The organism is Methylobacterium sp. GXF4, assembly GCF_000272495.1.
Taxonomy (GTDB): domain Bacteria; phylum Pseudomonadota; class Alphaproteobacteria; order Rhizobiales; family Beijerinckiaceae; genus Methylobacterium; species Methylobacterium brachiatum.
The window spans coordinates 1-54470 of record NZ_AKFK01000084.1 but is presented as its reverse complement, the minus strand read 5'-3'; the positions used below and the strand labels follow the sequence as shown (position 1 = coordinate 54470).

Sequence of the window (54470 nt, the reverse complement as noted above, 5' to 3'; positions counted from 1 at the left end):
TCGCCCAGGTCGGCACGATCTCCGCCAATGGCGACAAGGAGATCGGCGAGATGATCGCCCACGCCATGCAGAAGGTCGGCAACGAGGGTGTCATCACCGTCGAGGAGGCCAAGACCGCCGAGACCGAGCTCGACGTCGTCGAGGGCATGCAGTTCGACCGCGGCTACCTCTCCCCGTACTTCATCACCAATGCGGAGAAGATGATCGCCGAGCTCGAGGATCCCTACATCCTGATCCACGAGAAGAAGCTGTCCTCGCTCCAGGCGATGCTGCCGGTGCTCGAGGCCGTGGTTCAGACCGGCAAGCCGCTGCTGATCATCGCCGAGGACATCGAGGGCGAGGCGCTTGCCACCCTCGTCGTCAACAAGCTGCGCGGCGGCCTGAAGGTCGCGGCCGTGAAGGCGCCGGGCTTCGGCGATCGCCGCAAGGCGATGCTCGAGGACATCGGGATCCTGACCAAGGGCCAGATGATCGCCGAGGATCTCGGCATCAAGCTCGAGAACGTGACGCTCCCGATGCTCGGCCGCGCCAAGCGCGTCCGCATCGACAAGGAGAACACCACGATCATCGACGGGTCCGGCGAGAAGTCCGACATCGAGAGCCGGATTTCGCAGATCAAGGCGCAGGTCGAGGAGACCACCTCGGATTACGACCGCGAGAAGCTCCAGGAGCGCCTGGCCAAGCTCGCGGGCGGCGTCGCGGTGATCCGCGTCGGCGGTTCGACCGAGGTCGAGGTCAAGGAGAAGAAGGACCGGGTCGACGACGCGCTCCATGCCACCCGCGCGGCGGTCGAGGAAGGCATCGTCCCGGGCGGCGGCACCGCGCTGCTGCGCGCCAAGAAGGCCGCTCAGGGCCTCACCAACGACAACCCCGACGTCCAGGCCGGCATCAAGATCGTGCTGAAGGCGCTGGAAGCCCCGATCCGTCAGATCGCGTCCAACTCGGGCGTCGAGGGCTCGATCGTGGTCGGCAACATCCTGGCCAATGCCTCCGAGACCTACGGCTTCAACGCCCAGACCGAGGAGTATGTCGACATGCTCCAGGCCGGCATCGTCGATCCGGCCAAGGTCGTCCGGGCGGCGCTCCAGGGCGCGGCGTCCATCGCCGGCCTGCTGGTCACCACCGAGGCGATGATCTCCGAGCTGCCGCGCAAGGAAGCCCCGGCCATGCCGGGCGGCGGCGGCATGGGTGGCATGGGCGGCATGGACTTCTAAAGGCCGGCCCAGCCGCAGACAGGACGGTCCGACGCGGCGCCGAAGCCGCGCCGGGCCGTCACCGCGTTTCGACCGGGGCTCGCCGAGCCCGCGACGTCCTCGCGATCGCACCAACCGGGGCGATGCGGGTTGACCTCGCGAACGGGTCGGGAGGTTTCCATGGGCGCGCATCTCGATCCGGATCCGAACGGGCCCGCGACCCGGATGACCGGCGCCGCCCTGCTGGCTCTGGTGACGCTCCTCGCAGGTCCCACCCCGGCCCGGGCCTGGGGCGTCCCCGGATGCACCAACCTGCCCGAATACAACCGCGCCCTCGGCGCGCTTCAGGGCATGACCAGCGCCTGCGACATGAGCGTCGAGCGCGCCCGCCAGGTCATCGCCGAGCATGACGGCGTCCCGGCGGTCGCATCACCGGCTGCGCCGCCGCCCCGGATCAAGGCGAGGCGTCACCCGGGACGGGCCCACCACGGGGGCCCCCGCCACCGTCACGCGGCCGGGCGCTAGAACCGGCTTCCAGGCCGAGGCCGGCGGCTTTAACCTCGGCGCCGCGTCGATGGAGGATGCTCCGTGCGGCTCGATCTCGGTCACAAAGGCGATTGGATCGTCGATCCCCGCGAGCTGGCGCTGCGCCTGGGTGTCAGCGTCGCCGCGCTCAAGCGCCACGAGCGGCTCGGCCAGGTCGAGGCTCGCATCAAACCCGGGTCCGGAGCGGATGCCGACGAGACCCGCGTCACCGTCCGCCTGAACGACAAGGGCTGGCGGGGCACCTTCGACCGCAGCGGGGCGCTCATCGCCGAAGAGCGATGGTGAGGCCGGATCCGCGTGAAGAAATCCGCGGTCTTCGGACCAGGCGTGGTACAGAACCGAAGTGCTTCCGCCGCTTCTACCGTCGAGGACCGAGATGAACACCGTCAGATGGCTTATGGCCAAGGTTATCGGCTTCCTGTTCTCGCAGACGATCGACCACAAGAACCGCAAAGCCGCCGCCGATCGGGAGGGTGGCACCTTCGAGGCCGGTTCCGCCTATCAATCGGCGGGCTTCGAGGGCGATTATCATGCGGCGACCAACCTGCTGAAGCAGCGGATGGACAAGAGCTTTCCCGACAATTTCCACGCCCGGTTGGGCTCGCAGACCAACAGCATGTACGATTACGGCGAGGATCGCGCCGGCGCCGTCGACACGGCCTCGACCGCGATCGCGATGGCGTTGCGCAACGGCGCGACCGTCAGCCAGGCCGCGGAGGCGGGCGCGGCGAGCGTCGGCATCTGAGGGACGGACGCGGCCTCACGCCTTCAGGACGCGGCGGTCACGGGAGGCAGGCATCTGCAGCCGCGCGGATCGGTGACTTTGGCGTCTTTGCAGAGCGCGGAGTCTGTCTGTCCGGGGACGGCGCACGCCTCAACCCGATCGTCCGCACGAGCAGACCTATTCCACCGCGTTGGCGGATCCACGCCATACAGGATGGGACGTGGCGCGGCCGGCATAAGCCCCCATGCGCCATCGTAGCTGTCGCCGAGAAAGGCGGCCGTGCCAATGGGCCGTGCCCGCCGATCCATGACACAGTGTCTATCCGACACCCACCCTCAGGCGCCGAAGCGGTGCTGGGCCTCGAAGGAGGAGGGGGTTGGGTTGGGGGGCACCGATCACGACCGGATGGGCGCCCGCCCTGCTCTGTGATGGGCCGTGCCCGCCGCTCAGATCACCACAGGTGGCGCGGCAGCCGCCGCTTCCAGCGCTCGCCGGCCTTCAGGGTGTCGGCCTGGCGGGACAGGCGTATCGCGCGCGTCGGCATCGCGGCCGGCTGATTCACGGCGGCCCGGGCCGGAGCGGGTGCGCTCGGGGCCGGTGCCGGGCGCGAAACCGCCGGGGCCGGGGTGAAGATGGGCCGTGCCGCCTCGGCCTTCGGCGCACGCTTGGTTGCCGGCTTCGCCGCAACCTTGGCGCGACGCACCCGCGGCAGGCGCTCGATCGACGGGGCCTCGTCCGCCGCCGTGTCCGGCTCGTCCTCGGTGGTGAACATCGGCATGAGGCTCGGCAGCACCCGGCGCGCCGGGGCCTCGGGCGGAGCGGATGCGACCGGGGCGGTGGGGGCGGGCTGCGCCACGGCCGGCTTCTCGGCGGTCTCCGTGGGAAGGTCCCACCAGAGGGTCTGGCTTTCGCGGGGTCGCGTCGTCGTATCGGCCAACGCGACGCGGGAGGGACGGGTATTCTTGACTTCGACCGTGAACGGCCGCGCGCTCCGGCGCTTCATGTGTGCGGAATTCCTGGAAACAACGTGCTGAACGGCTCGACATGTGCCGGCACCATTTGAGCATCATAGAGGACCGAGCCGCGCATTGTCGAGCGCAGAGATCAACAATCCTGTTCGACTAACACAAGCCTTTGTGACGACCTCAAGTGCCACCGCGCCGCGGCATTGTCGAAGTACTGGCTTCGAAGCCTCGGGAGCGCCGCCGCGGCCCGCCCCGCGCAGCAACGCCGCCGGCCGACAGGCGGGAGCGCTCGAACGTCCCGATCGCCCGCCCCCGGCGCCAGCGTCCTCGGGAGCGGCCCCGGTTCACGATCCCGGAGGGCTGGGCGCGAGATCGTGCGGCCGGCCTGTCCGGAGGCCTGTCGATCGGAAACCACCGCTCCGATCGCACGTTTTGGCACGAAGCCCGTGTGCAACGCGCACGGCACAGCCAAGATGAAGGAGCCTCTGATGCGTCATGCTGTCTTTGCTGTTCTTGCGCTCAGCCTCGCGACACCGGCTCTCGCGCAGACCAACACCGGTCCCGCCCCGATCGTCCAGCCCGGGCCGCCCCGTCAGGTCCCGCCCGGCACGCCGGAGGGGACCGTGGTCGTGCCCGGCGGACGGGAGAATAGCGGTCCGGGCAGCACGGCCGTGATCGCCCCGACCGGTACGGGCGCGGCGACGATCACCACCGACACCGCGGCGGGCGGCAACGCCAGCCAGCCGGAGCGCGCCGTTCCCCAGACCGGCGCCGGCGGCGGCGGTGACAATGGCGGCGGCTGAGCGCGCGCGCCGTCATCGAGCGCGGTCCGCTGATCCCGGAGGGGGCCTGCTAGCCGCCCCCGCCGCCGCCCCCGCCCGTCCCCGGGCCGCCGAGATTGCCGTCCTTGTTGGGCGTGTTCCAGTGGATGATGCCGTCGTCGGCGGGGCGCAGCGTCGTGGTCGGCAGACGCGGCACGCCGAATTGCGGGGCCGCGATCGGTCCGCGGCCCTGCGGCCTGTTGGCCCGATGGCGCTGGGCGACGGCCGGGGTGCTGCCGACGATCGCGACCGCAACCAGGAGCCATTTCACCATTGCAGCTCTCATCTTCGTCCCGCCCGGCCTCCCCCGGCGGGACGGCCCGGGGAGGCGCCGGCATGGGGCTCGGCCCGCCGGACGCGCGTGACCCGATGCACCGTGTCAGGAACGGTCTGAGATGCCGAGGGGTTTCCACAAGCCAGGGGTGCATACCGGCGGCCTTGGCGAGGAGAGACCGTGTGTTCAAGATTCCGACTCTGACGGGTGGCCTGTTCGCGGCCAGCCTGTTCCTCGCGCCTGTCCCCGCCTCCGCTGCCCAGATCGGCCTCGGAGCCGTCACCGAGGCCGCCCCGGCCGTGGAACAGGTCCAGTACGGCTACGGCGGTCCCCGCTTCGGGCCCGGCTTCGGCCGCCGCCACGGCTATGGCGGCCCGCGCGGCTATGGCCGGGGTCATGGCTACGGCTATGGGCGCGGCTACGGTCGTGGCTATGGCCGCGGTTACGGCGGCCCGCGGGGCTTCGGCCGGCGCGGCGATTTCTAACGCGTCCGATACGCCTGCATGCTTCGTCAGCCCGCCCGGCCGAGCGCCGCGGCGGGCTTTCTCATGCGCGAGTCCCGCGTCGGGATCGCCCGGCCGGTGCGGGCGCAGGGTCCGCTAACCCAAGTCCGGCATTCTCGCGTCCGAGCCGCGTTGCGTATGGGCTCGACCGCTGGTGAGATTGGACGCTCCCCCGCCCCGTGAGCAGATCGGGGCGGGGCCGAGCGGCCGTGACGTCCGGCGCTCGCGTCGCCGTGACGCCCGTGGTCGTAAAACCGCCGTCCCTTCCTGCCAGAGTTCCTGCATGCGCTTGATCTACGCCGCCCTCCTCGTCTGCTGTGCCACGGCCGCCTCGGCCGGGGAGCCGCTCATGGATGGTCCCGTCGTGGGCGGCGGTTTCGGCATGAGCGGCTCGGACTATTACGGCGACATCCGCAGCCGGATGCCGTTCACCGTCGAGGCCGCGCCCCGGCCGGCGGGCGTCGCCGAGACCGAGCGCGCCCGGGCCGCGCGCATCCGCGCGGTGGCCGCGTCGCGGCGGGCGGATGCGCGATCCGCGGTGCGGCGGCGCTCGCCCCACGGCTGACCCGGCCCCGGGCTTAAGCCCGGCCCGGCGCCGCGACGGGATCTCCGGATAATCGCCGGGCTGCCACGCCGTTCGGCGCGGACGGTCAGGCCCGCGCCCGGGCGCCGTGGAGCCTCTCCTCGGATTCGTCGGGGCAACACAGCATCTCGGCATAGTCGCCGATCGGGCGCGGCTTGCCGAACAGGTAGCCCTGCATCTCCCCGCAGGCCTCGTCCGCCAGGAAGCGCCGCTGCGCGGAGGTCTCCACGCCCTCGGCGACCACGCCCATCCGCAGGCTGCGGCCCAGGCTCAGCACCGCGCGCACGATCACGGCGGCCTGCGGGTCGACCCCGAGCTGCGCCACGAACGAGCGGTCGATCTTCATCTTGTCGAACGGGAAGGCCTGCAGGGTCGCGAGCGACGCGTAGCCGGTACCGAAATCGTCCATGCTGATCCGGACGCCGAACCCCTTCAGGCGCCGCAGGATGCTGATCGCCCGGGCCATGTCGTTGATGATCACGCTCTCGGTCACCTCCAGCTCGAGCCGGTCCGGCGACAGGCCGGTCTGGGCCAGCACGGCGAGCACGGTCTCGGGCAGGTCCGGCTTCTGGAATTGCCGCGGCGACAGGTTCACGGCCACCTTCAGGGACGGCGCCCAGGTCGCGGCCTCGCGGCAGGCCTCGCGCAGGACCCAATCGCCGAGCGTGATGATCAGCCCGGTCTCCTCTGCCAGGGCGACGAACACGCTGGGCGGGATCTCGCCGCGGACCGGATGGGCCCAGCGCACCAGCGCCTCGAACCCCACCAGCACGCCGGACGCGCCGTCGACCTGCGGCTGGTAGTAGAGGTTCAGGGCATTGTCGGCGAGCGCCTGGCGCAGGTCGCTCTCCAGGACCCGGCGCTCCTCCGCCTCCTCGTCCATGTCGGCCGCGAACACCCGGTAGGTGCCCCGGCCCTCCGCCTTGGCCCGGTAGAGGGCGAGGTCGGCGCGCCGGTACAGGCATTCCGCGCTGGCGCCGTGCTCCGGGGCGAGCGCGATGCCCACGCTCAGGCCGACGCCGATCCGCTGGTCGCCGACCTGGAGCGGCGCTCGGAACAGGCCGGTGAGACGCTCGGCGATCCCGGTCGCCTCGTCGCGCCCGCCGTCGAGCAGGACCGCGAACTCGTCGCCGCCCAGGCGCGCCACGACGCCGTCGCCCACCACCGAGCGCAGACGGTCGGCGACGCTGCGCAGCAGGTCGTCGCCGGCCTGATGGCCGAGCGTGTCGTTCACGCCCTTGAAGCCGTCGAGATCGAGATACAGGACGGCGCCGGTGCCGCCCCGGAGCGCGATGTCGGCCAGCCGCCCGTCGAGATATTCGCGGAACAGGCCGCGATTCGGCAGGCCGGTCAGGATGTCGTGGCGGGCGAGCCGCGTCACCTCGGCCTCCGCGGCCTTGCGCTGGGTGATGTCGGTGAAGGTCCGCACGAAGCCGCCATCGGGCAGCGGCACGGTCCGGATCTCGAGCACGAGGCCGTTCGGGCGCACGCGCTCGTGGACATGGGCCTGCTCCAGCCCGCCCCGCTCGATCCAGTCCCGGTACGAGCGGTCGGTCCGGTTGCGCTCGCGGTTCTGCAGCTGATGGCGCAGGACGGATTTGTAGCTGGGGCTGGACCGCATCATCGCGCGGGGCAGATCGAGGAGCACCAGGGCGCGCTCGTTGCAGACCTGAACCAGGCCGCGTCCGTCGACCATGATCAGCCCCTGGTCCATGCTGCCCAGGGTCCTGTCCAGCAACAGCGTCTTCTCGCGCAGGGCGAGGCCCTGGCGGGCGAGGGCGGCGTTGATCGTGCGCAGGTGATCCAGCATCAGCGCGAGCGCCGCGAAGGCCAGGATCACCGCCATCATCACGGCGATGCCGCCCGCCACGGCGCCGCGGGCGAGGCCGAGATCCGGCATGTCCAGGGCCGGATCCGGGATCGCCCGTGCCGCCGCCATGGCCAGGAAGTGCAGCCCCGCGATGGCGGCCGTCAGGATGGTGGCCGCGGCCATCCGGGTCCGCGCGTCGCCGCCGCGGACATGCACCACCAGGGCGGCGCCGGAGAGGCCGCAGCCGATCGCCGTCGCGGCCAGCGCCAGGGCCAGGTCCCAGTCGAACCGTCCGGGCAGGACCACGCCGGCGATGCCGAGGAAATGCATGCAGGCGATGCCGCCGCCCAGGATCAGGCCGGCCAAAGCCCCGACCCACGGCCTGTCCCGGCGCGCGGCGCGCAGGAGCGTGAAGGCGACCAGGGCCGCCGCGACGGCCACGATCAGCGACAAAGCCGTCGTGGCCATCTCGTAGCCGACGACGATGCCGGGATCGTAGCCGAGCATGCCGATGAAATGGGTGCTCCAGATGCCGGCGCCCGCCGAGAAGGCGGCGGCCAGCAGCCAGGTCGGCGCCCAGGCGCCGCCCTTCCGGACGCGCTGCTCCAGCAACAGGGCGACGTAGCAGGAGATCCAGCAGACGCAGGCGGCCAGGGGGAGCACCCACGGCGTGTGCTCCTCGGTTAGGCAGGCCAGAGCACGGTACATCGGACGCCTCGCCGGACGGCAACATCGCGGCACATTAGGCCGGTGATACTAACCAGAAGTTGCATCGCAGAATAAGATTTCGCCTCTGCGGTGCCTGGTCGTTGCGCGACTGCATCCCCGGCGCGCCACGGCGCGTTTCCGGCCCGCGATCAATACAGAGCCGGCGGCGGCACGGTCTTCGCGGGCGCGTCATCGTCCTCGACGCCCGCGCGCGGGCCCGATCACAAGTCACGAGCGTGCGAGCGTAGCGGTTACATGCCGCCAGCGCGCCTCGGCCATGCCGGATCGCCAATGCTCCCAGCGGCGCATCTGGGCTAGGTAAAGCCTCCTCCCAAGACGACCCCTTCGAGCCCGCTCGGCACCAGCTGCGGCGGGCTCTTTTTCGTTAAGCGTTTCGCCATACGCCTCGCTGGTGTCCGCGATCCGACGCTCCGCCCGCCGCCAACGGATATTTTGACGGCAGCCTGTGACCGCACGCATGAACAGATTCCTGGCGACCGTCGCGACCCTGATCGTGTGCGCGACCCCGGCCCTGGCCGAGAGCGATGAGTCCCGCCTGGGTTGCGACGACCCGCGCACGACGGGCTCGTTGCCGGCGGGAGCGCGCGGTTCGACGGCCCTGGGTCTCGCAACCCGCCGGACCGAGATGACGCCGCCCGAGGAGAGCTGGCAGGAGCAGGCCCAGCAGAACGCCGAGCGCCGCCGGCGGGAGCGGGCCGAGGGCTGCCCGATCGATTGACAGCCGGCTACGGAGCCCCATCGTCGGATCGGAGGCGGCGGCACGTTGGGGCGCCCAAGTTCGGAAGATTCGGATCCCGAACGAGATCCGGGAGTGCCTACCACTTAGAGTTGATCCGCCGAGCGATCACCGGCACAGTCGTCAAGGACGGGTCGTGGCCGATGCCCGCCCGGCCCGGGCGATCGGCGACGCTTCTTGCCGGGCACCTCAGAACGAAGGGCTCTCCGACATGCGGCTCCTGGCTTTCGGCGCCTTGATGGCCCTTGCAGTCTCGCCGGAGGCGCTGGCCCAGGATCCCCGGGACGTCCCGGTCGAGCGCGACCTCCAGCGGATGGACCGGATCGACCGGCGCCTGGGCCGCGACGGCATCCGCCGGGTCGATCCGAACGTGACGCCGGACAATCCCGACGGCGTCGTCGGCTTCGACGGGCCGCCCTTCAACGATGGCGATCGCGGCGTCATCGACGACGGCCCCCTGCCGCCCGGCTCGCCGGCCGATCTCGACGACGATTGAGCGAGCCGCCTCGACGTCCGGGCTGATCCGCCGCCCCCGGGCTGACAGGCGCCGCGGGGTGAGGGCGGTGGGTAGGACGGACATCGATCGCGATCCGTCATGCCGCTCGTCGCTGTCACGCCCCGCTGGGGACGACCCGGTCTCCACTTCGGCGCCGCGCGCTCTAGAACAGGCGCCGACGGCACACGCTCTGAGGAGACGGATGGAGATGGCACAGGATACACCGGACGCCGATCGCGTCGCCCGTGTGATCGCCGAGAACGTCTATGCCGCCTTCTGCCGGCGCGCGACGATGCCCGCCCATCCGCTCGAGGAGCAGACGATCCTGGCGCGGCTCGTCGAGGCGATCCGTCCCCAGATCGGCAGGGGCGCGCCGGGCGCGATCGTCGAGGCCGCCAACGCGGCCTTGTCGGCGTGGGAGCAGCGGGATCCCGATATCCGCGGGCCGCGCGTTGTCGCGGTGAACCCGGTCGACGGTGCGGTCACCCTCGGATAGCGGCCCGCCGCCTCGTGGACGAGGGGCCGGTGCGAAGCGGTTTTGGTTGGGGATGTCGGATGCGCAGGATTCGGTCGAAGTCTGGCGCATCGAAGCGCGCGCTGCCCGAGAGCCTGACACAGCATCTCTCCGATCCGAAGATCCACATCCTCAGGACGCCGGACGGCCGACGCAGGCCCTCGCGCGCGACGGGGCGCGCGGCGGAGGCGGGCCGGAAGGTTCTGATCTCGCTCGTGACCCTCGCGGTCCTCGTTCTGGCCGGCGGCCACCTCGTCCATGCTTGGTAGGTGACCCCTGGTAGGTGACCCCTGGTAGGTGACCCCTGGTAGGTGACCCCTGGTCGGTGACCGGCGCCGCCCGCTCGGGCGGGCTTCCGCGTCGCGATCCGGGCGTGCCCGATATCGGGACGGCCCGGCCCGACCGGCTGCGTCGCGGGCCCGTCCGCCAAGGTCTGGCTGAACGGGACCGGCCGCCTATGTCAGGGGCAAGGAGCCGTTCCAACCATGATCATGATCCTCATCTGCTTCCTCGCGCCATGGCTCGCCATGTTCCTGCGCGGGAAGGTTTTCCAGGGCATCCTCTGCATCATCCTGCACCTGACGATCATCGGCTGGATCCCGGCGACGATCTGGGCCCTGGTCGTCACGCGCAAGGAAGCCGCCTGACACGATCGACCGCCACGCAAGAGGAGGCCCCCATGCCGCCCAAGCTTACGAAGACGATCATCGGGGCGATCATCGCGGTCGCCCTCGCGGCTGCCGTGTCCTACGGCGTCATCAGCCAGCAGACCGCCGACCAGATCCAGACCAAGGCGAACCAGTCCCTGCAGACCGACCAGACCGCACCCGCCCCGGCGCCGCAACAGACCCAGCCACTCCCCCAGGATCCGACCCCGCAGGCACCGGGCGAGCCGAAGCCGGCACCCCAGGCGCCCGCCTCCCGTCCGTAGCGTCCGTCGAGGGGGCGCCAGCCGCCCCAAAGGCCGGGCCATTGTCGCGCCGCGCCGTGGCCTTCCCGGGTCAGGTGGCGCGCCGTCCCGGAAGCCGATCGGTGCGGCACCCGGTGGCAGCACGCCTCACTGGAGCGATCCGGGGCCGGGCGACATGGAGCGTCCGGCCTCGAGCAGGGCGCGGATCTTGGCGGTCGCGTGCGCCAGGATGTCGGGGCGCGCATCGTGGTAGGCGGTCTCCGCGACGAAGCTCTGGAGCGCCTCCTCGATCCTGTCCTCGATCTCGTCCATCACCGTCAGGCCGGGTGGCCCCTCCCGACGCAGATAAGCGTCCGCGAGGGCCAGGTAGGCCGCGCTGGCGAGTAGAAAGGCGACGCCGTTGGCTTCCTGCGCCAGTTCGGAGCCCGGCTCGGGACTGCCGACTTGGTCCTCCGGGAATTCATCGATCATCACATCACGCCCTGCACGTCGCCCGTGCCTGAGCATGTCTCACTTATTGCGGCGCACCCAGCTGCAAAGACTGCGTATCAGCTGGGCCATTCGAACAGTAATACTACTTTTGAGGTAATAATTCTGCGGCGATGCGCCCCCGGGTTGTGCTTGCGACGCGATCGGATCGGTGCCCCGCCCGCGCGGTCGCGACGAGCGGGGCATCGAGCCGAAGCGTTCACCGCCGCGCCGGAAGCCGGCTCAGTGCCGGCGCGGGCTGGCCCTAGACGATGCCGCTGCCGTCGTAGGGCCACGGCCGGTCGAGATGGGCCGCGACCGCGGCCGGCTCATCGCCGACCGCATGCACGGCCGCGGTCACGTCCTCGACCGGCACCTGGAGGCGCCGGGCCCAGTAGGCGGCCGAACTCGGATCCTCGACATTCACGCGCTTGGGCTCTTGGGACAGATCGGACATGGGAACCTCCGGCGGGAGAACCGTCCGGGAGCCCGGCCGGTTCAGAGGCGATGTCGGGCACCGCCGCGCGACGCCCGATGCCGGCTACCAGCCGCCGTAGAAGCGACGCGGGCCGTCGTAGCCCCCGGGGCCGCGCTCGTAGCCGCCGCCATATCCGTATCCGTAACCCGGGCGGCCGCCATAGGGGCCGCGGGGACCGCCATAGCCCCAGCCGCGGTCGTTGGGCCGGCAATGGCCCCACGGATTCGGGTGAAAGCCCGGGCCGCAGCCGCCGGCCACCCGCTCGATCAGCCCGGTGCCGCCGAGGGGGCCGTAGCCGAACGGAGCCGCGTTCGCCGCCGTGGCGGTGCCGAGCCCCGCGGCGAGGATCGCGGCCATCCCGAGCGTCTTGAAGCGCATCATGACACCAACTCCTGAAACCGTCGGCCCGCGCTGGCCGGACCGGATGCCAGGAGGATGCGACCCCGGCCCTGAACCCCCTCCGGCTCGGCCGTTCATCAACCTGATGGTGAACGTGACGCGGCACGATCGCGGTGTGGTTTCGGGCAGCCCATGAAAAAGCGGCGGGGCTCGCACCCCGCCGCAGGTCGATTAGATCGGTCCGCGCGACAGCCCGGGCCGTTCGGCTACAGGCCCAGCAGCATGCTGGCCGAACCGAACAGGGTCATCAGGAGGCCGCCGACGAAGACGCCGATCATCGCGTAGGAGAGGGCCTTGAGGGCCATGGGCACGCGTCGCCTGCCGGATCAGCAGCGATAGCCGCCGGTGGTCTGACCGTATTGTTTCACCGGGCGGGTCTGCTGGTCGGCATTGCCCTCCGCCGCCGAGCTCATCGGGCAGCGGTCGTAGATGGGCGCGTCGTGGACGCCGAGCCCCAGCGCTCCGGTGGTCTCGACGTCATAGGGTGCGAGGCCGGTCCAGCGCGCACCATCTGAGGCCATGGCCGACGAGATCGGAGCGACGCCAAGGACAAAAGCGGTGACGGCGGCAGCGATACGGGTCTTCATGGATAAAACTGAGCTCCTACAAACTACAAGCCGGTCAATCCGGCCGGTTTCTTCTTGTACGAGACCAAGATGGGGTCTCCGCCGCCATCGCGCCGTGCCGCCCCGCACGCGGCGGGACGGATTAAAGCCGGGCGGCATTTGCGTACCTCTGCGCAGGCTTCCCATGCTCCTGCGGGTGGACTGGGCCGATTGCGGGGATCGGCTTAAATCGAGGCCACGAAGCTGGGGCTTCAGCTGCGCCAGAGGCGGCTCTTTCGAGCTTCGTGTATCGAAACAGGGTCGCAGAGCGCCGTGGCCCTCCCGCTGACACAGTCCGCGCTCTATCGGTGCAGTATGAGGCCCGTCCTGCTCCGTCGCCGGTGCGGACAGGGCCGCTTTCGGTGTCCCCGTGCGACACAGCCCGCACGCGCAGCTTGCAAGCCGCGCGCCCGCCATCCCAGACAAAGGGAGTGCCGCTCAGCGAAAGCAGTTGGGAATGAAGGCCGATTTTGGCGGCCTACAGCCAGTTGGCGGAGACGGAGGGATTCGAACCCTCGATACCCCTTTCGGGGTATGCTCATTTAGCAAACGAGTGCCTTCAGCCGCTCGGCCACGTCTCCGGCGCTCTGGCTCTAGAAGGTCGGATCGGGCGGGTCAACCCGATCCGGGCCCGTCGTTGTGCGGCGGCGGCGTTCGTAGTGCTTGGCGATGCGCAGATGCCGCGACATGGCGTAGTTCATGGCCGTCAGGAAGCCGTAGGTGCCGCGCAGGAGGTGGCGCCGGCCGAGATAGGCCTTGAGGAAATTGCCCGGCAGCTCGACGAAGACCCGCCAGGTCGGAATCACCACGCCCCGGGCCTCGAGGTCGTCGGCCTGCTGGTCGGAATAGCGGTTGAGCTTGTCCAGCTGGTCGCCCAGGGAGCGCACCGAGAAATGGTGAATCACCCCCCGGAGACGGCCGGGCTTCACCCCGGGCTCCAGGGCGACCCGGTCGTGGACCGGGGAGGGAACGTAGCGGCCGCGGTCCTTGCGGTAGAGCCGCACCGGCGTGAGCGTGTAGGCCCAGGGATGGGGCCGGCCCTCGCCGGGAAACACCTCGGCGATGCCGATCCGCCAGGCTGGCCGGCTCGGCTCGCCGGCGGCGAACAGGGCGCGGATCTCGGCGGCGAGCGCGGTTGGGACGACCTCGTCGGCGTCGAGGTTCAGGAGCCAGACGTGCCGGCACTGCTCCTCGGCGAAGCGCTTCTGCGGGCCGTAGCCCGGCCAGGGATTGTGGATCACCCGGGCGCCGAGGGAGGCCGCGAGCGCCTGGGTACCGTCCGTGGAGCCGGAATCGACCACCACGAGGTCGTCGGTCAGGTCGCGCACCGCCCGGATCGTCGCGCCGATCCGATCGGCCTCGTTCCGGGCGATGATGAAGATCGACAGGGTCAGCGGCGCCACGTCGCTCGCCGGGGCGTCCATCGCCGCGTCGGTCACGCCAGCCAGTCCGGCACCCGGTCGAGGGCGATGAGATCCGCGACACCCACCCGCGGGCGCACCACGGCCGCCCGGTCGCCCCGCACCAGCACCTCCGGCACCAGGGGGCGGGTGTTGTAGGTGCAGGCCTGGACCGCCCCGTAGGCGCCCGCGCTCATCACGGCGATCAGGTCGCCGGCCTTCACCGCCGGCATCTCGCGGTTGAGGGCGAGGTAGTCGCCGCTCTCGCAGACCGGGCCGACCACGTCGGCGACCATCCGGGGCGTGTCCGGCCCCGGTTCGGCCACCGGGCGCAGGCCGTGATAGGCCTCGTACAGGGTCGGGCGGATCAGGTCGTTCATCGCGGCGTCGACGATCACGAAGGTGCGGCCCTCCGAATGCTTCACGTACAGCACCCGGGTCACCAGGATTCCGGCATTGCCGCAGATCATCCGGCCGATCTCGAAGACCGGGCGCAGGCCGAGCGGCGCGAAATGCGGCCGCAGGGTCGCGGCCAGGGCGGCGGGGTCGGGCGGCGGGGCGTTGTCGTCCCGGTACGGGATGCCGAGGCCGCCGCCGAAATCGATGTGCTGCAGGGGATGGCCCGCGGCCAGGAGCTGCCGGGCGAGGTCGGCGAGGAGCCGGGCGGCGCTGGCGAAGGGCGCCAGGTCAGTGATCTGGCTGCCGATATGCATGTCGACGCCGTGGACCGCGATCCCCGGCAGGGCGGCGGCCGCGGCGTAGACCTCCGGGGCCCGGGTGATCGGGATGCCGAACTTGTTCTCGTACTTGCCCGTGGAGATCTTGGCGTGGGTGCCGGCATCCACGTCCGGGTTCACCCGCACCGAGACCGGTGCCGTCAGGCCGAGACCGGTCGCCGTCTCGGAGAGCTGGGCCAGTTCCGGCTCGCTCTCGACGTTGAAGCAGAAGATGCCGGCCCGGAGCGCGGCGACCATCTCGTCCCGGGTCTTGCCGACGCCGGAGAAGACGATCTTGGCGGGATCGACCCCGGCGGCGAGCGCCCGGTGCAGCTCGCCGCCCGAGACGATGTCCATGCCGGCGCCCTGGGCCGCCAGCGTCCGCAGCACGGCCTGATTCGCGTTCGCCTTCATGGCGAAGCAGACCAGCGCGTCGTCGCCCGCGAATGCCTCGGCGAACACCCGGTAGTGCCGCTCCAGGGTGGCGGTGCTGTAGCAGTAGAACGGCGTGCCGACCTCCGCGGCGAGGCCCGTCAGGTCGACGTCCTCGGCCTGCAGGCGGCCGTCGCGATAGTGGAAATGGTGCATCTCGGCCGTGTCTCTCCTGCGCGCCGGAGCGCGGGTGTTTCCCGTGAAACATCCCGGCCGCCCGCTGTCGGGCGCCCATCGCGGAGGGGCGCGGAACGGCGCAGGCGCGGAGCGATGCCCCGGCCTCCGCCGTCTACAGCAGCGGATCGAGAATGAAAGGCTCCTTGGGGATCCGATAGCCGCGCTTGGCGCCGCGGCTGGTCTCGACCGGGGCGCCCGTGCCGCCCGGGGGAATCGCCGCGATGGCGACTTCGTCGCCGGCCTGCACGCCGGCGGGCGTCGGCTCGGCGGCGCCGCCGCCCAGCCCGACGGAGACCGGCAGGGTCCGGCGGCCGTTGACCGAGTCGGTCGATGTCTGCGCGGCCGGGGCCGAGGTCTGAGGCGGCTCGAGGGAGCCGCGGCGTCCGCAGGCGGAGACCGCGACGGCGACGAGGCCGGACGCGGCCAGGAGCTTCAGGGCGGGAGACGACAACATCGCGCGAGGGTCCGGCGGGCTCGGCGCCGGCGCTCGAGGCCGGCGGGGAGCCTCACCTTAGCGGTTGCCGGGCGCGTGCGCGAGCGCGCAGCCGCCACACGCCTCCCGGCCTCGCTTCACCAGGTCCGGCCGCGAGGCTGCGCGCCTCAGCCGCGCTGCTCGCGGGTGCCCTGCGCGCCCTGCTTGCCCTTGCCGGGGGCGTCCTGCTGCTGCTGCGCCTCGTAGGCGTCGATCGCCCGACGGCAATTCTCGCTGAGCTTCTTCCAGTTCTTCTGGAAGCAGGCGTCGGTGGCCGGATCGTCGGGGGCGAGGTTGCCGCAATAGGTCAGGTAGTCGCCGGTGCAGTACTTCTTCAGGGTCTCGTTGCCGCGCTTCGACTGCTGCGCCGCAGCCGGGAGCGTCAGGGCGGCGGCCGCCGCGACGGCGAGAAGGATTGGCTTCAGGCGCATGGGGATACGTACCATCTCTCGGAGTCAGGAATGTCGGGATAAGTCCCGGTTGCGATGATGCCTTTGCATGGTCGAAACAAGGCAACCGACGAACGTTTCTCGGTGAGGATCCGTCCTGGCAGCCCGGTCAGACGCGCTCGGGTTGCGGAGCCGGGAATGCCGCCCGGGGCATCCGGTCCTGGCCGGTCAGGGCGTCGGCCACCTCGGTGATCCGCCGGCGCAGGTCGGCGTTCTCGCGCTCGACGCCGCCCTGGCGATCCGCCAGGTTCTGGGCCAGGGCCTCCTCGGCGGCCTTCAGGCTGGCGCGCAGATCGTCGCGCTCGGCCGCCAGAGCGGTGGAATCCTCACCCTGAGGCCGGTCGGCGCCGCGGCCCTGCCGAATCGCCAAAAGGCTGTCGAGCAGGTCGGCATGCGCCTCCTCGAGGGCGCGCAACGTGGCGAAGCTCGCGGTGCCGTCCTCGCGGGCGCTGCTCAGTTCCGCTTCGAGCTCACGGGTCTTGGCCTGGGCCTGCGCGATCTCGGCATCCCGCGCGGCGACGTCGCGGGCCAGGGCCGCCGCCCGCATCGCACCGGCGCCGATCGCGGCGAGGTCGGCGTGGCGCTTGGCCTGCACGGTCTCGACCCGACGCTCCAGACGGCGCTGCTGCACGGCGAATTGCGCGCGCAGGAAATCCCGCTCCGCGGCGATCTCGGCCGGCGACAGCGGCAGCCGTGCCTCCGCACGCCGCCGCGCCAGGCGCGCCGCGCGCGCGTTCAGCGCCGGGAGCAGCAGGAGGCCGCACAGGCTCGCCGCCAGGAAGCCCAGCGCGAAGATCATCACCGTTTCGATCACGAGGGAGCAGCCCGCGCATGCGGCCGGAAAGCCCGGCCCAGTGTCAGTCTAACCCAGGTCGGTCGCCAGGGCGAAATCAAGCTACGCTCATCAATCAGAACGGGTTCCAGGTCGCCTCGCGGGTGAACTTGAGATAGCCGACATTGATGCCGAGCCGTGCGCCGACGCCGCTGCGGATCGGCACCACGATGATGCGGTCGCTCACCACCGCGGTCATGCCGAAGCCGCCGACCAGATAGGCCGAGCCGTCGACCCCGCCGAAGCGCCGGAACAGCTCGCGCACGTTCGGCAGGTTGTAGACCAGCATCATGGTGCGCGCGCCGTCGCCGCCGACGTCGAAGCCGAGCGACGGCCCCTGCCAATAGACGCGCCGCTGGCCGGCATTGCGGGTGTAGAGCGTGCCCTCGCCGTAGCGGACGCCGGCCACCACCGCGCCTCCGCCCTCCTGCCCGAGGATGTAGCCGTTCGGCTCGCCCCAGCGCCGCCCCGCCTCCTCGACGGTGAGCGCCAGGCCGCGCGAGACCGAGCCGAAGAAGCGGTGGCCCGATTCGACGATCTCGCCGGGGCGGAATGTCTCGGGTGTGTCCGTGTCCTCGCCGCGCGCCAGCGCAGCCCCGACCCCGGCGAGGCCCGCCAGCGGCGTGCCGAGCGCCAGGCCGAGGCCCGCGCGGAGCAGGTGGCGGCGGTGGGTGCCGCGCTCGTCTCGTGCCGTCATCGTTGCCTCCTCACCCGGTTCGACGACCGCATCGGATCCGGGCCGATGCCGTCGGTCTTTGACTCCGCATCGTCTTTTTCCGAAAGCCGGTGTCCTGCTTTCGGGACGATGCTCTTACGGTTCCGCGGTGGATCCCTGCCGCCGCGCCAAAGGGCCGGCCTCGGCCGCACCTGCGACCGGGATCGGCCTGAGGACGGAGCCGCCATCCGGGACGGCGCGGACCGCTATGTCGGACCAGCTTCTGAGGGAAACCGCAAGATGTGGTTAACGCGCCCTGACGCCGCCCCGGCCTCGACGCAGGCGCGGCGTGGCAGGACCCGGCGCCATCTCGCGCCGCGATCGCGCCTGCGCGCTGTCATGGCTCCCGCCTTGGCGCTCGCCGCGATCCTGATGGCGGCCGGCATGCCGGCGGCCGAGCCGGGCGTGACCACGATCGAGCTGCTGGCGCTGAAGGGCTTCGACCCGGTCAGCTACTTCCTGAAGGAGGGCCCGCGGGCCGGCGCCGCGCGGTTCGAGCTGTCCTGGGGCGGCCGGGTCTGGCGCTTCGCCAGCGGCGCCGACCGCGCCGCCTTTCAGGGCAACCCGGAGGTCTATGCCCCGCGGCTCGGCGGCTTCGACGCCGCCGGGATCCTGGACGGCCGCCTGGTCGATGCCGACCCCCTGGTCTTCGCGGTGATCGACGAGCGCCTCTACCTGTTCCGGGATGCCGCGCGGCGCGCCCGGTTCCTGGCGGACCCCGAGCTGGTCCGGCAGGCGGAGGCGGCCTGGCCCGGCTTGCAGGACCAGCTGGATGTGCCGTTCAGCGATGCGCCGCGGTGAGAGGCTGCTCCGGCGCGCCGCCGGCTCCGCCGGGGGCGGGCAGGGCGAGGCCGGCGGCCAGCTCCGGATCGCCCAGGGCCGCGAACGGCCCGTTGCGGTAGCCGGCGCGGTAGCGCCCGTACAGGATCGGGCCGCCGCCCGGGATCACGACGCAGCCCCCGGCCGCGGCCAAAATATGGTCGCCGGCCGCCGTGTCCCATTCCATGGTCGGTCCGCAGCGGATGTAGACATCCGCCTCGCCGGCGGCGATCAATCCGAACTTGAGCGCCGAGCCGGATCGGCGGGTTTCTGACACGGGCAGGGCGGCGAGGCAGAGGGCGGTCTCGGGGTCGCCGTGCCGCCGGCTGCCCAGGGCCACGAGGCCGCTCGACGGCGCCGGGCGAACCCGCACCGGCCGGCCCGCGCCCGGGTGCCCCTCGATCACGGAAGCCTCGACGGTGGCATCGCCCGCCCACCAGGCCCGGCCCAGGCCCGGGGCCACGAGCGCGGCCGCCACCGGCCGGTCGCCCGCCACCAGGGCGATGTTGACCGAGTAATCCGGCGTCCCGGCCAGGAAGTCGCGGGTGCCGTCCAGGGGATCGACCAGGAAGAAGTGCTGCGACGGCCGCGCCGCCAGTTCGTCGGCTGCGGCGCTCTCCTCGGCGATGACGGCAATGCCGGGAAACCGCGCGGCGAGCGCGGCGACGATCAGCGCCTCGGCCTCGATATCGGCGGCGCTCGACGGCGAGCCGTCCGCTTTGAGGGCGTGCGGGCAGGGACCGCGATGATAGCGGCGCAGCACCTCTCCGGCGGCGCAGGCGATCTCGGCGAGCGCCGCGGCGATCCGCTCGCGCTCAGGCCCCGAAAACATCGCCGCGCTTATCATGTCGCCTCCCATACCCGCCTGCATGCCCGAGCGGGTCGGGCTTGTCGACATGTCGGGCCGGGGACCGGTTCCGTTGCGGGGTCTCGATCGCGGACGGCCTGCCGAGTGGATCCGGGTCCGACGCCCGCTACCGCGTCGATGCCCCGATCACCGTCCGCTTGATCCGGGCGAGCAGCGCGCAGGTCCGGCGGCGGTGGCGATGCAGTTCGGCCGCGAGGCTGCGGGCATCCGGCAGGCCCACCGCCTTGGCGATCTGCCGAGCCGCGCTGTCCGAGGGGGTGGAGCCGGGATCGGCCATCACCAGCCGCTGCCACTGGTAGACCGCGTCGAGGAACGCGTAGGTCTCGGCCAGGGGCTCGGCGATGGCAGAGGCCAGGATACCGCGCTCTCCGGCCAGCCGGAGCACCGCCTCGCCGGAGAGGCCGGGGCCGTCGGTCTGGATCTGGGGGGCGCTCAGCACGATGGATTGGGCCAGGAAGTCGAGGTCGAACAGCCCGCCGGGGGCGAGCTTGAGGTCGTAGGGACCGGCATGGCCGCGCTCCTCGGCGACGAGCCTGCGCATCTCTCCGGCCGAGGCGCAGACCTGCGCGGGATCGCGCGGCTGCCCGACGGTCTCGGCGATCGCCGCCCTGACCGCCGCCCCGAGCGCGGGATCGCCCGCCACCACCCGGGCCCGGGTGAGGGCCATGTGCTCCCAGGGCTCGGCGGCCTCGCGCTGATAGGTGACGAAGCCGTTGAGCTGCACGGCGGGCGGGCTGTGGCTGCCGTAGGGCCGCAGGCGCAGATCGACCGCGTAGAGCCGTCCGCGGCGCGTCGCGGTGGTGAGCGCCGCGTAGAGGCGCTGCGCCAGGCGGTTATAGGCCACGACCGCGTCGAGCGGGCGCGGGCCGTCGGTCATCCGGTCGTCCGGATCGAAATCGTACAGGAAGACCAGATCGAGGTCGGAAACCGCGCTGAGCTGGCGGGATCCGAGCCGCCCGAGGGCCAGGACGCAGCACCGGCCCTTGGGCACGGCGCCGTGGTCCTGGGCGAACCGCCGCTCCTCCGCTTCGAGGTTCAGCGCGACCGTGGCCTCCGCGAGGGCCGAATAGGCCTCCCCGGCCTGACGCGGCGTGATCAGGCCGGACAGGAGGCGCGCGCCGGTGACGAAAGCCATCTGCCGGGTGGCGTCCCGGCAGCGGTCCAGAAACTCCTCGTGGCTCGCCGGCTGCCCGACCAGCGCCCGGTACTGGTCGCGCACCTGATCGGGGCCCGGCGCCGGCGCCACGAAATCGGGGTCGAGCAACGTGTCGAGGACGTGGGGGCTGAGGCTGACCGTGTCGGCGAGATGGGGCGAGGTCCCCAGGATGTCGGCGAACAGGAGGCGCAGGCGCTCGTGCGAACGCAGGATGGCCAGGAGCTCCGCCACCGCGGGCATCCGAGCGAAGGCTCGGTCGAGAGTGAGCAAGGCCGCGTCCGGATCGGCGGTCCCGCCGAGCGCCCGCAGGAGGCTCGGCAGCAGCTCGGCCAGGATCTCCCGCGCCCGGCCGGTCTGGAGCGCCGGACGGCGGCCGACATGCCAGCCCTGCACGGTCTCCCAGGCGAGCCGGGGATCGCGGAACCCGAACGTTGCCAGGGCCTCCAGGGTGGCGGGGTCGGGCTCGCTCTCGCCGAAGACGAGGCTGTCCTCCGGGGCGCCGTCCCCCGGCGCGGTCTCGAACAGCAGGGCATAGTGCGCCTGGACGCGGCCGGCATGGTGCAGCAGCGCCGTCTCGAAATCCCCCCGCGTGTCGAACCCCGCGAACCGCGCCAGCGCGTCGAGCGCCGCATCCCCGGTCGGCAGCCGCTGGGTCTGCTCGTCGCGGATCATCTGGATCCGGTGCTCGAGGGTGCGCAGGAACCCGTAGGCCGCCGTGAGCTCGTCGCGCGCCTGGGCGTCGATCCAGCCCTCCTCGACGAGACGCCCGAGCATCTCGACGGTCCGGCGCCCCCGCAAGGCGGGCTTGCGGCCGCCGAACACGAGCTGCTGGGTCTGGACGAAGAACTCGATCTCCCGGATGCCGCCGCGGCCGATCTTGATGTCGTGGCCGGCCACCGTGATCGTGTCGTGGCCGCGGACCATGTGGATCTGTCGCTTCATCGCGTGGATCTCGGCGATGGCGGCGAAGTCGAAGTGCCGGCGCCAGATGAACGGCGCGAGATCGGCCAGGAACGCGGCGCCGGCCGGGATGTCACCGGCGATCGGCCGGGCCTTGATGAAGGCGGCGCGCTCCCAGTTCTGGCCCAGCGTCTGGTAGTAGTCGAAGGCGAAGCCGGTGGAGAGCGCCACCGCCGTGGAGCCCGGATCCGGGCGCAGCCGGTAGTCGATGCGGTGGACGTAGCCGTCGGCGGTGCGCTCGGACAGGAGCTTCACCAGGCCCTGCGCCAGCTTGACGAAGAACGCCTTGGGATCCCCGCCGGTGGCGGCCGCGGCGCGCTCCGCCTCGTAGAAGACGATGAGGTCGATGTCGCTGGAATAGTTCAGCTCGGCCCCGCCATGCTTGCCGAGCGCCAGGACGACCAGCCCGGAGCCGACCTGCGGGGCCTCCGGGTCCTGCGCTCGGAACCGTCCGGCCGCCATCCCCTGCCGGAGCAGCGCGTCGGTGGCCGCGCTCACCGACGCGTCGGCGAAGGCGGACAAGGCCTGGACGACCGCGTCGAGATCCCAGCAGCCGCCGAGATCGGCCAGCGCCACCAGGAGGGCATGCTCCTCGCGGTTGCGGCGGAGCCGGCGGGCGACCTCCGCGAGGTCGGGATTCTCGCCGCAGGCGCCCCCGACGGCGCGCTGCCGCGCGATGATCGCCCGGCTGGCGACCTCCGGCGGCTGTCCCATCAGCGCGACGAGGCGCTCCGGCGCGCGGGTGACGGCCTGCCAGAGGAACGGCGAATGGTCGGCCAGCCCGAGCAGCAGGGTGCGGCAGGCCGGGGTGAGGAAACCGGCCGGGAAGGCCGGCTCGATCTCGGCGAGGCGCGCGCCGGCCGCGTCGGGGTCGGCGGGTTGCAAGCTGGGCCGCAGGCTCTCGGACAATGGGGGTTCGGGCTGCATGGGGTGCCGCCTCAGCGTGGTTGGCTGCGTGGGGATGCCGGGGGCCGGCCGGCGGCCGCGCCGGGAGGCGCCGGGGCTTTAGGGGCCGTGGTTCGGCCGGCGGTCTCGCGTGTCACGCCGATTCCTCCCTGGCTCGAGCCGGGCCCGAACGGGCGCGACCCCGGGACTGCTCGCGGTCCGCATCGTGGCCGATCCGCGTTGGCCGGCACCGTACCCGATCCCGGCGCGGCCGGCACCGGTGCCGGCCGGTAACGCTTTTCAAAGCCGAACGTGGCGTCTATCCGTGCGGACCGGTCCATTGCCCCCGGCCCGACCGGCGGGCCGCGCGGGATGTTTCGCGGGGACTCGACCGCCATGTCGGGCGGCCAAGGATCGGCGGCTCCAAAGCGACGGGCCGGCCCGCAGATTGTTCGACCTCCAGATCCGCCCGCCCGGAGCGCACCATGTCCTCCCCGAACGCACCCCGCCTGAATCTCGACGGCCTCGACCTCGCCGCCCTGCTCTGCTCCCGCGTCTGCCACGACGTGATCAGCCCCGTCGGCGCGATCGTGAACGGGCTGGAGGTGCTGGAGGACGACGATGACGAGTCGATGCGCACCTTCGCCCTCGAACTAATCGGCAAGAGTGCCCGCCAGGCCTCGGCCCGGCTGAAATTCGCCCGCATCGCCTTCGGTGCGGCCGGATCGGCCGGCGCCTCGATCGACCTCGCCGACGCCGAGAGCGTGGCCAAGGGCATGTTCAGCGACGAGAAGACCAAGCTCGCCTGGAGCGCGCCGCAGGCCCTGTTCCCCAAGAACAAGGTGAAGCTGCTCCTGAACCTCGTGATGATCGCCACCTCGGCGATCCCGCGGGGCGGTCTGATCGACGTCACCGTCTCGGGCGACGGCGAGGCGCCGACCCTCGTGCTCACCGCCAAGGGCTCGCATGCCCGCATCCCGCCCCATGTCGAGGAGCTGATGGCCGGCAGCCCGGAGAGCGGCACCGTCGACGCCCACGGCATCCTGCCGTTCTATGCCGGCCTCGTGGCGCGGGCCGCCGCCATGGATGTGCGATTCGCCATCGAAGGTGATGAAGTGACGATCACGGCCTCGCCGACAGTGATCGCGGCACCCACGGAGGCTGGTGACGAAGCTTCCGATACCGCGCTGGCGTAAAAAACTGGAAAAGCATGGGGTGGGGAGGGGATCGAAACGCTTCCCTAACCCGGCTTGAGTAAGTACGTTGCGCGAGAGCCTCTCCGTGTAACGAGTATCGCCTATGGACGACCTGCTTCGTGAGTTCCTGACCGAGAGCGGGGAGCACCTCGACACGGTCGATGCTGAACTGGTTCGGTTCGAACAGGATCCGAATAACCAGACGATTCTGCGGAACATCTTTCGCCTCGTCCATACGATCAAAGGAACCTGCGGGTTTCTCGGCCTGCCGCGCCTCGAAGCCTTGGCGCATGCCGCCGAGACCTTGATGGGCCGCTTCCGGGACGGCCTGCCGGCCACCTCCGAATCGGTCACGGTGATTCTCTCGACCCTGGACCGGCTCAAGGCGATCCTGGCCGATCTCGAGGCCACCGGCACCGAGCCGGCGGGCTCCGACGACGATCTCATCTCCGAGCTGGATCGCCTGGCGTCGGCCGAGCCTGAGCCCCAGGCCGCGCCCGCCCCGGCGCCCGAGCCGGTGCTGCCGGACCCGGTCTCGCGCGAATTGAAGCCCGGCGAGGTGACCCTCGACGAGCTGGAGGCGGCCTTCCTGGCGGCCCCGGGCCCCGGCGAGGCTGACTTCGCGGCGCCGGTTTCGGCCCCCGTCGAGGCGCCGAAGGCCGAGGCTCCCAAGGTTGAGGCCCCCAAGGCCGAAGCCCCCAAGCCGGCGGCGCCCAAGGCCGTGGAGCCCAAGCCGGCGGCCCCGAAGGCCGAGCCGGCCGAGGCCGAGTCCGCCAGGGCCGAGCCCGCGGGCGACACCGAGGCGGTGGTGGCCACGGAGACCACGGCGGCCGGGAGCAAGATCCAGACGATCCGCGTGAACGTGGATACGCTCGAGCACCTGATGACCATGGTCTCGGAGCTGGTGCTGACCCGCAACCAGCTCCTCGAGATCGCCCGCCGGCACGAGGATTCGAGCTACAAGGTCCCGCTCCAGCGCCTGTCCCACGTCACGGCCGAGCTGCAGGAAGGCGTCATGAAGACGCGCATGCAGCCGATCGGCAGCGCCTGGCAGAAGTTGCCGCGCGTCGTGCGCGACCTCTCGGCCGAACTCGGCAAGCAGATCGACCTCGTGATGGTCGGCGCCGAGACCGAGCTCGACCGGCAGGTCCTTGAGGTGATCAAGGACCCGCTGACCCACATGGTCCGCAACTCGGCCGATCACGGCCTCGAATCGACCGCCGGGCGCATCGCGGCGGGCAAGCCGGCCCGCGGCACGATCCGTCTCGCCGCCTATCACGAGGGCGGCACGATCACGATCGAGATCGCCGACGACGGCAAGGGTCTCGACCTCGCGGCGATCCGCAAGAAGGCGGTGGAGCGCGGGCTGGCGGCCCAGGCCGATGTCGAGCGGATGACCGACGCGCAGGTCGCCAAGTTCATCTTCGACGCCGGGTTCTCGACCGCGGCGGCGGTCACGTCGGTGTCGGGCCGTGGCGTCGGCATGGACGTGGTCAAGACCAACATCGAGACCATCGGCGGCATCATCGACATCGCCACCACGGCGGGCCGCGGCACCACCTTCACCATCAAGATCCCGCTGACGCTGGCGATCGTGGCCGCCCTGATCGTGCGCGCCGGCGAGCATCGCTTCGCCCTGCCGCAGGTGGCCGTGCTCGAGCTGGTCCGGGTCGATGCCGGGGCCCAGCGGGTCGAGCGCATCAACGGCTCGCCGGTGCTGCGCCTGCGCGAGCGGCTGCTGCCGATCGTCTCGCTCACCGGCCTGCTCGGGCAGTCGGGCGGCCAGGGCGACGAGACGGCCCAGGCGGGCTTCGTGGTCGTGGCCCAGGTCGGGCGCGAGCGCTTCGGCATCCTGGTCGACGAGGTCTTCCACACGGAGGAAATCGTCGTGAAGCCGATGTCGGCCAAGCTCCGGCACATCCCGATGTTTGCCGGCAACACGATCCTCGGCGACGGCGCCGTGGTGCTGATCATCGATCCCAACGGCGTGGCCCGGCAGGTCGCCCAGGGGGTCCAGGGCAGCAGCGGCCACGCGGATTCCGACGCCGAGGCGGAGGCATCCGAGATGGGCGATACCAAGACCACCCTGCTGGTGTTCAAGGGCGGCCAGGGCAGCTTCAAGGCGGTGCCGCTCTCCCTGGTCACGCGCCTCGAGGAGATCGAGTGCGACAAGGTCGAGTGGCTCGGCGGCCGCCCGCTGATCCAGTACCGCGGCCGGCTGATGCCGCTGGTCCCGGCCGATCCGGCGATCACGATCCGCTCGGAAGGCACGCAGGCCCTGGTGGTGTTCTCCGACGGCGAGCGGGCAATGGGCCTCGTGGTCGACGAGATCGTCGACATCGTCGAGGAGCGCCTGGACATCGAGATCGCGGCCGACCGTTCGGACCTGATCGGCTCGGCGGTGCTGCGCGGCCGCGCCACCGACATCATCAACATCGCCCACTTCCTGCCGCTCGCCTACGACGACTGGGCCCGCGGCCCGAAGCGGGCGGAGCAGGTCTCGACCCTGCTGCTGGTCGACGACTCGGCCTTCTTCCGCGACATGCTGAGCCCGGTGCTGAAGGCCGCGGGCTACCAGGTGGTCACGGCGGCGAGCACCGATGCCGCCCTGTCGATCCTCCAGTCGGATCCGCGGATCGAGGTCGTGGTCACCGACCTGGAAATGCCCGGCCGCAGCGGCTTCGATCTCGTCGCCGCCATGCGCAGCGGCGAGCCGCGGGTCGCCGGCCTGCCGGTGATCGGCCTCACCGGGACGGTGGGCGCCGATGCGGTGGAGCGGGCCCGGTCCCTGGCGATCACCGACCTCGTGGCCAAATTCGACCGCAGCGGTCTGATCGCGGCCCTGGCCGAGATCAACCCCACCGCCGTCTCCCAAGCCGCCTGATCCCGGCTCAGCCCGCCATACGACGATCGAATCCGGAGAGTTCTGATGCAGGCTGCCAATGCCAACGGCGCCGAGACCGGCCCAACCGACGACTACGTCACCGTCTTCGTGGGCGACACCCTGTTCGGCCTGGCGATCGAGCGGGTCCACGACGTGTTCGTCCCCTCGGGCGTGACGCCGGTGCCCCTGGCGCCGTCCGAGATCGTCGGCCTGCTCAACCTGCGCGGACGCGTGGTCACCGCCGTGTGCCTGCGCCGGCGCCTGGGCATGCCCGACGCCGAGACCCAGGACGACAAGGCCAATCCCAAGATGGCGATCGGCCTCGAGCAGGGCGGCGAGACCTTCGCGCTGGTGGTCGACGGCGTCGGCGAGGTGCTGAAGCTCGGTACCGACAGCCGCGAGGCGGTTCCGATCAACCTGGATCCGCGCTGGCGCAACCTCGCCACCTGCGTCCACCGCCTCGACGGTCGCCTCCTGGTGATCCTCGATGTGGACGCGCTCCTCGGCTTCAGCGCTGCCGGCGCGAAGGCGGCGTAAGGAGAGGAGGGATGAAAGCGCCACACGAGACGACCTGCCTGGTGGTCGACGATTCCGCGGTGATCCGGAAGGTCGCGCGGCGGATCATCGAGGCCCTGGGCATGAATGTGAGCGAGGCGGAGGACGGCAGCGCCGCCCTCGAAGTCTGCGCCGCCAGCATGCCGGACGCGATCCTGCTCGATTGGAACATGCCGAACATGGACGGCTACACCTTCCTCCAGGCGCTCAGGCGGAGCGAGGGGGGGACGACGCCGAAGGTCCTGTTCTGCACCACCGAGAATGATGTCGGGGCGATCGCCCGGGCCCTCCGGGCCGGGGCCGACGAATACATCATGAAGCCCTTCGACCGCGATATCCTCGCGGCCAAGCTCGAACAGGTCGGCCTCGTCGCCGACGCCGCCTGACTTCGACGCCGACATCATCCAAGACCCAGTACCCGAGGCAATCATCATGGCCCTGAGCCCCGCGGTCGTCCCACTCCGCAGTCCGCCTGCGCAATCCACGACCTCCGCCGCGGCTCCGATCCGGGTGCTGATCGCCGATGATTCCGCCGTCGTGCGCGGCCTCGTCGCCCGCTGGATCACCGAGGCCGGGTTCGAGGTCGCCGGCACCGCCTCCAACGGCCGCATCGCCCTGGAGATGATGGCCAAGCACGATCCGGACGTCGTGCTGCTCGACATCGAGATGCCGGAGCTCGACGGCACGACGGCGCTGCCGCGCATGCTCGCGATGAGCCCGAATCTCCAAGTCGTGATGATGTCGACGCTGACCACGCGGAACGCCGACATCTCCCTGAAATGCCTCGCGCTCGGGGCCGTGGACTACCTCGCCAAGCCCGAGAGCAACCGCGGCGTCACCACCTCGGAGACCTTCCGGGTCGAGCTGATCGAGCGGGTACGGGTGTTCGGCGCCGCCCGGGCTCGCGCCCGGCGTCCGGCCGGCGCCCCGGGGACCGCACCGGCCCCCGCCCACGCGGCCCCCGCGCTGGCGCCCGCCGCGCCGGCACCGCGGCCGCCCACCCCGTTCACCCTCCGGCCGAAGGTCCGCAACCGGACCCAGCCCCGTGCCCTGCTGATCGGCTCCTCGACCGGCGGGCCCCGCGCGGTGGGCGAGATGCTGGAGGGGATCGGCGCCGCCGCCCTGCGCCGCGTGCCGGTGCTGATCGTGCAGCACATGCCGCCGATCTTCACCGCCGTGTTCGCCGAGCACCTCTCCACCCGCACCGGGCTGCGCGCCGCCGAGGGCAAGGCCGACGAGCGCCTGGAGGCGGGCCGGATCTACGTGGCGCCGGGCGGGCGCCATATGGGGCTGGTGGCCGGGTCCAACGGGCCAACGATCCGCCTCACCGACGGGCCGCCGGTGAATTTCTGCCGCCCCGCCGTGGACGTGCTGTTCAAGGACGCGGCCGTGGTGTTCGGCGCCGCCACCGCGACGGTGATCCTCACCGGCATGGGCTCGGACGGCACCAACGGCGCCCGCGCGCTCACCGATGCGGGCGGCCCGGTCCTCGCCCAGGACGAGGCGACCAGCACCGTCTGGGGCATGCCCGGCAGCGTCGCCCGGGCCGGCCTCGCCGAGGCCGTGCTGCCACTCCCCGAACTCGCGACGGCGCTGCGCGCCCTGATCACGGGGCAGCCGTCATGACCGAGCTCGAGTTCGAATACCTGCGCACCTTCCTCAAGCAGCGCTCCGGCCTCGCGCTGACCGCGGAGAAGCGCTACCTCGTCGAGAGCCGGCTGACCCCGGTCTGCCGCCGCTTCAATCTCGCCGCCCTGGGCGACCTGATCGGCGCGCTCAAGCTCGGCCAGGACGGGGCGATCGAGCGCGCCGTGGTCGAGGCGATGACCACGAACGAGACCTTCTTCTTCCGCGACCGCATCCCGTTCGACCTGTTCCGCGACACGATCCTGCCGGAGGCCCTGGCGCGCAACGCCAGCAAGCGCCGGCTGCGGATCTGGTGCGCGGCGGCGTCCACCGGCCAGGAGCCCTATTCCCTGGCCATGCTGCTGCAGGAGGCCGGGCCCAAGCTCGCCGGGTGGCAGGTCGAGATCGTGGCCACCGACCTGTCCACCGAGGTGATCGAGAAGGCCAAGCTCGGCCTCTACAGCCACTTCGAGGTGCAGCGCGGCCTGCCGGTGCAGTGGCTGATCAAGTACTTCACCCAGATCGGCGAGCAGTGGCAGATCGCCCAGAGCCTGCGCTCCATGGTGGATTACCGTCAGCTCAACCTGCTGCACAGCTTCACGTCCCTCGGTCAGTTCGACGTGATCTACTGCCGCAACGTGCTGATCTACTTCGACGCGCCGACCAAGTCGGACGTGCTGGCCCGGCTCGCCGCCCAGCTCGCGCCGGGGGGCGCCCTCCTGCTCGGGGCGGCCGAGACGGTGATCGGCCTGACCGACCGGCTCAGCCCGAACCCGAAGCAGCGCGGCCTCTACGGCCATGCCGAACCGGTGGGCCGTACCCCCGAGATGGCCGCACCCATGCGTGTCGCCGCCGGCGTCTGAGCACCCAGCCCGCTGCCGGTCCGAGCCGCGTTCGGACCGGCAGCCGTTCCCCATCCCGATCGACGCCCCATCGCCGGGCGCATCGCCCGCCTGCGCGCGCCGGGGTCGACCGTGGCCGAGTGAGACGGCATCACGGACCTGACGGGACCGGCGGATGGCCGGACGGCCAGGAGACACGGCATGGCGGCAGGACACGGGGCGGGATTGCCCAAGGTCGCGTTCATCGGCACCGGCGGGACGATCTCGTCCCTCGGGCGCGATGCGCTCGACATCCTCGACTACACCGCCACCGACCGCCGGCTGGAAGCGGGCGCGATCCTGGGCGCGGTCCCGGAGCTGTCCGCGGTCGCCACCGTGGTCCCGGTGCCGTTCCGGGCGGTCCCGAGCCCGGCGATCGGGTTCGCCGAGTGGCGCGACCTCGTCCTGCTGTGCGAGCGGACCGCCGCCGCGCATCCGGATCTCGCCGGCATCGTCATCGGGCACGGCACCGCCACCCTGGAGGAGACCGCCTACGCGCTCAGCCTCACGCTGACGGTGGACCTGCCGGTGGTTCTCGTCGGCTCGCAGCGGCCGATGAGCGCCCTGTCTACCGATGCGAAGCTCAATCTCGTGGCGGCGATCCGCACCGCCGCCGCGCCGGCCTCCCGCGGCCGGGGCGTGCTGGTGGTGCTCAACGACGAGATCCAGGCCGCCCGCGAGGTGACCAAGACCTCGGTGGCCCGGCTGCAGACCTTCCGCACCCCGGATTTCGGCGTGCTCGGCCAGGTCGACGGCGACAGCGTCCGGTACTACCGCCGCTCCGAGCGGGCCCACGCGCCCGGCACCCCGTTCGATATCCGGACGCTGCCCGCCCTGCCGCGGGTCGACGTGTGCTACGGCTACGCCGATGCCGACGGCACCGCGGTGCGGGCGTTCCGGCAGGCGGGGGCGCGCGGCCTGGTCGCGGCCGGGCTCGCCCCGGGCATGATGCCGCCGGCCGAGGCCGACGCCTTGGAGGAGGCCGCGGCAGCGGGCATCCCGGTGGTGATGTCGACGCGGGCCGGCAGCGGGGTCGTGCCGCTGACCACGCGCCTGCGCACCCGCGGCATCCTCAGTGCCGACAACCTGACCCCGCAGAAGGCCCGGATCCTGCTCGCCCTGGCTCTGACCGTCACGACGGAGCCCGAGGCGGTCGCGCGCCTCTTCGCGACCTACTGACCCCGATGCCCTTGATCGATCCCGCCCGGTCCCTCCTCCTCGTCATCGACATCCAGGTCCGGCTGATGCCGGCCATCGCGGATGGCGCCGGAGTGATCGCCAACACGGACCGCCTGATCGCGGCGGCCAAGCTGCTGGACGTGCCTGTCCTGTTCACCGAGCAGAATGCCGGCGGGCTCGGGCCGACCGTGCCGGAGCTCGCCCCGGAACCCGGGGCGGCCTTCGCGAAGATGAGCTTCGGCGCCGCCCAGGCGCCGGGCTTCCTCGACCGGATCGGGGACCGCGACCTCGTGGTGGCGGGCTGCGAGGCGCATATCTGCGTGCTGCAGACGGTGCTCGGGCTCCGGGAGGCCGGGCGGCGCGCCAGCGTGGTGGCGGATGCGGTCGGCTCGCGCCGGCCCGAGAGCCGCGCCGCCGGCCTCGCCCGGATGGCGGCCCATGGGGCCGAGATCGTCACCACCGAGATGGTGGTGTTCGAGTGGCTCGGCACCGCCCGGCACCCGCGCTTCCGCGAGGCGGTCAAGCTGATCAAGTGACCTTGCTCAGCCGCCGTCGAGGGCCGCCCGGGTGCGGGCATCGGTGCCGATATCGTCCGGCCCCTCAAGACCCAGGACCTCGATCAGCCGCAGGCGGGCGCGGCTGACCCGGCTCTTGATCGTGCCGACCGCGACGCCGCAGATCGCGGCCGCCTCCTCGTAGGTGAAGCTCTGGGCCCCGACCAGAACCAGCGCCTCCCGCTGGGCATGGGGCAGGCGGTTCAGGGCGGACTGGAACTGCGCCATCTCCATCCGGACTTCCTGTTCCGGCAAGGAGGTCAGCTTGCCGGCGAGCACGCCGTCGGCATCCTCCACCTCGCGCTTGCGCTTGCGCTGCTCCGAGTAGAACAGGTTGCGCAGGATCGTGAACAGCCAGGCCGTGAGGTTGGTCCCCCGCCGGAAGCTGCCGGCATTGACCCAGGCGCGCACCAGCGTGTCCTGCACGAGGTCGTCCGAGCGGTCGAGGTCGTAGGTCAGCGAGAACGCGAAGGCGCGCAGCGCCGGGATCGCCCCGAGCAGGAGATCGCGCATCTCGGCATCGACGCCCTGGGGCGGTGGCGGCCCGGAATTGCTGCCGGCGGGAGCGGCTTGGGTCATCATCATCATCGCGGAGCCTCCGTGTCGGAGCATGCGGCGAGGTCGTCGATCAGCGTCCGGAGCCGCTCCGGGATCGGCAGGGCCAGAACATCGGCGTAGTGCAGGCGCAGGCCGCGCCCGATCCGGGCCCGGGCCGCGTCGTTGATCGGCCGGCGCCCGTGCGCCGGCCCTGCGGCCGCGCCATCGGGCACGGGGGCATCGCCGCCCGCCAGCGCCAGCCCGTCCCCGGCCGCGTCTCCGGCGGCGCGCGTCACCGTCCGCCCGTCCTTGCCCTGGCTCATGATAGCGCCCCGACCATCGGCGACGCGGCCCGAGGGGCCGGCGCCCCGCCGCCCGGTCTCGCGACCCGCCCGACGGAGACGCGATTCATCGCCTTCCGGCGGCGCTGGTAGGCGCGACGGATTTAATCGGTTCTGAATTTCACATTCATCAAATCTTAATGTCGGTATTCGTCAGCTCGACGGTAATTTTTTGACGGTTATTTCAGATACAAACCAGAAATACTTATCTGAGCTTGGCCGTAAGCCAGGATCGCGCGCGGGGGCTGAACGAAGGCTGAGCGCAAAGACCCGAAGGCCCGATCCGCGCAGGCCGCGGACCGGTCCACGCGCGCTTGGTCGGGGCGGAGCCCGTCGGATTGCCGACGCTGGGGCTGCGCGACCGATCCTGGCCGCCGAAGGCTCGACGGGTATTCGGATGATGGCGCCGTTGGAGAGGATCCGACTCGTCGGACCGCTCAGCTGAAACATTGATCGATCGATATCACGCGTTGCGAAAGACGCGCCGCTGTCCGGCAGGTTCGGGGGCGGGCCCAAGTCGAGGGGCTGGATTCGATCAGCGCCCGACGACGCTCCGGATCGTGAAGCTGGATTGGATCCGGGACACGCCCGGCAGCTTCGACAGCACGGATCGGTGGAGCCGCTCGTATTCCCCGGCATCGGCCACCCGGATCCTCAGCAGGTAATCCGAACTGCCGGTCATGAGGTAGCAATCCTGGATGTCCGGGCAGCGGCGGACGGCGGCCTCGAACCGGTTCAGGTAATCCTCCGTCTGCCGCTCCAGCTCGATCTGGGTCATCACGACGAGGCCCGAGGCGGCCGATGCGTCGAGCAGGACGGTGTAACCCCGGATCGTCCCGTCCCGCTCCAGCATCCGCAACCTGCGCAGGCAGGCGGAGGCGGATAGGCCGACGCGCTTGGCCAGGGCCGCGTTGGGCATCCGGGCATCCTCGCGCAGGGCGTGGATGATGGCCGTGTCGATCGCATCCTGTGGCATGGCGCAACGATCTGTCGTCCGGTCGCAAATCCTGTCGTTGCATGGCATCGCTTTCGCAGACCATGCAACACGTTCGCAGCATCGTGCGCGGGTTTCGATGTTCGATACATCTCGGCCCGGGACCGCGCGACGCGGGTCCCGCGGACCCCGCCGAGCATTCCGCGATCGCGGCGGCTCGGGCGGCGGGTGAGCGCCGAATGCGGATGTTCGGCGCCGAGGAGAGCGGACATGCGGGTCTTGGTCCTGGGAAGCGGCGTGGTCGGCGTGTCCTCTGCCTATTATCTGGCCAAGGCCGGCCATGAGGTCACGGTGATCGACCGGCAGCCCGCCTCGGGCCTGGAGACCAGCTTCGCCAATGCCGGGCAGGTCTCGCCCGGCTATTCCGCCCCCTGGGCCGCGCCGGGCATTCCGGTCAAGGCGATGAAGTGGCTGATGATGCGCCACCGCCCCCTGGTCCTGTGGCCCTCCGTCGAGCCCCGCCTCTACGGCTGGCTCGCCCGCATGCTGGCGAACTGCACGGAGGAGGCCTACACCCGCAACAAGGGGCGGATGGTGAGGCTCGCGGAATACAGCCGCGACGTCCTGCGCGACCTGCGCGTCGAGACCGGCATCGCCTACGACCACCGCGAACGCGGCACGCTGCAGCTGTTCCGCACCCGCAAGCAGCTCGATCACGTCGGCGACGACACCAAGGTCCTGGACGCCTACGGCGTCGCCTATCAGGTCCTGGACCCGGCGGGCTGCGTCGCCGCCGAGCCGGCGCTCGGCCGGGTGAAGGACAAGATCGTGGGCGGGCTGCGTCTCACCGGGGACGAGACCGGGGATGCCCACCTGTTCACGCAGAGGCTCGCCGCCATCTGCGAGGGGCTCGGCGTCACGTTCCGCTACAACGTGACGGTGACGGGGCTCCAGGCTTCGGGCGGCCGCGTGACCGGCGTCGCCTGCGGGTCCGAGGTGCTGCACGCCGACGCCTATGTGGCGGCGATGGGCAGCTTCACCCCGGCGCTCCTGCGACCGCTCGGGCTGAACCTGCCGATCTACCCGGTCAAGGGCTACTCCCTGACGCTCCCCGTGACGGATCCGGAGGCGGCTCCCGTGTCCACGGTGATGGACGAGACCTTCAAGGTCGGCCTGACCCGGCTCGGCGACCGCATACGGGTCGGCGGCACCGCCGAGCTCGCCGGCTTCAGCCAGGCCCTGCGCCCGCCCCGTCGCGCGACCCTGGAGCGCTGCGTCCACGACCTGTTTCCGGCCGGGGGCGACCTCGGCCGGGCGACCTTCTGGACCGGCCTGCGCCCGATGACGCCGGACGGGACGCCCATCGTCGGGGCGACCCGGTACGACAACCTGTATACCAATACCGGCCACGGTACCCTCGGCTGGACCATGGCCTGCGGGTCGGGCCGGCTCCTCGCGGACCTGATGTCCGGGCGGGCGCCCGACATCGCCCACGACGACCTCGCCGTCAGCCGTTACGCGGCCTGAGGCCCGGTGGATGCGCGCGTGCGGGATCGGGAGGCGACGGGGGTGCAGGCGTTCGACGAGGGCGGGAATCCGCATGCCGGGGCGATTCTGACGGTCGACCTCGACGCCATCGCGGCCAATTACCGGCTCCTGTCCCGGCGCCTCGGGACGGCGGAATGCGCCGCGGTGCTGAAGGCGGACGCGTATGGCCTGGGCGCCGCGCGCGTCGCCCCCGTCCTGTCCGCGGCCGGCTGCCGGACCTTCTTCGTGGCCCATCTCGACGAAGGGATCGCGCTGCGGCGGCACGTGCCCCGGGAGGCCGCCGTGTGGGTCCTGCACGGTGCCCCGCGCGACGCTGAGGCCGAATGCCTGGCGCACGGGCTGGTCCCGGTCATCAACACGCCGGGCCAGCTCGCGCGCTGGTCCGCGCTGGCCCGGGCGCGCGCCTGCAAGCTACCGGGGCTGTTGCAGGTCGATTCCGGTATGAGCCGCTTCGGCCTGTCTCCCGCCGAGCTCGCGGCCGTCGCGGATCGGGCGGGCGAGCACGATGCCGTGGACTGGCGTCTGGTCATGAGCCACTTGGCCTGCGCGGACGCCCCCGACAGCGACGTGAACCCGGCGCAACGGTCCCGATTCGAGGATGCGCGGCGCCGGCTCCCGCCCATGCCGGCCAGCCTCGCCGCCTCCTCCGGGATCTTCCTGGGGGCGGATTACCATTACGATGTGGCGCGGCCGGGCGCGGCCCTGTTCGGGGTGGCGCCCGTTGCGGGGCGTCCCAACCCGCTGAAGCCCGTGGTCAAGCTGGAGGCCCGCGTCCTGCAGGTGCGCGACGTGCCGGCCGGGACGGCGGTCGGATACGGCTACACCGCACGGACCGCGCTGGCGTCGCGCCTCGCGACCGTGGCAATCGGCTATGCGGACGGGTTCCTTAGGAGCGCCAGCGGGCGCGGCGCGGCCTGGGCGGGCGGGGTCGCGCTGCCCATTCTCGGCCGGGTGTCGATGGACAGCATCGTGGTGGACGCCTCGGCGCTCCCGGCCGGGGCGCTGGCCGAGGACGACGCGGTCGAGATCATCGGCCCGCACCGCTCCCTGGACGCGGTCGCGGCCGATGCCGGCACCATCGGCTACGAGGTGCTGACCGGCCTGGGCGATCGGTTCGACCGCCGGTACCTCCACGGGGCGGACGCCGCCGCCCCGACGTGAGGGACGGGCGGCGGGCCTCGCCCATAGGCCACCGGCCGCGCCGGACAGGAGAAGGTCGTTGGGCAGAAGCCGTGGTTCGGGCCTGTCGATGCCTGCGCATGCCTTGATATGCGGGGGACCAAAGCGCACGCTTGCCCGGCGATGAACGATCGAGCGCTGCGATACTTCCTGGCCGTCGTCCGGACCGGCTCCGTCCGAGGCGCCGCGGAAGCGCTCAACGTCGCGGCCTCCGCGGTCAGTCGCCACATCAGCGAGATGGAGGCCGAGTGCGGCGAGAATCTCCTGGAGCGGCTGCCGCGCGGCGTCGTGCCGACGGAGGCCGGGCGCATCGTCGCCCAGCACGCCCAGCGCCAGGCCGACGAGGCCGCCCTCCTCGAGGACAACCTCAAACGGCTGCGCGGCGTCCAGCAGGGAACGATCCGGCTCACCTGCGGTGCAGGCTTCCTGGTCGACCTGCTCGATAACGGCCTGGCCAACTTCGTCACCGCCTATCCCGGGATCTCGTTCCAGGTCTCCCTCGGGACCACGGACAGCGTGCTGTCGGCGGTCGCCCAGGGCGATACGGATATCGGCCTCGCCTACAACCCGCCGGCCCATCCGGACGTGCGCGGCGTCGTGTCGGCGCGGCAGCCGCTGCTGGCCGTCCTCCCGAAGGATCATCCCCTCGCCGGCTCCTCGACCCCCGTGGGCCTGCGCACCTTCGCCTCCGAGCCGGTCGTCCTGCTTCCCTCCGACCACGGCGTGCGCCAGCTCCTGGGGCGCGTCGAGGCCGATGGCGGCTTCCGGCTCGTCGCGCGCCTGGAGACCGCGTCTTTCGAGATGCACAGGCGCTTCGTGACGGCGGGATTGGGCGTCGCGTTCCTGCCGCGTTTCGCCGTCGCGGCCGAATTGCAGACCGATGCCGTCACCGTTCTCCCGCTGCTCGACCCGGTCCTCTCCGAGGCGAGCGCGCACCTCGTCGTGCGCTCGGGACGGCGGTTGCCGGAAGCGATGGGCCGGCTGCTGGGCTGGCTCACCGAACACCTCGTCGCCTTCCAGCCGCAGCGCTGAGTGTTGCTTTAACAAGAACGATTTGTTCGAAAAGCAATTCTTGTAGCGACCGCATCGGCGATCGATACCATTTCCTAAACGGGAGGTATCGCGATGAATATTGAGACGGTCGGCGTCGTCGGGCTCGGCAATATGGGCCTCGGCATGGCGGCGACCTTGGCCCGGAAGGGCTTCAAGGTCATCGGCTACGACATCAGCGACGCCCGGCGCGCCGCCATCGAGGCGGCCGGCATCTCGTTCGTCCCGGACCTGACCGACGTCCTGCGTCGCGCGGATGCCCTGGTCTTCTCGCTGCCCCTAGCCCGCGATGTCGAGGCCGTGGTCACGGCGGAGGGCGGGTTGCTGTCCCGGACCGACCGGAAGGTCGTCGTCGTCGATACCTCCACCTCGGATCCCGGCACCACCCGGCGGCTGGCCGCCCGCCTCGAACAGGCCGGTCATGCCCTGCTCGACGCGCCGGTCAGCGGAGGCCCCTCGGGGGCCGCCGAAGGCACGTTGACGATGATGGTCGGCGGCTCGGAGGCCGACTACGCCCTGGCCGAGCCGGTCCTGTCGGCGATGTCGGCCCGCGCCCCGCATGTCGGGCCGTCCGGCGCCGGCAACATCGTCAAGCTCGTGAACAACCTCCTCGTCGCCGCCCACCTCGTGACCACGGGCGAGGCGATGCGCTTGTCGGAGGCGGCCGGCCTGTCGGCCGAGGAGGCGATCAAGGTCGTCAACACCGCCACGGGGCGCAGCGCGATCAGCGAGGTGATGTTTCCCCGCTGGATCCTGTCGAACAGCTTCGACAGCGGCTTCGCCGCGGGGCTGATGCGCAAGGACGTGCGCCTCGCCATGGAGCTGGCCGCCGAGAGCGGCGCCGACCTGCCGCTGTCCGCCCATGTCGCGCAGATCTGGGCGACCACCCGCGAGGCCATCCCGGACGCCGCGGACTTCACCCGCATGGCCGACTACCGCACCACGAACGGAGCGAAGTGATGTCCACCACCGTGCCAGGCGATGCGGCGCAGCGCATCTCGGAACTCCTGTCCGCCCTGTCCCTCGGCGGCCCCATCGGCAGCGTCGTGTCCGGCGAGGTCCATGCGGGAACGGGTGAAACCCTCGATCTCGTGAACCCGGCGGACGGTCGGGTGGTGGCGCGCTTCGCCGATGCCGGCGCGTCCGTCGTGGATGCCGCCATGGCGGCGGCCCGGCCCGCCCAGCGGAGCTGGTGGGGCATGACGGCGGCGGCCCGTGGCCGGGCGATGTGGGCGGTGGCCGCCCTGGTCCGGCAGAACGCCGAGGCGCTGGCCGAGCTGGAGACCCTGTCGGCCGGCAAGCCGATCCGCGACACGCGCGGCGAGGTCGGCAAGGTCGCGGAGATGTTCGAATACTATGCCGGCTGGTGCGACAAGCTGCACGGCGAGGTCATCCCGGTCCCGACCTCGCACCTGAATTACACCCGCGCCGAACCGTTCGGCACCGTGGTGCAGATCACCCCGTGGAACGCCCCGATCTTCACCGCCGGCTGGCAGATCGCCCCGGCCATCTGTGCCGGCAACGCGGTGGTGCTGAAGCCCTCCGAGCTGACGCCGCTGACCTCCCTGGCCCTCGGGATGCTGTGCGACCGGGCCGAGGGGATCCCGCGCGGCCTCGTCTCGGTGCTGGCGGGCGCGGGCCCGACCACCGGGGCGGCGGCCGTGGCCCATCCCAACACGCGGCTCGTGGTGTTCGTCGGCTCTGCGGAGGCCGGCGCGCAGATCGCGGCCGCGGCGGCGCGCAACATCGTGCCGAGCGTGCTCGAGCTCGGCGGCAAGTCGGCCAACATCGTGTTCGCGGATGCCGATCTCGACCGGGCCCTGGTGGGCGCGCAGGCGGCGATCTTCGGCGGTGCCGGGCAGAGCTGCGTCGCCGGCTCGCGCCTCCTCGTCCACCGGTCGGTGCACGCGAATTTCGTCGAGCGGCTGTCCTACGCCGCGGCCCGCATCCCGGTGGGCGCGCCCACCGACCCGACGACCCAGATCGGGCCGATCAACAACCGCCGGCAATTGGAGAAGATCGCCGCGATGGTGGGCCAGGCCGCGGATGCCGGCGCCCGCATCGCCGCGGGCGGCGGCTGCCCGGCCGACCTGCGGGACACCGGCGGCTTCTACTTCGGTCCGACCGTGGTCGACGACGTGGCGCCCGATGCGGCGATCGCCCGGGACGAGGTGTTCGGCCCGGTGCTGACCGTCCTCCCGTTCGAGACCGAGGAGGAGGCGGTCGCGATCGCCAACGCCACGCCGTTCGGCCTCGCCGGCGCGGTGTGGACGAACGATGTCGGCCGCGCCCACCGGGTCGCCGCCGCCGTCCGGGCCGGGACGTTCTGGGTCAACGGCTACAAGACGATCAACGTCGCCTCGCCCTTCGGCGGCTTCGGCCGCTCCGGCTTCGGCCGGTCCTCCGGGCGCGAGGCGCTGATGGCCTACACCCAGACCAAGAGCGTGTGGGTCGAGACCGCCGCCCAGCCCGGCGTGGCCTTCGGCTACGTCGGCTGACGTCGAAAGCGGCCGCCAAGACGCTGCCGCCGCATCGACGCTTCCGTCGCCCCGCGGGCCCCTCACGAGGTCCGCGGGAGCCGACGGCGGCGCAAGAACAACGATCACGAACAACAATCAAGAACAACAATCAAAACCAGACGCGCCGCGACCCGTCGCAGGGAGGACAACAGCCATGGCACAGGAAGCAATCCATCGCGGGCCGATCCCATTCGAGGCCGCCCCGACCGAGAGACCGAGCCGCGCCCGGCTGTTCCTCATCGCGCTGGTCATCGTCGTCATCGCCGAGGCCATCGGCAACATCAACATCCCCGTCGGGACCGGAAAGATCGTCCTGCTGCCCCTGCTCTGGGCCCTCCTGCTCGGCGGAGCCCTCGGCCTGGCGAGCCCCCGGCTTCCGGCCCTCCTGCGCCTCAAGTCCTCGACGCAATCGGCCGCGGCCGCCTTCCTGCAGCCGGCCCTCCTCATCTTCATCGCGAAGCTCGGCCTGCTGGTCGGCGGCTCGCTGCCGAAGATCTTCGCGTCGGGATGGTCGCTCGTGTTCCAGGAGTTCGGCCACTTCTTCGGCACCATGGTGTTCGGCCTTCCGGTCGCGCTCCTGCTCGGCATCAAGCGGGAGGCCATCGGCGCGACCTTCTCGGTCGGCCGGGAGCCGAGCCTGGCCATCATCGGCGAGCGCTACGGGATGGATTCCCCCGAGGGGCGCGGCGTGCTCGCGGAATACCTCACCGGTACGGTGTTCGGGGCGGTCTTCATCGCCGTCCTCGCCGGTCTCGTCGCCAGCCTGAACATCTTCAATCCGCTCGCCCTCGCCATGGGGGCGGGCGTCGGGTCCGGCAGCATGATGGCCGCCGCGTCGGGGGCCATCGCGGCGCAGCAGACGCCCGAGGTGGCCAAGGATGTCGCCACCTTCGCGGCGGCGAGCAACCTGATCACCACGACGATCGGAACCTACTTCACGCTGTTTCTGTCACTGCCCTTCACGATCTGGGCCTACGGCAAGCTCGAACCGATCCTCGGGCGCAACCGGCCCGACACCGTCCAGGCGCCTTCGGCCGCCGCATTGGCCCCGGCGCATGAGGAAACAGCGATCGGGTTCGCCGAGATGCTGGTGGCGTGGGTGCTGATCGGCGCCTACGGGCTCATCGGCAATTATCTGACCTACGGCGTGATCCCCGATGCCGCGGTCGTGGGCGGGATGGCGATCATCATCGGGGTCGTGATCCTCGGCTGGGGCCTCTACGTGCTCTCGGCACGGAAGCTTCCGGCGGTGATCTGGGTCTCCCTGATCGGCATGGCGCTGACCTATCCGGCGATGCCCTACGCGGCCGAGATCGCCGCCATGACCGGCAAGATCAACTTCCTCGCCCTGGCCACCCCGATCCTGACATTCGCCGGCCTGTCCATAGCCAAGGACATCCCCGCCTTCCGGCAATTGGGCTGGCGCATCGTCGTAGTCTCGTTCATGGCGAATGCCGGTACATTCCTGGGCGCGACCCTGATCGCGCAGTTCTGGATGCACGTCCCGGTGACGTGAGACGCGGATCGACCGACGCGCAGGGATGGCCGGGATCGGACCTGTGACGGCCAGGGAGCGGACGGCATGAGCATAGACGCGGACATCCTCGGTCGCATGGTCGCCTGGCGGCAGGATCTGCACGCCCATCCGGAGCTGGCCTTCGCGGAGGTGCGCACCGGGGACCTCGTCGCGCGCGAGCTCGCCGCCTGCGGCTTCGAGGTCCATCGGGGCCTGGGCCGGACGGGCGTCGTCGGGACGCTGCGCCGGGGCGAGGGCACGGCCGTCGGCCTGCGCGCCGACATGGACGCGCTGCCCATCCAGGAGGCGACCGGCCTGCCCCACGCCTCCAGGACCCCGGGCGTGATGCATGCCTGCGGACACGACGGGCATGTCGCGATGCTGCTCGGCGCCGCCAGCCAGCTCGCGCGCGCCGAGACCCTGCGCGGCACGATCCACGTCATCTTCCAGCCGGCCGAGGAATGCGAGGGCGGCGGCCGGGCGATGGTGGAGGACGGCCTGTTCCGGCTGTTCCCCTGCGACACGGTCTGGGGCCTGCATAACTGGCCGGGCTTGCCGCTCGGCGCCTTCGCGACCTGCCCAGGCCCGATCATGGCCTCGCTCGACACGTTCGAGATCCGCGTGCGCGGCTCGGGCACGCACGCCGCCATGCCGGAGCGGGGCATCGACACGCTGGTGATCGCCTCCGAGACGGTCCTGGCCCTGCAGACCATCGTCAGCCGCCGGCTCGCCCCGCTCGATCCCGCGGTGGTGAGCATCACCCAGATCCACGGCGGCGACGCCTGGAACGTGATCCCGGACCTCGCCACGATCCGGGGGACCGTCCGCTGCCTGTCCGAGAGCGTCCGCGGCACGGTCGCGGCTCTGATCACGGAGATCGCCACGGGCATCGCCCGCACGCATGGCGGCGGCGCCGAAATCGACTACCACACCGGATATCCCGCGACGGTCAACGCCCCGGACGCCGTACCGCTCGCCCTCGCCGCCGCGGCGCGCGTGCCGACCATCCCGGCCCGGCACGGAACCGTCGCGCCGTCGATGGCCTCGGAGGACTTCGCCTACATGCTGCAAGCCTGCCGCGGGGCGTATGTCTGGCTGGGCACCGACGGCGCCGAGCCCGGCCGCCCGCTTCACAATCCCGGCTACGACTTCAACGACGACGCCCTGCCCATCGGCGCCGCGTACTGGGTCGCCTTGGCGACCAGCATTCTCGAAGCGAAGCGGGCGTAGGATCGCCGAGCTCTCAGCTTTAAACGCCCGCTCCGGAGAGGTTGCCCTGCGGGTTCGGATGCCTGGGACGGGCCAGGCTGCCGATGTCGGGCGGCTGCCCGAAGGGGCGCGAACCGCGCTTCTACGTCCGCTGCGATGCGCGCATGGGCAGCTTTCGCTTGTGCCGGATCGGGGGGCAAACTCACCGTGATCGCGTCACGGCCCCAGCCCGGCGGCTTCGTGGAGGAGACGCCGGGATCATCGCGGATGCGGCGGATGTCGGCGGCGGTATTGGAGGTTCGCAGTGCTTGCGCGAGTGGACGGACCATGTGTAGCAGCCCTGTGTAGCGATGGGCCGCTTAATCCGAAGACCAATCCGTAACGTGTTGGGACCGCTGTGGAATTTTGGTGCCGGTGGAGAGGATCGAACTCCCGACCTTCGGTTTACAAAACCGCTGCACTACCGCTGTGCTACACCGGCCCGCGACACGCTTGCTACCAGTCGCGGTGCCGCCGCTCAAGCCGAGCCGGGCCAGGATCCGGGATCCGTTGCGCGAAATGCGCTAGCGCCCCGAGTTGCGGACCAGGGCCTTGAGGCGCTGGTCCGCCCGGTCGATGCGCTCGGCGATGCCGCGGCGGATGCATTTGTCCACTGAGTCGCCGGCGTAGAAGCCGGTCGTCTTGTCCTGGTGCCGGCAGGCCTGGATCGGCGGCCAGGCGACCACCGCCGCCACGACCAGAAGCACGATCAGGCTGTCGACGACGAGCCAGCCCTTCCAGCCCAGGCGGAAGCCGCGCCTGCCGAGGTCGCGGGGACGGCGGCGCCGGCTCTGCGGCTCGGTGCCGAGCCGTGCCATGCGGGCGCGGAACTGGGCCTCCTCGAGCGCGTCGGGCAGGCTGCCGGGGGAGGATGAGGAGAGGGGGCGGGTGGACATGGTCGGCTCGCAAGGGTCGGTGCGGAGCGGCAGGCGGCGGGCGACGCGCCCGGTGGCCTCAATCGATCAGCCGCTTCAGGAGGGCGAAGTTGTCCTGCATCGAGAGGACGCTGCCGATCATCTCGCTGCGCGCGCAGGCGCCCGCGCCGACGAGGCCGAGCCAGCTCGCGGCGGCGGGGCGCGCGCTGCAATCGGCGAAGCTGCCGTAGAGGAGCATCGCCACGGGCAGCGCGAAGACCGCGAGCTTCACGAGCCCGATTCCGCGTCCGAACAGGCTCCTGCGGGGCCGCCGCGGCGCATCCCAATCGTCGTCCCAATCCGCGTCGGCGGCGTCCCTGTCTCGACGGTCCATCGCGGTATCGGTCCCGGCTGATCGGAATTCGCCGGACGAAACTGCCACGCTTTCGTGAAGCGCAGCCTAAAGCGGATGTTTAAAGGCCCCTGAAGCGGTAATCGGGCCGGCCCAACTCTCGGGGCCGCCTCAGGCGGCGAGCGCCCGCCGCACGGTGGCGCGCAGGTCCGCGAGCGAGAACGGCTTCGTCAGCACGTCGGTGACGATCGCGTCGAGCCCGCGGGCGCGCTCCCGCTGGTCGGCGAAGCCGGTCATCAGCAGGATGGTCAGGTCCGGGAAGTCGCGCTTGGCGGCCAGCGCCAGCGCGATGCCGTCCATGAGCGGCATGCGGATATCGGTCAGCATCAGGTCGAACCCGCCATCGGCCTCGTTAAGGCGGTCGAGCCCGTCGCTGCCGTCATTGGCGGTCACGACGGCGTGGCCGTCGATCTCCAGCCCCCGCTTGAGGAAGCCGCGGACGGTCTCTTCGTCATCCACGAGGAGGATGCGCGCCATGGGGTCCCGTAAACGTTCCTGATCCCGGGCCTGAATCCGAGGACGTCCCGCCACGATGAGACTTCAGGCCTGCTTATGGATAACAGATCACGAACGGAACCGTTGCGCTGTCAAGGCATCGCACGGGAAAACAATCGCATCCGCGGGCGCCGCGGCGAAAATGCCGCGCTGCCCGCAGGCGCGTCACGCCTCGTCGAACAGGTCCGGGTCGCCGCTGCCGAAATCGACCACGCCCACGAAGGGCAGTTGGCGGAAGGCGTGGGCCGCATCCATCCCGTAGCCGACCACGAACACGTCCGGGCAGGTGAAGCCGACGAAATCGGCGTCGATCGTCACGGCGCGCTTGCCCGGCTTCTCCAGCAGCACCGCGGTGAGCACCCGCTTGGCGCCCCGGGCCATGAGCAGGTCCTTGGCGAACACCACGGTCCGGCCGGATTCCAGGATGTCGTCCACCAAGAGCACGTCCCGCCCGCGGACCTCGCTCTGCACGTCGCGCAGGATCTCGACCTGGCCGGTGGAGACCGTGCCGGTGCGGTAGCTCGACAGGTGCACGAACTCGACCTGCGGCGACAGCCCGACCCGGTGCAGCGCCCGGAGCAGGTCGGCCGCGAACATGAAGCTGCCCTTGAGCACGGCGACGACCAGGAGGTTCTCCGGGTTCGCCGACAGGATCTCCTGGGCCAGCTCGGTGTTGCGCTTGGCGATCGCCGCCTCGTCGAAGAGAGTGCGGACGCGCCGCTCGGGGATGCTCATCTGACGTGTCCCGGGAGCTTGTTCTTCTTGCGGGACGGGCTCGCCGCCGCGATCGAAGGTCGGTCTTAGCGTCCGAAGGCCGCCGGGGAAACTCCGGATCGCGGGAGGCGCGTCGCCGGCCCGTCAGCCGTTGTCGCCCCGGATCGCCGCGATCACCGCATCCGCGACCGCTTGGGTCGTGGCCGTGCCGCCGAGATCGGGGGTGTGCAGGGCGGGGTCGGCGGTGACCCGCTCGACCGCGCGCATCAGCCGGTCGGCGGCGGGCTTCTCGCCCAGATGCTCCAGCATCTGGCAGGCGGTCCAGAAGGTGCCGACCGGGTTGGCGATGCCCTTGCCGGCGATGTCGAAGGCCGAGCCGTGGATCGGCTCGAACATCGAGGGAAACCGGCGCTCCGGGTTGATGTTTGCGGTGGGCGCGATGCCGAGCGACCCGGCCAGGGCCGCCGCGAGGTCCGACAGGATGTCGGCGTGCAGGTTGGTCGCCACGATCGTGTCGAGGCTCTGGGGCTTCATGGTCATGCGCATGGTCATGGCGTCGACCAGCATCTTGTCCCAGGCCACGTCCGGGAAATCCCGCGCCACCTCGGCGGCGATCTCGTCCCACATCACCATGGCGTGGCGCTGGGCGTTCGACTTGGTCACCACGGTGAGCCGCTTGCGCGGGCGCGAGCGCGCCAGCTCGAACGCGTAGCGGATGATGCGCGTGACGCCCGAGCGGGTCATCATCGACACGTCGGTGGCGACCTCGTTGTCGTGGCCCTGATGGACCCGGCCGCCGACGCCGGCATATTCGCCCTCGGAATTCTCGCGGACGATCACCCAGTCGAGCTCCGGCCCGGTGACGTGCCGCAGGGGGCTGGTGATGCCGGGCAAGATCCGGGTCGGCCGGACATTGGCGTATTGGTCGAAGGGCTGGCAGATCGCGAGCCGCAGGCCCCACAGGGTGATGTGGTCGGGCACGTCCGGGGCGCCGACCGCGCCGAAGAAGATCGCGTCGTGGTCCTTGATCTGAGCCAGCCCGTCGGCGGGCATCATCACGCCGTGGACCTTGTAGTAATCCGAGCCCCAGTCGAACCGGTCGAAGGCGAAGCGGAAGCCGCCCGCGCGCTCGGCGAGGGCGTCGAGCACGGCGATGCCGGCGGCGATGACCTCCTGGCCGATCCCGTCTCCCGGGATGGCGGCGATGCGATACGGCTTCATGGCGTGTCCTCCGGTGCGCGCTTTGCCCGCCAAGATAGCGGGACCGGCCGGAATGCACCCGCGCTCGGCGAAAAATCGCGCTTGCGCGGTCGCGGGGTCGGATGCCGGGCCGGCTTTCGATGGGGCCGCGCGGCGCCCGGCCGGTGCGGCGGCCGGCGATGTGCGCAACGCCACGCCTTCGGCCGTCGCGGCGCGGCAGGTTCTTGATCCAGCGGGGCCGCGGACCGACCCTGCCGGCGACGAATCACAGGAGGCAGGAGTGGACGGGTTTCGCCCCAGCAGGCGCGGGATCTTGGCGGGCGGCGGAGCGGCCCTCGCCGCCGGGATGCTCCCGCGCCCCGCCCGTGCCGGCCAGCGGACGATCCTGAACGATGCCAGCGGGCTCAACCCGACGCCGGTGATGCGCCACGTCACGCCCCGGACGGGCGCGACGGAGGCCCTGATCGAGACGCTGCGTGCCGAGCTCCGCGACGCGGCAGCGTCCGGCCGCCCGGTGGCGGTGGGGGCCGCGCGCCATTCCATGGGCGGCCAGAGCCTCGCGCGCGACGGCACGGCCGTGACCCTGGAGGGCGGCCCGATCGAGGCGGACAGTGCCGCACGGACCTACCGGGTCGGGGCGGGCGCGCGCTGGTCCGAGGTGATCCGCCAACTCGACCGGATCGGGTTCTCGCCCGCGGTAATGCAGTCGAACAACGATTTCGCGGTCGGCTCGACCTTCAGCGTCAACGCCCATGGCTGGCCGACCCCGCGCGGGCCGTTCGGCTCGACCGTGCGCGAGATCCGCCTGCTTCTGGCCGACGGCACGCTGGTGACCTGCTCGCGCACCGAGAACCCGGACCTGTTCGGCCTCGCCATGGGCGGTTACGGGCTGGTCGGGATCGTGGTCGATCTCGTGGTCGAGATGGTCCCGAACGTCCTCCTGGCGCCGACCGTCACGGTGATGCCGGCCTCGCGCTTCGCCGAGGCTTTCGTCGCCACGGTGGAGCAGGCCCCGACGGTGCGCATGGCCTACGGGCGCCTGTCGGTGGCCCGGGCCGGCTTCTTCGACGAGGCGATCCTGACGCACTACACCGAGGTCGCCCATCCGCCGGCGACGCTCCCGGTCGCCGCCTCGAAGGGAGCGTTCACCTCGGTCTCGCGCGAGATCTACCGCGCCCAGGTCGGGAACGATTTCGGCAAGCGCGCCCGGTGGATCGCGGAGACCCGGCTCAGCCCGGCGCTCGATTCCGGCATCGCCACGCGGAACAGCCTGATGAACGAGCCCGTGGCGAACCTCGCCGCGCACGACCGCGGCCGCACCGACATCCTGCACGAGTATTTCGTCGCCCCCGACCGGTTCGGCGCGTTCCTCGACGCCTGCCGCGAGACCATCCCGGATTCCGGCTGCGACTGCCTCAACGTCACCCTGCGCTACGTGGCGGCCGACCCGGATTCCCGGCTCGCCTACGCGCCCGTGCCCCGGATCGCCGCGGTGATGTCGTTCACCCAGGGCTTCACCGCCGGCGAGGAGGCGGCGATGATGCGCATGACCGAGGCGCTGATCGAGCGGGTCGTGGCGATCGGCGGGGCCTATTACCTGCCCTATCGCCTGCATGCCCGGCGCGACCAGATGGCTCGCGCCTATCCGGCCCTCGACAGCTTCATCGCGGATAAGCGGCGGCACGATCCGGGGCTGCTGTTCCGGAACGCCCTCTGGTCGACCTACATGGCCTAGGGCTGCGAGCGGACGCATCGGGTCCGGTTCTCTCGGACGGCGATAGGAACCGGGGAGCGGCCCGGCGGGGTAAGGTTCGGTCTACGGCAGTGCAGGATTCCACCTTCTGATCGCTTCGTCTGCACAATGTTTTCAGATCACGCCGGCCGCCGCGGAAGGCCTGCGGTTTTCGGGGGCGATGCCTTGTCGATCGCATCCGGAAAAGCCGGATTGGGGCCGAATGCAGGGCTTGGAAATTCCCAGGGCTCGGAGATTCCCATGAGAGCGGATGTCGATCGTCTGGCCGCCTTCGCCTTCGCGGCGGTCCTGCTGTTTGCCGCAGCGACGAATTACGTGCCGGCCTTCAAGGATGCCGACGGGCGCGTCTTCGGGTTGTTCTATCTCGACGTCTACAAGGATGCGCTGCACGTCGCCTCGGGCCTCTGGGCGCTCGCCGCCGGGCTGTGGTCGCGCTCCGCGGCCGTGACCTTCCTGCGCGCCTTCGGGGCGATCTACCTGCTGGACGGGATCGTGGGCGTTCTCACCGGATCGAGCTTCCTCGACCTCTCGCTGTTCTTGAAGGGCTTCCAGGACAGCCCCCTGCTCTCGAACGGGCCGCATCTCGGCCTCGGTCTCGCTGGCGTGGCGCTCGGCTGGCGGCCGCGGCGCGGTCCGGCCAATATTCCCGCGTGAGGAAGCCAGCATGCGCCGCCTGAAGCGTGTCGCCGTGTGGGCCGCCATCGGACTGGCCGGGCTCGCCCTCGCCTGCGCGATCCCTGTCGCGACGATCGAGGGGACCTGCGCGGTGTCCCCCGACCCCTCCTGGCAGGGCGGATCGCGCTTCGGGCTCGCCCCCGAGGGGTACAAGCGCGCGGCCGGCGACAGCTACCTCACCTTCCCCGAATGGAACATCGTCCACGCCTACGCGGACCTCGCCGGGGTCACGCAATCCGCCTCCGAATCCGCCTTCGACTACCTCTCCGCGATCTCGGGCTTCTGGACGAGCCTGTGCGGGACGACGCGGGCTGCCTCGCGGACCGGCGACGTCACTGCGGGGCAGAAGGCGACGAACTACATCATCGGCGTGAGCTTCACCGCCGAGATGGCGATCCAGGGGGCCTACGAGCGCAGCCTCGGGGCGCTCACGGCGTGGTGGCGCGGCCCCGAGCCCACGGCCGAGGATCGCTTCAACACCCGGCTGCTCGCCGAATACGCGGTGTTCCTGCGCCAGACGCCCTGGTTCCGCTACCCCTTCGGCGCGGAGCTCGCGCGGCTCTGGCGCGAGGTGCCCTTCGAGCCCTCGATCCGCGCGTTGGAGCGCCGCGCCGCGCTCTCCCTGCAATACGGGGTGAAATGGGCCTACGCGCAGGCGATCGGCTGGCTCGCCGGGATCGACCCGGCCGTGCTCACGATCCGCAGCGTGGTCGACGGGCTCGACGCCGGGGATGTCGCCGCCGACCCGCGCATCACGCCGCTCGGACCCGTCCCGACCGGGGACGGCGTCCCGGCCGTCCTGATCGAGACGCCGCGCTACCGCGCCTTCACCGAGATCCTGCGGGGCCTGGGCGCGCGCAACCGCACCGTCCTGGAGATCGCCGGCAACCGGCGTATCCTGACGACCATTCTCCTACCCGCGGGCACGGAGATCGCGATCGCAGGCGCTGCCCCGCTCTTCGCGATGCCCATCCAGTCCCAGCCCGGCTGGCGGCGGGTCGGGCTCGACACCGAGGTGACGAGCCTCGTGAACCAGATCCGCTTCGTGGAGGCGCGCGGTGGCCGTTTCGAGCACGCCTACGATTACTGAGGGCCGACCCGCCCGTCTGGTCCTGGCGATCGGCGCGGCTCTGGCCGGCTGGGTCGGGGTGGGCGCCGTCGCCGCCCTGGCGGTCCAGCCCGAGAGCGTGGTCGCGCTCGGCGATCCTGCCCGCCTCGCCGATGCGGATGGCGGCGCCCTCGTCTCGATCGGACGCGCGTACCTCGTCACCCGGCCGGTCGCCCCCGGGGCGGTCCGGCGGCTCTACGCCGGAGGCGCCTGGCTCGTCCTGCCCGCCCCCGGCACCGGCTGCCTCGGCGCCGGCCGCAACGCCTCCGCGAGCGGCCGCTGACCCCATCCGGGCCGATGCTTCGGACCGGGCTGGGAAAACGCAAAGGGGCCGGCGATCCGCCAATCCCTTGCGCTGTCGTTCTGAATGGATGGTACCACCGCCCCGGCTCGAACGGGGGACCCCCAGATCCACAATCTGGTGCTCTAACCAACTGAGCTACGGCGGCACTGGCGGGCGGTGTATCGCGGGCCGCGGCAGTTTTCAAGACGATCTGTGCAGGCTGATGCGGTGCCGGTGGACGCAGGGCGGATTCGCCCCCTAAGTGCACCCACGGAACCGCGCGTCGGCCAGGGCGGATCGGGGGGGTAGGGGCGAGCGTGAGCGCGCGAGAGCCAGCGCCAGTCACGACCGGGAGCCGGGATCGCGGCCGGGCCTCCGGGACGGGCCCCGCGGATAGACCGGTTCGGCCGGGCCATCGCCCCCGCGGGCGCTGGGCCCGATCCCGGATTGTCCTGGCGCCGGGGCGGCTGCGCAGCCTCGTCCGGCGCAGCGAGGGCGGGCTCGTCCTGCTGGCGACCCTGGTGGGCTGCGTCAGCGGGCTGGCGGTCTCGGCCATGACCTGGATGACGCAGGCCCTGCGCGAGACGCTCTACCACCTGCCGGCGGGGACCCGGCTCAGCGCCGCCGACGCGGTCGCGCCGCCTCTCCTGCTGATCGGTCCATGTCTCGGCGGCGTGCTGCTCGGGCTTCTGATCGTCGTGGCGAATTACCTCCGCGGCCCGCGCAAGCGCCCCGCCATCGACCCGATCGAGGCCAACGCGCTCCATGGCGGCCGGATGTCCCTGCGGGACAGCCTGTACCTCGCCCTGCAGAACGTGATCTCGAACGGATCGGGTGCCTCCGTGGGGTTGGAAGCCGGCTACACGCAGCTCGCCTCCGGCCTCGCCTCGCGGCTCGGCATCGCCTTCGAGGTGCGTCGGGGCGACCTGCGGACCCTGGTCGGGTGCGGGGCGGCCGGCGCCATCGCGGCGGGGTTCGGAGCGCCGCTCGCCGGGGCGTTCTACGCCTTCGAGCTGATCATCGGCACCTACTCGATCGCCACCCTGGCGCCCGTGGTCGTCGCGGCGCTCTGCGGCAACCTCGTCTCCCGGTCCCTGATCGCCACCCAGCCGCTGGTCGAGCTCGGCGACATGCAGGCGGTCACGACCTCGCACATCACCAGCCTGGAAATCCTGCCGAGCCTCGCCCTCGGGCTGGTCTGCGCGCTGCTCGGCATCGTGATCATGCGCGGCGTGACACTGGTCGAGCAGCTGGTCCAGGCGTCCGGCCTGCCGCGGGCGGCCGGGCCCGCCTTCGGAGGCCTGTGCGTCGGCGCGCTGGCGCTGCTGGCGACGCCGCAGGTGCTCTCGGGTGGGCACGGCGCCCTGCACATGCACTTCTCCGCCGAGGGCCAGGGCCACGGGGTGGCGGTGCTCGCCGGCTTGTTCGCCGCCAAGGCGACGGCCACCGCGATCTCGATCGGGTCCGGGTTTCGCGGCGGCCTGTTCTTCGCCTCGCTGTTCCTCGGGGCGATCGCCGGCAAGCTGTTCGCCGCCCTGGCGCCGGATCTCCTGCCCGCGATGGCCGGCTTCGGCCTCACCCCGCTGGCCTACGCGGTGATCGGCATGAGCGCCCTCGCCGTGGCGATCATCGGCGGTCCGCTGACCATGACGTTCCTGGCGCTGGAGATCACCGGCAGCCTGCCGATCACCGGGCTCGTGCTGGCGGCGGTGATCGCCTCCTCGCTGACCGTACGCAAGATCTTCGGCTATTCCTTCGCCACTTGGCGCTTCCACCTGCGGGGCGAAAGCATCCGCAGCCCCCACGATGTCGGCTGGATCCGCTCGCTGACCGTGGGCCGGCTGATGCGCCGGGACGTCGCCACCGTGGCTTTGGACACGCCGCTGCCGACCTTCCTGCGCGCCCATCCGCTCGGCTCGCCCTCCCGGGTGATCGCCGTGGATGGACAGGGCCGCTATGCCGGCATCGTGAACGTCCCCGAGGCGCATGCCGCCGCCCAGGACGCCGAGGCCGGCGCGGCGCCGGTTCTGGCCGACCTCCTGCACCACACCGACCTGTTCCTGACGCCGGAGATGAACGCCAAGGACGCGGCCGCCACCTTCGACCGCAGCGAGAGCGAGGCGCTCGCGGTGGTCCAGAGCGCCGACAGCCGCCAGGTCCTGGGCCTGCTCACCGAGAGCCACACGCTCAAGCGCTACAGCGAGGAGCTGGACCGGCAGCGCCGGGCCATGGCGGGGGAATCTGCGTGATTGTCAGGCCGGGGTGTTGACCGCAGGAGCGCGTGCAACACCCTGGCACCGTGCAACCCAGGGCCGGTACGCGGCCCCCGACGCGACACCCGTGAGGATCCATGGCCGGTCAAGACAGCAGCCCCCAGCGCCGCTACCGCATCGCGGTGATCCCGGGCGACGGCATCGGCAAGGAGGTGGTGCCCGAGGGCGTGCGGGTGCTCGAGCAGGCGGCCAAGCGGCACGGCTTCGCGCTCCAGCTCGACTGGTTCGATTTCGCGAGCTGCGATTACTACGAGCAGCACGGACGGATGATGCCGGAGGACTGGAAGCCGCAGATCGAAACGCACGACGCGATCTATTTCGGCGCCGTCGGCATGCCGGAGCGCGTGCCCGACCACATCTCCCTGTGGGGCTCGCTGATCCTGTTCCGGCGGGAATTCGACCAATACGCCAACCTGCGCCCGGTGCGGCTGATGCCCGGGGTGAAGTGCCCGCTCGCCGACCGCAAGCCCGGCGATATCGACTTCTGGGTGGTCCGGGAGAACACCGAGGGCGAGTACTCGAATGCCGGCGGCCGCATGTTCGCCGGCACCGACCGGGAATTCGCCCTGCAGGAGACGATCATGACCCGCCACGGGGTCGACCGGATCCTGAAATTCGCCTTCGATCTCGCCCAGACCCGGCCGAAGAAGCACCTGACCTCGGCCACGAAATCGAACGGCATCTCGATCACGATGCCGTACTGGGACGAGCGCGTGAAGGCTGTGGCCGAGTCCTATCCGGAGGTGCGGTGGGACCAGTACCACATCGACATCCTGACCGCGCATTTCGTGCTCAACCCGGACCGGTTCGACGTGGTCGTGGCGTCGAACCTGTTCGGCGACATCCTGTCGGATCTGGGCCCCGCCTGCACGGGCACGATCGGCATCGCGCCGTCCGGCAACATCAACCCGGAGCGGCTGCACCCGTCGGTGTTCGAGCCGGTCCATGGCTCGGCTCCCGACATCGCCGGCCAGGGCATCGCCAACCCGATCGGCCAGATCTGGTCGGGCGCGATGATGCTGGAGCATCTCGGCGAGCACGAGGCCGCCCGGGAGATCGTCAGCGGGATCGAGCGGGTCCTGTCCGAGCGGACGCTGCGCACGCGCGACCTCGGCGGCAATGCCGACACGCAGGCCTGCGGGAAGGCCGTGGCGGAGGCTCTGGGCTGAGGATCAGCCGAGAGTCTTGAGGGCCTTCAAGCTCTCGATCTGCTTCTCCTGCGCCGCCGCTTCGCGCAGGAACGGCGCGAGGTAGGCGTCGAGATGGCCGTCGCCGGGCAAATGTATCTCCTTAGTCAGGGCTATCAGGAAGGCGGCCTTGTCGGCTTCCTGCCACGCGATGGAGATACCGGCTCGGTTCGCCAGGACCGTGTGCACGACCATGATGGTGCGCCCGTTCCCGTCCAGGAACGGATGGGCATGCGCCAGCGAGCCCAGCACCGCGCCGGGCTTTGCCCGCATGAAGGCGGAGTCGTTGCCCTGTTCAAGGGCGTGTTCGGCGGCTCCGCGGATATCCCGCGGGAAGGCGAACATCCGGTCGTAGCCGCCACGGCTGATGTGGGCACCGGGCGCGGTCTCCGAGCGGTCACACCCGGCCCAGGGATAAACGGGGCTGAACAGGGTCTCGTGCGTGCGGAGGATGTCGGCGTAGGTCAGTGGAACGCGATCCGAGAGCTCGGCGATGGCCTTGCCGACTTTCGTCAGAAATGCCCTGTGCTCCAGCTGCTTGACGCGAGCGATGTCTTTCAGGCCCGCAACGTTGCGGAGGTAGCCGCGTTCCGCGAAGTCGCCGAAGACATCGAACATCACATGTCGGGGCCGTCCCGCTCGGCGAGGTAACGGGCGTGAAGCTTGGTGTTCTCGATCTCAGGCATGACTTCGGCGCGGCCCAGCGCGACGAGGAGCCACTCGGTCTCGTCCAATTGGATGTCGTCGCCTGCCACGCGGGAGACCGTCTCGGCCCAGTCGTCGAGTTCCCCCCGCTCGTACCGGATGGCGTGCTGGCGGGCGAGGTCGTGGATCTTGTCCCTGGCCATCATCGGGGCGGCATTGGCCTGGTGACGGACGGCAACCTGTGCAGTCATGGCGAGGTCCTTCCCCAGAACCATAGCGCATTCTGCACGCGTCCGCACCAAGCCGGGTTCAGCGGCTGGGTTCGTCCCCCCGCGCTCCCCCACCGCAGGATGAAGGACTTGGGTTGGACCGCCGTCGCGTTCAAAAAATCAGCGCGGGCGGCGGCGGACGCTCACGACGTTGCTCGCCTGCTCGACCTGGCCGGAGGCGGCCGGCAGGGTGTCGAGGGCGGTCTTGACGATGGTGGCG

59 protein-coding genes and 3 tRNA genes are annotated in these 54470 nt (G+C 71.1%); 34 read left to right on the top strand and 28 right to left on the bottom strand.

The window, feature by feature from the left end; translation table 11 throughout:
- The 4 genes from groL to WYO_RS23600 all read left to right on the top strand — a co-directional run.
- On the top strand, positions 1 to 1214 hold a 1214-nt coding region (gene groL / locus WYO_RS23615), incomplete at its 5' end, for a chaperonin GroEL (protein ID WP_007567303.1).
- A 159-nt stretch (positions 1215 to 1373) separates the two neighbouring features.
- On the top strand, positions 1374 to 1718 hold the full coding sequence (locus WYO_RS23610; RefSeq protein WP_007567301.1) for a hypothetical protein: 345 nt from the start codon (positions 1374 to 1376) through the stop codon (positions 1716 to 1718).
- 63 nt (positions 1719 to 1781) lie between these two features.
- Positions 1782 to 2024 (top strand): DUF6522 family protein, encoded by a 243-nt coding sequence (locus WYO_RS23605; protein ID WP_007567299.1) that lies wholly within the window; start codon positions 1782 to 1784, stop codon positions 2022 to 2024.
- 91 nt (positions 2025 to 2115) lie between these two features.
- Entirely contained in the window at positions 2116 to 2484 is a 369-nt protein-coding gene (locus WYO_RS23600) for a hypothetical protein (protein ID WP_007567297.1), read from the top strand.
- A gap of 430 nt (positions 2485 to 2914) precedes the next feature.
- Here WYO_RS23600 and WYO_RS23595 read toward each other — a convergent pair whose 3' ends face one another.
- Positions 2915 to 3466: a hypothetical protein gene (locus WYO_RS23595; RefSeq protein WP_007567295.1), complete on the bottom strand. Its 552-nt coding sequence runs from the start codon at positions 3464 to 3466 to the stop codon at positions 2915 to 2917.
- Positions 3467 to 3913: 447 nt separating this feature from the next.
- Between WYO_RS23595 and WYO_RS29110 the strand changes: the two genes are divergently transcribed.
- Positions 3914 to 4231: a hypothetical protein gene (locus WYO_RS29110; RefSeq protein WP_193375365.1), complete on the top strand. Its 318-nt coding sequence runs from the start codon at positions 3914 to 3916 to the stop codon at positions 4229 to 4231.
- A 49-nt stretch (positions 4232 to 4280) separates the two neighbouring features.
- Here WYO_RS29110 and WYO_RS23585 read toward each other — a convergent pair whose 3' ends face one another.
- On the bottom strand, positions 4281 to 4523 hold the full coding sequence (locus WYO_RS23585; RefSeq protein ID WP_039903917.1) for a hypothetical protein: 243 nt from the start codon (positions 4521 to 4523) through the stop codon (positions 4281 to 4283).
- Between the two features lie 182 nt (positions 4524 to 4705).
- On the opposite strand from WYO_RS23585, the gene WYO_RS23580 reads away from it, so the two are divergent.
- Together WYO_RS23580 and WYO_RS23575 are read left to right on the top strand one after the other, a co-directional pair.
- Positions 4706 to 5008 (top strand): hypothetical protein, encoded by a 303-nt coding sequence (locus WYO_RS23580; RefSeq protein ID WP_007567288.1) that lies wholly within the window; start codon positions 4706 to 4708, stop codon positions 5006 to 5008.
- 301 nt (positions 5009 to 5309) lie between these two features.
- Entirely contained in the window at positions 5310 to 5591 is a 282-nt protein-coding gene (locus WYO_RS23575; RefSeq protein ID WP_007567287.1) for a hypothetical protein, read from the top strand.
- Between the two features lie 85 nt (positions 5592 to 5676).
- Here WYO_RS23575 and WYO_RS23570 read toward each other — a convergent pair whose 3' ends face one another.
- Complete coding sequence (locus WYO_RS23570; RefSeq protein WP_007567285.1) at positions 5677 to 8127, bottom strand: EAL domain-containing protein; 2451 nt, start codon at positions 8125 to 8127, stop codon at positions 5677 to 5679.
- A gap of 478 nt (positions 8128 to 8605) precedes the next feature.
- On the opposite strand from WYO_RS23570, the gene WYO_RS23565 reads away from it, so the two are divergent.
- The 5 genes from WYO_RS23565 to WYO_RS23540 all read left to right on the top strand — a co-directional run bounded on the left by WYO_RS23565 (position 8606) and on the right by WYO_RS23540 (position 10825).
- On the top strand, positions 8606 to 8866 hold the full coding sequence (locus WYO_RS23565; protein ID WP_007567283.1) for a hypothetical protein: 261 nt from the start codon (positions 8606 to 8608) through the stop codon (positions 8864 to 8866).
- A 154-nt stretch (positions 8867 to 9020) separates the two neighbouring features.
- Positions 9021 to 9380: a hypothetical protein gene (locus tag WYO_RS23560; RefSeq protein WP_007567281.1), complete on the top strand. Its 360-nt coding sequence runs from the start codon at positions 9021 to 9023 to the stop codon at positions 9378 to 9380.
- A 208-nt stretch (positions 9381 to 9588) separates the two neighbouring features.
- Positions 9589 to 9876, top strand: a complete 288-nt coding sequence (locus WYO_RS23555) for a hypothetical protein (protein WP_007567278.1) — start codon at positions 9589 to 9591, stop codon at positions 9874 to 9876.
- Positions 9877 to 10379: 503 nt separating this feature from the next.
- The gene (locus WYO_RS30105; RefSeq protein ID WP_007567273.1) at positions 10380 to 10541 is read left to right on the top strand and encodes a YqaE/Pmp3 family membrane protein; all 162 of its coding nucleotides are present in this window, start codon (positions 10380 to 10382) and stop codon (positions 10539 to 10541) included.
- Positions 10542 to 10573: 32 nt separating this feature from the next.
- Positions 10574 to 10825: a hypothetical protein gene (locus WYO_RS23540; RefSeq protein WP_007567270.1), complete on the top strand. Its 252-nt coding sequence runs from the start codon at positions 10574 to 10576 to the stop codon at positions 10823 to 10825.
- 126 nt (positions 10826 to 10951) lie between these two features.
- Here WYO_RS23540 and WYO_RS23535 read toward each other — a convergent pair whose 3' ends face one another.
- The 11 genes from WYO_RS23535 to WYO_RS23485 all read right to left on the bottom strand — a co-directional run bounded on the left by WYO_RS23535 (position 10952) and on the right by WYO_RS23485 (position 17929).
- Positions 10952 to 11275, bottom strand: a complete 324-nt coding sequence (locus WYO_RS23535) for a hypothetical protein (RefSeq protein WP_007567268.1) — start codon at positions 11273 to 11275, stop codon at positions 10952 to 10954.
- 262 nt (positions 11276 to 11537) lie between these two features.
- Positions 11538 to 11729, bottom strand: a complete 192-nt coding sequence (locus WYO_RS23530) for a DUF3606 domain-containing protein (protein ID WP_007567267.1) — start codon at positions 11727 to 11729, stop codon at positions 11538 to 11540.
- A gap of 84 nt (positions 11730 to 11813) precedes the next feature.
- Entirely contained in the window at positions 11814 to 12131 is a 318-nt protein-coding gene (locus WYO_RS23525) for a hypothetical protein (RefSeq protein ID WP_007567265.1), read from the bottom strand.
- Between the two features lie 344 nt (positions 12132 to 12475).
- Entirely contained in the window at positions 12476 to 12736 is a 261-nt protein-coding gene (locus WYO_RS23520) for a hypothetical protein (protein WP_007567262.1), read from the bottom strand.
- A 507-nt stretch (positions 12737 to 13243) separates the two neighbouring features.
- Positions 13244 to 13335, bottom strand: a tRNA-Ser gene (locus tag WYO_RS23515).
- 12 nt (positions 13336 to 13347) lie between these two features.
- Positions 13348 to 14157 (bottom strand): glycosyltransferase family 2 protein, encoded by an 810-nt coding sequence (locus WYO_RS23510; protein ID WP_047170915.1) that lies wholly within the window; start codon positions 14155 to 14157, stop codon positions 13348 to 13350.
- A gap of 32 nt (positions 14158 to 14189) precedes the next feature.
- Positions 14190 to 15458, bottom strand: a complete 1269-nt coding sequence (lysA, locus tag WYO_RS23505; RefSeq protein WP_007567258.1) for a diaminopimelate decarboxylase — start codon at positions 15456 to 15458, stop codon at positions 14190 to 14192.
- Positions 15459 to 15591: 133 nt separating this feature from the next.
- Positions 15592 to 15933 carry a lipoprotein gene (locus tag WYO_RS23500; RefSeq protein ID WP_007567256.1) on the bottom strand — a complete coding sequence of 114 codons (342 nt, stop codon included), beginning with the start codon at positions 15931 to 15933 and terminating at the stop codon, positions 15592 to 15594.
- A 146-nt stretch (positions 15934 to 16079) separates the two neighbouring features.
- Positions 16080 to 16382: a hypothetical protein gene (locus WYO_RS23495; protein WP_007567254.1), complete on the bottom strand. Its 303-nt coding sequence runs from the start codon at positions 16380 to 16382 to the stop codon at positions 16080 to 16082.
- Between the two features lie 127 nt (positions 16383 to 16509).
- Positions 16510 to 17199, bottom strand: coding sequence for a hypothetical protein (locus tag WYO_RS23490; RefSeq protein ID WP_007567252.1), 690 nt, complete (start codon positions 17197 to 17199; stop codon positions 16510 to 16512).
- A gap of 109 nt (positions 17200 to 17308) precedes the next feature.
- Positions 17309 to 17929: a DUF1134 domain-containing protein gene (locus tag WYO_RS23485; RefSeq protein WP_007567251.1), complete on the bottom strand. Its 621-nt coding sequence runs from the start codon at positions 17927 to 17929 to the stop codon at positions 17309 to 17311.
- Between the two features lie 357 nt (positions 17930 to 18286).
- Between WYO_RS23485 and WYO_RS23480 the strand changes: the two genes are divergently transcribed.
- The gene (locus tag WYO_RS23480; RefSeq protein WP_007567248.1) at positions 18287 to 18748 is read left to right on the top strand and encodes a YHS domain-containing (seleno)protein; all 462 of its coding nucleotides are present in this window, start codon (positions 18287 to 18289) and stop codon (positions 18746 to 18748) included.
- Here WYO_RS23480 and WYO_RS23475 read toward each other — a convergent pair.
- Together WYO_RS23475 and WYO_RS23470 are read right to left on the bottom strand one after the other, a co-directional pair.
- Positions 18729 to 19598, bottom strand: a complete 870-nt coding sequence (locus WYO_RS23475; RefSeq protein ID WP_244424280.1) for a 3'(2'),5'-bisphosphate nucleotidase CysQ — start codon at positions 19596 to 19598, stop codon at positions 18729 to 18731. The two genes, WYO_RS23480 and WYO_RS23475, sit on opposite strands and share 20 nt — an antisense overlap.
- 142 nt (positions 19599 to 19740) lie before the next feature.
- Positions 19741 to 22677 (bottom strand): bifunctional [glutamine synthetase] adenylyltransferase/[glutamine synthetase]-adenylyl-L-tyrosine phosphorylase, encoded by a 2937-nt coding sequence (locus WYO_RS23470; RefSeq protein ID WP_007567244.1) that lies wholly within the window; start codon positions 22675 to 22677, stop codon positions 19741 to 19743.
- A 443-nt stretch (positions 22678 to 23120) separates the two neighbouring features.
- On the opposite strand from WYO_RS23470, the gene WYO_RS23465 reads away from it, so the two are divergent.
- From WYO_RS23465 to WYO_RS23430, 8 genes are all read left to right on the top strand, one after another.
- Entirely contained in the window at positions 23121 to 23831 is a 711-nt protein-coding gene (locus tag WYO_RS23465; protein ID WP_007567242.1) for a histidine phosphotransferase family protein, read from the top strand.
- 103 nt (positions 23832 to 23934) lie between these two features.
- Positions 23935 to 26715, top strand: a complete 2781-nt coding sequence (locus tag WYO_RS23460) for a hybrid sensor histidine kinase/response regulator (RefSeq protein ID WP_007567240.1) — start codon at positions 23935 to 23937, stop codon at positions 26713 to 26715.
- Positions 26716 to 26760: 45 nt separating this feature from the next.
- Entirely contained in the window at positions 26761 to 27252 is a 492-nt protein-coding gene (locus WYO_RS23455) for a chemotaxis protein CheW (RefSeq protein ID WP_007567238.1), read from the top strand.
- Positions 27253 to 27263: 11 nt separating this feature from the next.
- Positions 27264 to 27656, top strand: coding sequence for a response regulator (locus WYO_RS23450; RefSeq protein ID WP_007567237.1), 393 nt, complete (start codon positions 27264 to 27266; stop codon positions 27654 to 27656).
- Between the two features lie 46 nt (positions 27657 to 27702).
- Positions 27703 to 28896, top strand: coding sequence for a chemotaxis-specific protein-glutamate methyltransferase CheB (gene cheB / locus WYO_RS23445; protein ID WP_007567235.1), 1194 nt, complete (start codon positions 27703 to 27705; stop codon positions 28894 to 28896).
- Positions 28893 to 29759: a protein-glutamate O-methyltransferase CheR gene (locus WYO_RS23440; RefSeq protein WP_007567233.1), complete on the top strand. Its 867-nt coding sequence runs from the start codon at positions 28893 to 28895 to the stop codon at positions 29757 to 29759. Before cheB ends, WYO_RS23440 begins: the two co-directional genes overlap by 4 nt.
- 180 nt (positions 29760 to 29939) lie before the next feature.
- Positions 29940 to 30956 carry an asparaginase gene (locus tag WYO_RS23435; protein WP_007567230.1) on the top strand — a complete coding sequence of 339 codons (1017 nt, stop codon included), beginning with the start codon at positions 29940 to 29942 and terminating at the stop codon, positions 30954 to 30956.
- 5 nt (positions 30957 to 30961) lie between these two features.
- On the top strand, positions 30962 to 31492 hold the full coding sequence (locus WYO_RS23430; RefSeq protein WP_007567229.1) for an isochorismatase family protein: 531 nt from the start codon (positions 30962 to 30964) through the stop codon (positions 31490 to 31492).
- Positions 31493 to 31498: 6 nt separating this feature from the next.
- On the opposite strand, the gene WYO_RS23425 is transcribed toward WYO_RS23430, so the two are convergent.
- From WYO_RS23425 to WYO_RS23415, 3 genes are all read right to left on the bottom strand, one after another.
- Positions 31499 to 32098, bottom strand: a complete 600-nt coding sequence (locus WYO_RS23425; RefSeq protein ID WP_007567227.1) for a sigma-70 family RNA polymerase sigma factor — start codon at positions 32096 to 32098, stop codon at positions 31499 to 31501.
- A complete protein-coding gene (locus WYO_RS23420) occupies positions 32095 to 32370 on the bottom strand; it encodes a NepR family anti-sigma factor (protein WP_007567225.1) in 276 nt (91 codons plus the stop codon). The genes WYO_RS23425 and WYO_RS23420 overlap by 4 nt, the downstream gene beginning before the upstream one ends.
- 553 nt (positions 32371 to 32923) lie before the next feature.
- Positions 32924 to 33364, bottom strand: a complete 441-nt coding sequence (locus WYO_RS23415; protein ID WP_007567223.1) for an Lrp/AsnC family transcriptional regulator — start codon at positions 33362 to 33364, stop codon at positions 32924 to 32926.
- A 228-nt stretch (positions 33365 to 33592) separates the two neighbouring features.
- On the opposite strand from WYO_RS23415, the gene WYO_RS23410 reads away from it, so the two are divergent.
- The 7 genes from WYO_RS23410 to WYO_RS23380 all read left to right on the top strand — a co-directional run bounded on the left by WYO_RS23410 (position 33593) and on the right by WYO_RS23380 (position 42364).
- The gene (locus WYO_RS23410; protein ID WP_007567221.1) at positions 33593 to 34849 is read left to right on the top strand and encodes a D-amino acid dehydrogenase; all 1257 of its coding nucleotides are present in this window, start codon (positions 33593 to 33595) and stop codon (positions 34847 to 34849) included.
- 18 nt (positions 34850 to 34867) lie between these two features.
- On the top strand, positions 34868 to 36031 hold the full coding sequence (gene alr, locus WYO_RS23405) for an alanine racemase (RefSeq protein ID WP_244424278.1): 1164 nt from the start codon (positions 34868 to 34870) through the stop codon (positions 36029 to 36031).
- Positions 36032 to 36172: 141 nt separating this feature from the next.
- On the top strand, positions 36173 to 37081 hold the full coding sequence (locus WYO_RS23400; RefSeq protein ID WP_007567217.1) for a LysR family transcriptional regulator: 909 nt from the start codon (positions 36173 to 36175) through the stop codon (positions 37079 to 37081).
- Between the two features lie 93 nt (positions 37082 to 37174).
- Positions 37175 to 38059: an NAD(P)-dependent oxidoreductase gene (locus tag WYO_RS23395; protein ID WP_007567215.1), complete on the top strand. Its 885-nt coding sequence runs from the start codon at positions 37175 to 37177 to the stop codon at positions 38057 to 38059.
- Positions 38059 to 39597, top strand: a complete 1539-nt coding sequence (locus tag WYO_RS23390; RefSeq protein ID WP_007567213.1) for an aldehyde dehydrogenase family protein — start codon at positions 38059 to 38061, stop codon at positions 39595 to 39597. Before WYO_RS23395 ends, WYO_RS23390 begins: the two co-directional genes overlap by 1 nt.
- Positions 39598 to 39772: 175 nt before the next feature.
- The gene (locus WYO_RS23385) at positions 39773 to 41134 is read left to right on the top strand and encodes a DUF3100 domain-containing protein (RefSeq protein WP_007567211.1); all 1362 of its coding nucleotides are present in this window, start codon (positions 39773 to 39775) and stop codon (positions 41132 to 41134) included.
- A 66-nt stretch (positions 41135 to 41200) separates the two neighbouring features.
- Positions 41201 to 42364, top strand: coding sequence for a M20 aminoacylase family protein (locus WYO_RS23380; protein ID WP_007567208.1), 1164 nt, complete (start codon positions 41201 to 41203; stop codon positions 42362 to 42364).
- A 385-nt stretch (positions 42365 to 42749) separates the two neighbouring features.
- Here WYO_RS23380 and WYO_RS23375 read toward each other — a convergent pair.
- The 6 genes from WYO_RS23375 to WYO_RS23350 form a co-directional block, all read right to left on the bottom strand.
- A tRNA-Thr gene (locus WYO_RS23375) sits at positions 42750 to 42824 on the bottom strand.
- Positions 42825 to 42906: 82 nt separating this feature from the next.
- On the bottom strand, positions 42907 to 43278 hold the full coding sequence (locus WYO_RS23370; protein ID WP_007567206.1) for a hypothetical protein: 372 nt from the start codon (positions 43276 to 43278) through the stop codon (positions 42907 to 42909).
- Between the two features lie 58 nt (positions 43279 to 43336).
- Entirely contained in the window at positions 43337 to 43630 is a 294-nt protein-coding gene (locus WYO_RS23365; RefSeq protein WP_007567204.1) for a hypothetical protein, read from the bottom strand.
- A 129-nt stretch (positions 43631 to 43759) separates the two neighbouring features.
- Positions 43760 to 44125 (bottom strand): response regulator, encoded by a 366-nt coding sequence (locus WYO_RS23360; protein ID WP_007567202.1) that lies wholly within the window; start codon positions 44123 to 44125, stop codon positions 43760 to 43762.
- Between the two features lie 183 nt (positions 44126 to 44308).
- Entirely contained in the window at positions 44309 to 44878 is a 570-nt protein-coding gene (hpt, locus tag WYO_RS23355) for a hypoxanthine phosphoribosyltransferase (RefSeq protein ID WP_007567200.1), read from the bottom strand.
- Between the two features lie 123 nt (positions 44879 to 45001).
- Complete coding sequence (locus tag WYO_RS23350; RefSeq protein ID WP_007567198.1) at positions 45002 to 46078, bottom strand: tartrate dehydrogenase; 1077 nt, start codon at positions 46076 to 46078, stop codon at positions 45002 to 45004.
- A gap of 259 nt (positions 46079 to 46337) precedes the next feature.
- On the opposite strand from WYO_RS23350, the gene WYO_RS23345 reads away from it, so the two are divergent.
- From WYO_RS23345 to WYO_RS23330, 4 genes are all read left to right on the top strand, one after another.
- On the top strand, positions 46338 to 47792 hold the full coding sequence (locus WYO_RS23345) for an FAD-binding oxidoreductase (RefSeq protein ID WP_007567196.1): 1455 nt from the start codon (positions 46338 to 46340) through the stop codon (positions 47790 to 47792).
- A 258-nt stretch (positions 47793 to 48050) separates the two neighbouring features.
- Positions 48051 to 48464: a DUF4383 domain-containing protein gene (locus WYO_RS23340; RefSeq protein ID WP_007567194.1), complete on the top strand. Its 414-nt coding sequence runs from the start codon at positions 48051 to 48053 to the stop codon at positions 48462 to 48464.
- Positions 48465 to 48474: 10 nt separating this feature from the next.
- Positions 48475 to 49575 carry a hypothetical protein gene (locus tag WYO_RS23335; RefSeq protein ID WP_007567192.1) on the top strand — a complete coding sequence of 367 codons (1101 nt, stop codon included), beginning with the start codon at positions 48475 to 48477 and terminating at the stop codon, positions 49573 to 49575.
- The gene (locus WYO_RS23330; RefSeq protein WP_007567190.1) at positions 49544 to 49876 is read left to right on the top strand and encodes a hypothetical protein; all 333 of its coding nucleotides are present in this window, start codon (positions 49544 to 49546) and stop codon (positions 49874 to 49876) included. The genes WYO_RS23335 and WYO_RS23330 overlap by 32 nt, the downstream gene beginning before the upstream one ends.
- Before the next feature lie 89 nt (positions 49877 to 49965).
- Here the strand turns inward: WYO_RS23330 and WYO_RS23325 are convergent.
- Positions 49966 to 50042, bottom strand: a tRNA-His gene (locus WYO_RS23325).
- A 280-nt stretch (positions 50043 to 50322) separates the two neighbouring features.
- On the opposite strand from WYO_RS23325, the gene WYO_RS23320 reads away from it, so the two are divergent.
- Together WYO_RS23320 and WYO_RS23315 are read left to right on the top strand one after the other, a co-directional pair.
- Positions 50323 to 52125: a chloride channel protein gene (locus tag WYO_RS23320; RefSeq protein ID WP_047170913.1), complete on the top strand. Its 1803-nt coding sequence runs from the start codon at positions 50323 to 50325 to the stop codon at positions 52123 to 52125.
- A 101-nt stretch (positions 52126 to 52226) separates the two neighbouring features.
- Positions 52227 to 53318, top strand: a complete 1092-nt coding sequence (locus tag WYO_RS23315; protein ID WP_007567186.1) for a tartrate dehydrogenase — start codon at positions 52227 to 52229, stop codon at positions 53316 to 53318.
- Between the two features lie 3 nt (positions 53319 to 53321).
- On the opposite strand, the gene WYO_RS23310 is transcribed toward WYO_RS23315, so the two are convergent.
- Positions 53322 to 53954 carry a Fic family protein gene (locus WYO_RS23310; protein ID WP_007567184.1) on the bottom strand — a complete coding sequence of 211 codons (633 nt, stop codon included), beginning with the start codon at positions 53952 to 53954 and terminating at the stop codon, positions 53322 to 53324.
- Positions 53954 to 54232 (bottom strand): hypothetical protein, encoded by a 279-nt coding sequence (locus tag WYO_RS23305; protein ID WP_007567182.1) that lies wholly within the window; start codon positions 54230 to 54232, stop codon positions 53954 to 53956. The genes WYO_RS23310 and WYO_RS23305 overlap by 1 nt, the downstream gene beginning before the upstream one ends.
- Positions 54233 to 54470: the final 238 nt, after the last annotated feature.

Coding starts and splice junctions, on each gene's coding strand:
- WYO_RS23610 (WP_007567301.1), top strand. CDS start 1,374: ATGGGCGCGCATCTCGATCCGGATCCGAACGGGCCCGCGACCCGGATG.
- WYO_RS23400 (WP_007567217.1), top strand. CDS start 36,173: ATGAACGATCGAGCGCTGCGATACTTCCTGGCCGTCGTCCGGACCGGC.
- WYO_RS23390 (WP_007567213.1), top strand. CDS start 38,059: ATGTCCACCACCGTGCCAGGCGATGCGGCGCAGCGCATCTCGGAACTC.
- WYO_RS23365 (WP_007567204.1), bottom strand. CDS start 43,630: ATGGACCGTCGAGACAGGGACGCCGCCGACGCGGATTGGGACGACGAT.
- WYO_RS23340 (WP_007567194.1), top strand. CDS start 48,051: ATGAGAGCGGATGTCGATCGTCTGGCCGCCTTCGCCTTCGCGGCGGTC.
- WYO_RS23425 (WP_007567227.1), bottom strand. CDS start 32,098: ATGATGATGATGACCCAAGCCGCTCCCGCCGGCAGCAATTCCGGGCCG.
- WYO_RS23470 (WP_007567244.1), bottom strand. CDS start 22,677: ATGCAGCCCGAACCCCCATTGTCCGAGAGCCTGCGGCCCAGCTTGCAA.
- WYO_RS23310 (WP_007567184.1), bottom strand. CDS start 53,954: ATGTTCGATGTCTTCGGCGACTTCGCGGAACGCGGCTACCTCCGCAAC.
- WYO_RS23385 (WP_007567211.1), top strand. CDS start 39,773: ATGGCACAGGAAGCAATCCATCGCGGGCCGATCCCATTCGAGGCCGCC.
- WYO_RS23490 (WP_007567252.1), bottom strand. CDS start 17,199: ATGATCTTCGCGCTGGGCTTCCTGGCGGCGAGCCTGTGCGGCCTCCTG.
- WYO_RS23395 (WP_007567215.1), top strand. CDS start 37,175: ATGAATATTGAGACGGTCGGCGTCGTCGGGCTCGGCAATATGGGCCTC.
- WYO_RS23460 (WP_007567240.1), top strand. CDS start 23,935: ATGGACGACCTGCTTCGTGAGTTCCTGACCGAGAGCGGGGAGCACCTC.
- WYO_RS23570 (WP_007567285.1), bottom strand. CDS start 8,127: ATGTACCGTGCTCTGGCCTGCCTAACCGAGGAGCACACGCCGTGGGTG.
- WYO_RS23495 (WP_007567254.1), bottom strand. CDS start 16,382: ATGCGCCTGAAGCCAATCCTTCTCGCCGTCGCGGCGGCCGCCGCCCTG.
- lysA (WP_007567258.1), bottom strand. CDS start 15,458: ATGCACCATTTCCACTATCGCGACGGCCGCCTGCAGGCCGAGGACGTC.
- WYO_RS23455 (WP_007567238.1), top strand. CDS start 26,761: ATGCAGGCTGCCAATGCCAACGGCGCCGAGACCGGCCCAACCGACGAC.
- WYO_RS23530 (WP_007567267.1), bottom strand. CDS start 11,729: ATGTCCGATCTGTCCCAAGAGCCCAAGCGCGTGAATGTCGAGGATCCG.
- WYO_RS23480 (WP_007567248.1), top strand. CDS start 18,287: ATGGCTCCCGCCTTGGCGCTCGCCGCGATCCTGATGGCGGCCGGCATG.
- WYO_RS23520 (WP_007567262.1), bottom strand. CDS start 12,736: ATGAAGACCCGTATCGCTGCCGCCGTCACCGCTTTTGTCCTTGGCGTC.
- WYO_RS23575 (WP_007567287.1), top strand. CDS start 5,310: ATGCGCTTGATCTACGCCGCCCTCCTCGTCTGCTGTGCCACGGCCGCC.
- WYO_RS23465 (WP_007567242.1), top strand. CDS start 23,121: ATGTCCTCCCCGAACGCACCCCGCCTGAATCTCGACGGCCTCGACCTC.
- WYO_RS23600 (WP_007567297.1), top strand. CDS start 2,116: ATGAACACCGTCAGATGGCTTATGGCCAAGGTTATCGGCTTCCTGTTC.
- WYO_RS23430 (WP_007567229.1), top strand. CDS start 30,962: ATGCCCTTGATCGATCCCGCCCGGTCCCTCCTCCTCGTCATCGACATC.
- WYO_RS30105 (WP_007567273.1), top strand. CDS start 10,380: ATGATCATGATCCTCATCTGCTTCCTCGCGCCATGGCTCGCCATGTTC.
- WYO_RS23410 (WP_007567221.1), top strand. CDS start 33,593: ATGCGGGTCTTGGTCCTGGGAAGCGGCGTGGTCGGCGTGTCCTCTGCC.
- WYO_RS23335 (WP_007567192.1), top strand. CDS start 48,475: ATGCGCCGCCTGAAGCGTGTCGCCGTGTGGGCCGCCATCGGACTGGCC.
- WYO_RS23420 (WP_007567225.1), bottom strand. CDS start 32,370: ATGAGCCAGGGCAAGGACGGGCGGACGGTGACGCGCGCCGCCGGAGAC.
- WYO_RS23595 (WP_007567295.1), bottom strand. CDS start 3,466: ATGAAGCGCCGGAGCGCGCGGCCGTTCACGGTCGAAGTCAAGAATACC.
- hpt (WP_007567200.1), bottom strand. CDS start 44,878: ATGAGCATCCCCGAGCGGCGCGTCCGCACTCTCTTCGACGAGGCGGCG.
- WYO_RS23415 (WP_007567223.1), bottom strand. CDS start 33,364: ATGCCACAGGATGCGATCGACACGGCCATCATCCACGCCCTGCGCGAG.
- WYO_RS23435 (WP_007567230.1), top strand. CDS start 29,940: ATGGCGGCAGGACACGGGGCGGGATTGCCCAAGGTCGCGTTCATCGGC.
- WYO_RS23450 (WP_007567237.1), top strand. CDS start 27,264: ATGAAAGCGCCACACGAGACGACCTGCCTGGTGGTCGACGATTCCGCG.
- WYO_RS23535 (WP_007567268.1), bottom strand. CDS start 11,275: ATGATCGATGAATTCCCGGAGGACCAAGTCGGCAGTCCCGAGCCGGGC.
- WYO_RS23475 (WP_244424280.1), bottom strand. CDS start 19,598: ATGTTTTCGGGGCCTGAGCGCGAGCGGATCGCCGCGGCGCTCGCCGAG.
- WYO_RS23315 (WP_007567186.1), top strand. CDS start 52,227: ATGGCCGGTCAAGACAGCAGCCCCCAGCGCCGCTACCGCATCGCGGTG.
- WYO_RS23555 (WP_007567278.1), top strand. CDS start 9,589: ATGGCACAGGATACACCGGACGCCGATCGCGTCGCCCGTGTGATCGCC.
- WYO_RS23500 (WP_007567256.1), bottom strand. CDS start 15,933: ATGTTGTCGTCTCCCGCCCTGAAGCTCCTGGCCGCGTCCGGCCTCGTC.
- WYO_RS23360 (WP_007567202.1), bottom strand. CDS start 44,125: ATGGCGCGCATCCTCCTCGTGGATGACGAAGAGACCGTCCGCGGCTTC.
- WYO_RS23540 (WP_007567270.1), top strand. CDS start 10,574: ATGCCGCCCAAGCTTACGAAGACGATCATCGGGGCGATCATCGCGGTC.
- WYO_RS23440 (WP_007567233.1), top strand. CDS start 28,893: ATGACCGAGCTCGAGTTCGAATACCTGCGCACCTTCCTCAAGCAGCGC.
- WYO_RS23350 (WP_007567198.1), bottom strand. CDS start 46,078: ATGAAGCCGTATCGCATCGCCGCCATCCCGGGAGACGGGATCGGCCAG.
- WYO_RS23565 (WP_007567283.1), top strand. CDS start 8,606: ATGAACAGATTCCTGGCGACCGTCGCGACCCTGATCGTGTGCGCGACC.
- WYO_RS23485 (WP_007567251.1), bottom strand. CDS start 17,929: ATGACGGCACGAGACGAGCGCGGCACCCACCGCCGCCACCTGCTCCGC.
- WYO_RS23370 (WP_007567206.1), bottom strand. CDS start 43,278: ATGTCCACCCGCCCCCTCTCCTCATCCTCCCCCGGCAGCCTGCCCGAC.
- WYO_RS23305 (WP_007567182.1), bottom strand. CDS start 54,232: ATGACTGCACAGGTTGCCGTCCGTCACCAGGCCAATGCCGCCCCGATG.
- WYO_RS23525 (WP_007567265.1), bottom strand. CDS start 12,131: ATGATGCGCTTCAAGACGCTCGGGATGGCCGCGATCCTCGCCGCGGGG.
- cheB (WP_007567235.1), top strand. CDS start 27,703: ATGGCCCTGAGCCCCGCGGTCGTCCCACTCCGCAGTCCGCCTGCGCAA.
- WYO_RS23585 (WP_039903917.1), bottom strand. CDS start 4,523: ATGGTGAAATGGCTCCTGGTTGCGGTCGCGATCGTCGGCAGCACCCCG.
- WYO_RS23380 (WP_007567208.1), top strand. CDS start 41,201: ATGAGCATAGACGCGGACATCCTCGGTCGCATGGTCGCCTGGCGGCAG.